At 64.8% G+C, this 56,313-nt stretch carries 57 protein-coding genes and 1 tRNA gene (2 of these 58 running past the window's edge); 23 read left to right on the top strand and 35 right to left on the bottom strand.

All coding sequences use genetic code 11. The features are described from left to right. The 8 genes in view from rpsC to rpsJ are tightly spaced (at most 38 nt apart) and all read right to left on the bottom strand, a layout consistent with a single transcriptional unit that may run on beyond the window. Positions 1 to 394, bottom strand: partial view of a 30S ribosomal protein S3 gene (gene rpsC / locus IEX43_RS06655; protein WP_104184333.1) — the 5' end (the start) only. The gene continues 443 nt to the left of window position 1, outside the view; the window shows 394 of its 837 coding nt (coding positions 1-394); it begins with the start codon at positions 392 to 394; its stop codon lies off the left edge, out of view. Beyond that, the gene (gene rplV / locus IEX43_RS06650; RefSeq protein WP_009358304.1) at positions 395 to 760 is read right to left on the bottom strand and encodes a 50S ribosomal protein L22; all 366 of its coding nucleotides are present in this window, start codon (positions 758 to 760) and stop codon (positions 395 to 397) included. A 38-nt stretch (positions 761 to 798) separates the two neighbouring features. Then, a complete protein-coding gene (rpsS, locus tag IEX43_RS06645) occupies positions 799 to 1,080 on the bottom strand; it encodes a 30S ribosomal protein S19 (protein WP_003803803.1) in 282 nt (93 codons plus the stop codon). A gap of 12 nt (positions 1,081 to 1,092) precedes the next feature. Further along, on the bottom strand, positions 1,093 to 1,932 hold the full coding sequence (rplB, locus tag IEX43_RS06640; RefSeq protein ID WP_066277871.1) for a 50S ribosomal protein L2: 840 nt from the start codon (positions 1,930 to 1,932) through the stop codon (positions 1,093 to 1,095). 29 nt (positions 1,933 to 1,961) lie between these two features. After that, positions 1,962 to 2,267, bottom strand: a complete 306-nt coding sequence (gene rplW / locus IEX43_RS06635) for a 50S ribosomal protein L23 (RefSeq protein ID WP_102975110.1) — start codon at positions 2,265 to 2,267, stop codon at positions 1,962 to 1,964. Then, positions 2,264 to 2,887 carry a 50S ribosomal protein L4 gene (gene rplD, locus IEX43_RS06630; RefSeq protein WP_066277873.1) on the bottom strand — a complete coding sequence of 208 codons (624 nt, stop codon included), beginning with the start codon at positions 2,885 to 2,887 and terminating at the stop codon, positions 2,264 to 2,266. Before rplD ends, rplW begins: the two co-directional genes overlap by 4 nt. A gap of 4 nt (positions 2,888 to 2,891) precedes the next feature. Then, the gene (rplC, locus tag IEX43_RS06625; RefSeq protein ID WP_013601833.1) at positions 2,892 to 3,542 is read right to left on the bottom strand and encodes a 50S ribosomal protein L3; all 651 of its coding nucleotides are present in this window, start codon (positions 3,540 to 3,542) and stop codon (positions 2,892 to 2,894) included. Between the two features lie 17 nt (positions 3,543 to 3,559). Further along, a complete protein-coding gene (gene rpsJ / locus IEX43_RS06620; RefSeq protein ID WP_003803825.1) occupies positions 3,560 to 3,868 on the bottom strand; it encodes a 30S ribosomal protein S10 in 309 nt (102 codons plus the stop codon). A gap of 410 nt (positions 3,869 to 4,278) precedes the next feature. On the opposite strand from rpsJ, the gene IEX43_RS06615 reads away from it, so the two are divergent. Then, entirely contained in the window at positions 4,279 to 5,715 is a 1,437-nt protein-coding gene (locus IEX43_RS06615; protein WP_188809609.1) for a GH1 family beta-glucosidase, read from the top strand. Between the two features lie 30 nt (positions 5,716 to 5,745). Here IEX43_RS06615 and IEX43_RS20440 read toward each other — a convergent pair whose 3' ends face one another. From IEX43_RS20440 to IEX43_RS06580, 8 genes are all read right to left on the bottom strand, one after another. Further along, entirely contained in the window at positions 5,746 to 5,871 is a 126-nt protein-coding gene (locus IEX43_RS20440; protein WP_268238365.1) for a hypothetical protein, read from the bottom strand. A 101-nt stretch (positions 5,872 to 5,972) separates the two neighbouring features. Further along, on the bottom strand, positions 5,973 to 7,163 hold the full coding sequence (gene tuf / locus IEX43_RS06610; RefSeq protein ID WP_056334246.1) for an elongation factor Tu: 1,191 nt from the start codon (positions 7,161 to 7,163) through the stop codon (positions 5,973 to 5,975). Positions 7,164 to 7,424: 261 nt separating this feature from the next. Further along, positions 7,425 to 9,539: an elongation factor G gene (gene fusA, locus IEX43_RS06605; protein ID WP_188809608.1), complete on the bottom strand. Its 2,115-nt coding sequence runs from the start codon at positions 9,537 to 9,539 to the stop codon at positions 7,425 to 7,427. A gap of 68 nt (positions 9,540 to 9,607) precedes the next feature. Beyond that, complete coding sequence (rpsG, locus tag IEX43_RS06600; RefSeq protein WP_026531948.1) at positions 9,608 to 10,078, bottom strand: 30S ribosomal protein S7; 471 nt, start codon at positions 10,076 to 10,078, stop codon at positions 9,608 to 9,610. 1 nt (position 10,079) lies between these two features. Continuing rightward, a complete protein-coding gene (gene rpsL / locus IEX43_RS06595) occupies positions 10,080 to 10,454 on the bottom strand; it encodes a 30S ribosomal protein S12 (protein ID WP_018773658.1) in 375 nt (124 codons plus the stop codon). A gap of 388 nt (positions 10,455 to 10,842) precedes the next feature. After that, positions 10,843 to 14,742, bottom strand: a complete 3,900-nt coding sequence (locus IEX43_RS06590) for a DNA-directed RNA polymerase subunit beta' (RefSeq protein ID WP_066277879.1) — start codon at positions 14,740 to 14,742, stop codon at positions 10,843 to 10,845. A 101-nt stretch (positions 14,743 to 14,843) separates the two neighbouring features. Continuing rightward, a complete protein-coding gene (gene rpoB / locus IEX43_RS06585) occupies positions 14,844 to 18,353 on the bottom strand; it encodes a DNA-directed RNA polymerase subunit beta (RefSeq protein ID WP_188809607.1) in 3,510 nt (1,169 codons plus the stop codon). Positions 18,354 to 18,646: 293 nt separating this feature from the next. Continuing rightward, on the bottom strand, positions 18,647 to 19,120 hold the full coding sequence (locus IEX43_RS06580; RefSeq protein WP_188809606.1) for a hypothetical protein: 474 nt from the start codon (positions 19,118 to 19,120) through the stop codon (positions 18,647 to 18,649). Between the two features lie 282 nt (positions 19,121 to 19,402). On the opposite strand from IEX43_RS06580, the gene IEX43_RS06575 reads away from it, so the two are divergent. Continuing rightward, positions 19,403 to 20,602: an acetyl-CoA C-acetyltransferase gene (locus IEX43_RS06575; protein WP_188809754.1), complete on the top strand. Its 1,200-nt coding sequence runs from the start codon at positions 19,403 to 19,405 to the stop codon at positions 20,600 to 20,602. Continuing rightward, entirely contained in the window at positions 20,602 to 21,120 is a 519-nt protein-coding gene (locus IEX43_RS06570) for an aminoacyl-tRNA deacylase (protein WP_188809605.1), read from the top strand. The genes IEX43_RS06575 and IEX43_RS06570 overlap by 1 nt, the downstream gene beginning before the upstream one ends. A gap of 56 nt (positions 21,121 to 21,176) precedes the next feature. Here the strand turns inward: IEX43_RS06570 and rplL are convergent, their stop codons facing one another. From rplL to IEX43_RS06525, 9 genes are all read right to left on the bottom strand, one after another. After that, positions 21,177 to 21,551, bottom strand: a complete 375-nt coding sequence (gene rplL, locus IEX43_RS06565; protein WP_066277893.1) for a 50S ribosomal protein L7/L12 — start codon at positions 21,549 to 21,551, stop codon at positions 21,177 to 21,179. Positions 21,552 to 21,626: 75 nt separating this feature from the next. Then, positions 21,627 to 22,217: a 50S ribosomal protein L10 gene (gene rplJ, locus IEX43_RS06560; protein WP_188809604.1), complete on the bottom strand. Its 591-nt coding sequence runs from the start codon at positions 22,215 to 22,217 to the stop codon at positions 21,627 to 21,629. A gap of 296 nt (positions 22,218 to 22,513) precedes the next feature. Beyond that, a complete protein-coding gene (locus IEX43_RS06555; RefSeq protein WP_188809603.1) occupies positions 22,514 to 23,632 on the bottom strand; it encodes a GNAT family N-acetyltransferase in 1,119 nt (372 codons plus the stop codon). Between the two features lie 7 nt (positions 23,633 to 23,639). After that, positions 23,640 to 24,773: a GNAT family N-acetyltransferase gene (locus tag IEX43_RS06550; protein WP_229666343.1), complete on the bottom strand. Its 1,134-nt coding sequence runs from the start codon at positions 24,771 to 24,773 to the stop codon at positions 23,640 to 23,642. Between the two features lie 129 nt (positions 24,774 to 24,902). Next, positions 24,903 to 25,610: a 50S ribosomal protein L1 gene (gene rplA, locus IEX43_RS06545; RefSeq protein ID WP_066277900.1), complete on the bottom strand. Its 708-nt coding sequence runs from the start codon at positions 25,608 to 25,610 to the stop codon at positions 24,903 to 24,905. Between the two features lie 182 nt (positions 25,611 to 25,792). Continuing rightward, on the bottom strand, positions 25,793 to 26,224 hold the full coding sequence (rplK, locus tag IEX43_RS06540) for a 50S ribosomal protein L11 (protein ID WP_003803853.1): 432 nt from the start codon (positions 26,222 to 26,224) through the stop codon (positions 25,793 to 25,795). Between the two features lie 130 nt (positions 26,225 to 26,354). After that, positions 26,355 to 27,158 carry a transcription termination/antitermination protein NusG gene (nusG, locus tag IEX43_RS06535; protein WP_188809602.1) on the bottom strand — a complete coding sequence of 268 codons (804 nt, stop codon included), beginning with the start codon at positions 27,156 to 27,158 and terminating at the stop codon, positions 26,355 to 26,357. A 113-nt stretch (positions 27,159 to 27,271) separates the two neighbouring features. Further along, on the bottom strand, positions 27,272 to 27,556 hold the full coding sequence (secE, locus tag IEX43_RS06530) for a preprotein translocase subunit SecE (protein ID WP_104184345.1): 285 nt from the start codon (positions 27,554 to 27,556) through the stop codon (positions 27,272 to 27,274). 81 nt (positions 27,557 to 27,637) lie between these two features. After that, positions 27,638 to 27,710: transfer RNA gene (locus tag IEX43_RS06525), tRNA-Trp, on the bottom strand. 278 nt (positions 27,711 to 27,988) lie between these two features. Between IEX43_RS06525 and IEX43_RS06520 the strand changes: the two genes are divergently transcribed. After that, a complete protein-coding gene (locus IEX43_RS06520; protein ID WP_188809601.1) occupies positions 27,989 to 29,206 on the top strand; it encodes a pyridoxal phosphate-dependent aminotransferase in 1,218 nt (405 codons plus the stop codon). A 212-nt stretch (positions 29,207 to 29,418) separates the two neighbouring features. Here IEX43_RS06520 and IEX43_RS06515 read toward each other — a convergent pair whose 3' ends face one another. Then, a complete protein-coding gene (locus IEX43_RS06515) occupies positions 29,419 to 30,102 on the bottom strand; it encodes a LuxR C-terminal-related transcriptional regulator (protein ID WP_188809600.1) in 684 nt (227 codons plus the stop codon). Next, entirely contained in the window at positions 30,099 to 31,520 is a 1,422-nt protein-coding gene (locus tag IEX43_RS06510; RefSeq protein ID WP_188809599.1) for an ATP-binding protein, read from the bottom strand. The genes IEX43_RS06515 and IEX43_RS06510 overlap by 4 nt, the downstream gene beginning before the upstream one ends. Before the next feature lie 124 nt (positions 31,521 to 31,644). Here IEX43_RS06510 and IEX43_RS06505 point away from each other — a divergent pair, with 124 nt between their 5' ends. From IEX43_RS06505 to IEX43_RS06485, 5 genes are all read left to right on the top strand, one after another. Further along, positions 31,645 to 33,273: a PspC domain-containing protein gene (locus IEX43_RS06505; protein WP_188809598.1), complete on the top strand. Its 1,629-nt coding sequence runs from the start codon at positions 31,645 to 31,647 to the stop codon at positions 33,271 to 33,273. A 1-nt stretch (position 33,274) separates the two neighbouring features. Further along, positions 33,275 to 33,559 (top strand): hypothetical protein, encoded by a 285-nt coding sequence (locus IEX43_RS06500; RefSeq protein WP_229666342.1) that lies wholly within the window; start codon positions 33,275 to 33,277, stop codon positions 33,557 to 33,559. A 3-nt stretch (positions 33,560 to 33,562) separates the two neighbouring features. Further along, entirely contained in the window at positions 33,563 to 33,820 is a 258-nt protein-coding gene (locus IEX43_RS06495) for a PspC domain-containing protein (RefSeq protein ID WP_104184349.1), read from the top strand. A gap of 147 nt (positions 33,821 to 33,967) precedes the next feature. Then, positions 33,968 to 34,993: an ATP-dependent 6-phosphofructokinase gene (locus IEX43_RS06490; protein WP_188809597.1), complete on the top strand. Its 1,026-nt coding sequence runs from the start codon at positions 33,968 to 33,970 to the stop codon at positions 34,991 to 34,993. An 80-nt stretch (positions 34,994 to 35,073) separates the two neighbouring features. Then, entirely contained in the window at positions 35,074 to 35,790 is a 717-nt protein-coding gene (locus IEX43_RS06485; RefSeq protein WP_188809596.1) for a GNAT family N-acetyltransferase, read from the top strand. Here the strand turns inward: IEX43_RS06485 and IEX43_RS06480 are convergent. The 5 genes from IEX43_RS06480 to IEX43_RS06460 form a co-directional block, all read right to left on the bottom strand. After that, positions 35,752 to 37,272, bottom strand: a complete 1,521-nt coding sequence (locus IEX43_RS06480) for a DHA2 family efflux MFS transporter permease subunit (RefSeq protein WP_188809595.1) — start codon at positions 37,270 to 37,272, stop codon at positions 35,752 to 35,754. The genes IEX43_RS06485 and IEX43_RS06480 overlap by 39 nt on opposite strands. A gap of 59 nt (positions 37,273 to 37,331) precedes the next feature. Beyond that, complete coding sequence (locus IEX43_RS06475; RefSeq protein ID WP_188809594.1) at positions 37,332 to 37,736, bottom strand: ankyrin repeat domain-containing protein; 405 nt, start codon at positions 37,734 to 37,736, stop codon at positions 37,332 to 37,334. Beyond that, positions 37,733 to 38,818, bottom strand: a complete 1,086-nt coding sequence (gene ygfZ, locus IEX43_RS06470; RefSeq protein ID WP_188809593.1) for a CAF17-like 4Fe-4S cluster assembly/insertion protein YgfZ — start codon at positions 38,816 to 38,818, stop codon at positions 37,733 to 37,735. Before ygfZ ends, IEX43_RS06475 begins: the two co-directional genes overlap by 4 nt. Before the next feature lie 98 nt (positions 38,819 to 38,916). Beyond that, positions 38,917 to 39,525 carry a nitrobindin family protein gene (locus IEX43_RS06465; protein WP_104998656.1) on the bottom strand — a complete coding sequence of 203 codons (609 nt, stop codon included), beginning with the start codon at positions 39,523 to 39,525 and terminating at the stop codon, positions 38,917 to 38,919. A 173-nt stretch (positions 39,526 to 39,698) separates the two neighbouring features. Further along, on the bottom strand, positions 39,699 to 40,466 hold the full coding sequence (locus tag IEX43_RS06460) for a permease (RefSeq protein ID WP_188809592.1): 768 nt from the start codon (positions 40,464 to 40,466) through the stop codon (positions 39,699 to 39,701). 338 nt (positions 40,467 to 40,804) lie between these two features. On the opposite strand from IEX43_RS06460, the gene IEX43_RS06455 reads away from it, so the two are divergent. The 13 genes from IEX43_RS06455 to asd all read left to right on the top strand — a co-directional run bounded on the left by IEX43_RS06455 (position 40,805) and on the right by asd (position 53,046). Continuing rightward, on the top strand, positions 40,805 to 41,503 hold the full coding sequence (locus IEX43_RS06455) for a winged helix-turn-helix transcriptional regulator (protein ID WP_066277942.1): 699 nt from the start codon (positions 40,805 to 40,807) through the stop codon (positions 41,501 to 41,503). A 33-nt stretch (positions 41,504 to 41,536) separates the two neighbouring features. Then, complete coding sequence (mshD, locus tag IEX43_RS06450) at positions 41,537 to 42,508, top strand: mycothiol synthase (RefSeq protein WP_188809591.1); 972 nt, start codon at positions 41,537 to 41,539, stop codon at positions 42,506 to 42,508. A gap of 131 nt (positions 42,509 to 42,639) precedes the next feature. Continuing rightward, complete coding sequence (locus IEX43_RS06445; RefSeq protein ID WP_188809590.1) at positions 42,640 to 44,889, top strand: RNA degradosome polyphosphate kinase; 2,250 nt, start codon at positions 42,640 to 42,642, stop codon at positions 44,887 to 44,889. A gap of 11 nt (positions 44,890 to 44,900) precedes the next feature. Continuing rightward, positions 44,901 to 45,869: an NUDIX hydrolase gene (locus tag IEX43_RS06440; RefSeq protein WP_188809589.1), complete on the top strand. Its 969-nt coding sequence runs from the start codon at positions 44,901 to 44,903 to the stop codon at positions 45,867 to 45,869. 82 nt (positions 45,870 to 45,951) lie between these two features. Beyond that, positions 45,952 to 47,583, top strand: a complete 1,632-nt coding sequence (locus IEX43_RS06435) for a hypothetical protein (protein ID WP_229666341.1) — start codon at positions 45,952 to 45,954, stop codon at positions 47,581 to 47,583. Continuing rightward, positions 47,580 to 47,978, top strand: a complete 399-nt coding sequence (locus IEX43_RS06430; protein WP_188809588.1) for a GntR family transcriptional regulator — start codon at positions 47,580 to 47,582, stop codon at positions 47,976 to 47,978. Before IEX43_RS06435 ends, IEX43_RS06430 begins: the two co-directional genes overlap by 4 nt. 47 nt (positions 47,979 to 48,025) lie before the next feature. After that, positions 48,026 to 48,829 (top strand): thymidylate synthase, encoded by an 804-nt coding sequence (locus IEX43_RS06425; protein WP_188809587.1) that lies wholly within the window; start codon positions 48,026 to 48,028, stop codon positions 48,827 to 48,829. Continuing rightward, positions 48,826 to 49,410 carry a dihydrofolate reductase gene (locus tag IEX43_RS06420; RefSeq protein ID WP_188809586.1) on the top strand — a complete coding sequence of 195 codons (585 nt, stop codon included), beginning with the start codon at positions 48,826 to 48,828 and terminating at the stop codon, positions 49,408 to 49,410. Before IEX43_RS06425 ends, IEX43_RS06420 begins: the two co-directional genes overlap by 4 nt. A 2-nt stretch (positions 49,411 to 49,412) precedes the next feature. Beyond that, positions 49,413 to 49,631, top strand: a complete 219-nt coding sequence (locus IEX43_RS06415; RefSeq protein ID WP_188809585.1) for an NF038396 family protein — start codon at positions 49,413 to 49,415, stop codon at positions 49,629 to 49,631. A 104-nt stretch (positions 49,632 to 49,735) separates the two neighbouring features. Then, positions 49,736 to 50,725, top strand: a complete 990-nt coding sequence (locus IEX43_RS06410; protein WP_229666340.1) for a WXG100 family type VII secretion target — start codon at positions 49,736 to 49,738, stop codon at positions 50,723 to 50,725. A 23-nt stretch (positions 50,726 to 50,748) separates the two neighbouring features. Continuing rightward, the gene (locus tag IEX43_RS06405; protein ID WP_188809584.1) at positions 50,749 to 51,390 is read left to right on the top strand and encodes a hypothetical protein; all 642 of its coding nucleotides are present in this window, start codon (positions 50,749 to 50,751) and stop codon (positions 51,388 to 51,390) included. A gap of 1 nt (position 51,391) precedes the next feature. Then, complete coding sequence (locus IEX43_RS06400) at positions 51,392 to 51,808, top strand: hypothetical protein (protein WP_188809583.1); 417 nt, start codon at positions 51,392 to 51,394, stop codon at positions 51,806 to 51,808. Positions 51,809 to 51,903: 95 nt separating this feature from the next. Then, the gene (asd, locus tag IEX43_RS06395) at positions 51,904 to 53,046 is read left to right on the top strand and encodes an aspartate-semialdehyde dehydrogenase (RefSeq protein WP_188809582.1); all 1,143 of its coding nucleotides are present in this window, start codon (positions 51,904 to 51,906) and stop codon (positions 53,044 to 53,046) included. 198 nt (positions 53,047 to 53,244) lie between these two features. Here the strand turns inward: asd and IEX43_RS06390 are convergent, their stop codons facing one another. Continuing rightward, positions 53,245 to 54,354 carry a winged helix DNA-binding domain-containing protein gene (locus tag IEX43_RS06390; RefSeq protein ID WP_188809581.1) on the bottom strand — a complete coding sequence of 370 codons (1,110 nt, stop codon included), beginning with the start codon at positions 54,352 to 54,354 and terminating at the stop codon, positions 53,245 to 53,247. A gap of 56 nt (positions 54,355 to 54,410) precedes the next feature. On the opposite strand from IEX43_RS06390, the gene IEX43_RS06385 reads away from it, so the two are divergent. Continuing rightward, the gene (locus tag IEX43_RS06385; RefSeq protein WP_188809580.1) at positions 54,411 to 54,908 is read left to right on the top strand and encodes a hypothetical protein; all 498 of its coding nucleotides are present in this window, start codon (positions 54,411 to 54,413) and stop codon (positions 54,906 to 54,908) included. On the opposite strand, the gene IEX43_RS06380 is transcribed toward IEX43_RS06385, so the two are convergent. Continuing rightward, positions 54,889 to 55,956, bottom strand: a complete 1,068-nt coding sequence (locus tag IEX43_RS06380) for a UDP-N-acetylmuramate dehydrogenase (RefSeq protein ID WP_188809579.1) — start codon at positions 55,954 to 55,956, stop codon at positions 54,889 to 54,891. The two genes, IEX43_RS06385 and IEX43_RS06380, sit on opposite strands and share 20 nt — an antisense overlap. 39 nt (positions 55,957 to 55,995) lie before the next feature. Further along, positions 55,996 to 56,313: the 3' portion of a MaoC family dehydratase gene (locus IEX43_RS06375; protein WP_188809578.1), read on the bottom strand. The gene runs 120 nt beyond the window's last position; the window shows 318 of its 438 coding nt (coding positions 121-438); the start codon falls outside the window, past its right edge — the gene reads right to left on this strand; the stop codon is at positions 55,996 to 55,998.

Here is a 56,313-nt window from a genome sequence, read left to right as displayed (position 1 = left end):
CACGTGAAGTCAGCTGCTCAGCAACGCCCTGGGCAACAAGCTGTGCTTCCATCTCGGGGTTCTTGACCTCGAGGATGTTCAGCTGGACCTGCTTGCCGGTGAGCTTTTCGAGCTCGCCGCGGATGCGGTCTGCTTCTGCTCCGCGGCGGCCGATGACGATGCCGGGACGGGCCGTGTGGATGTCCACGCGGACGCGGTCACGGGTGCGCTCGATCTCAACCTTGGCGATACCGGCGCGCTCCATGCCCGTGGACATGAGCTGGCGGATGCGGATGTCTTCGCGAACGAAGTCCTTGTACCGCTGGCCGGCCTTGGTGCTGTCAGCGAACCAGTGCGATACGTGATCGGTGGTGATGCCGAGTCGGAACCCGTGCGGGTTTACTTTCTGTCCCACTTAGCGAGCCTCCTCTTTCTCCGGGGTAGCGACTACCACGGTGATGTGGCTGGTGCGCTTCTTGATCTGAAATGCGCGACCCTGGGCACGCGGCTGGAACCGCTTCATGGTCGGGCCTTCATCAACAAACGCTTCGCTGATGATGAGGTCACCTTCGTCAAACGCAACGCCGTCGCGGTCCGCGAGGACCCGGGCGTTGGAGATTGCCGACTGTACTACCTTGAATACCGGCTCTGAAGCTGCCTGGGGGGCAAACTTCAGAATTGCCAGAGCCTCATTCGCTTGCAATCCACGAACAAGGTTGACGACGCGCCGGGCCTTCATAGGCGTTACGCGGATGTGGCGCGCAATTGCCTTGGCTTCCATTGCTTTCCTTCTCTCGTCTTTGACGTAAGTGCAGGCGCCTAGCGGCGCTTGCCCTTACGGTCGTCCTTGACATGGCCGCGGAATGTCCGCGTGGGAGCGAATTCGCCGAGCTTGTGCCCGACCATCGACTCAGTGACAAACACCGGGATGTGCTTGCGTCCGTCGTGTACGGCGATCGTGTGTCCGAGCATGTCGGGGATGATCATCGAACGGCGGGACCAGGTCTTGATGACGTTCTTGGTGCCCTTTTCGTTTTCCCTGGCTACCTTCACAAAGAGGTGCTGGTCGACGAAAGGACCTTTTTTCAGGCTGCGTGGCATGTGTCCAGGCTCCTATCGCTTGTTCTTGCCAGTACGACGGCGACGAACAATAAGCTTGTCGCTCTCTTTGTTGGGGCGGCGGGTGCGGCCTTCCCGCTGACCGTTGGGGTTGACGGGGTTACGTCCACCGGACGTCTTACCCTCACCACCACCGTGCGGGTGGTCAACCGGGTTCATGGCGACACCACGGACGGTCGGGCGGACGCCCTTCCAGCGCATGCGGCCGGCCTTGCCCCAGTTGATGTTCGACTGCTCGGCGTTGCCGACCTCGCCGACGGTTGCGCGGCAGCGCACGTCAACGTTGCGGATTTCGCCGGAAGGCAGACGCAGCTGGGCGAAACGGCCTTCCTTTGCAACGAGCTGGATCGATGCGCCGGCGGAGCGGCCCATCTTGGCGCCGCCACCCGGACGCAGTTCAACTGCGTGGATAACGGTACCCACGGGGATGTTGCGCAGGGGCAGGTTGTTGCCAGGCTTGATGTCAGCGTTGGCGCCGGCCTCTACGAAGTCACCCTGGGACAGCTTGTTCGGGGCGATGATGTAACGCTTGGTGCCATCAACGTAGTGCAGGAGGGCGATGCGAGCCGTACGGTTCGGATCGTACTCAATTTCAGCAACGCGGGCGTCCACGCCGTCCTTGTCGTGGCGACGGAAGTCGATCAGACGGTACTGGCGCTTGTGTCCGCCACCCTTGTGACGGGTGGTGATCTTACCGGTGTTGTTACGGCCGCCCTTCTTGGGCAGCGGACGTACCAACGACTTTTCCGGCGTCGACCGCGTGATTTCGGTGAAGTCCGCTACGCTCGAGCCACGACGGCCCGGGGTAGTCGGCTTGTATTTACGGATTCCCATAATTTATTTCCTCGTTAAAGTGGTCTCCGCTACGAGAGCGGACCGCCGAAGATGTCGATGGTGCCTTCTTTGAGGGTGACAATCGCACGCTTGGTGTTCTTGCGGGTACCCCATCCGAATTTGGTGCGCTTGCGCTTACCGGCACGGTTGATGGTGTTGATCGAGTCGACCTTGACGGAGAAGATTTTCTCCACGGCCAGCTTGATCTCGGTCTTGTTCGAACGGGGGTCCACCAGGAAGGTGTACTTGCCCTCGTCGATCAGGCCGTAGCTCTTTTCCGACACGACGGGTGCAAGCACGACGTCGCGGGGATCCTTGATGGTGGCTGCACTCACTTGGCATCCTCCTCGTTCTTTGCCACTGCCTTGCCGGCAACGAATGCGTCGTAGGCAGCCTTGGTGAAGACAACGTCATCGGAGACGAGAACGTCGTAGGTGTTCAGCTGGTCTGCGTACAGAACGTGAACACCGGCGAGGTTGCGCACGGACAGTGCGGCAACATCGTTGGCGCGCTCGATGACGACCAGCAGGTTCTTGCGGTCGGAAACGCCGCGCAGCGCTGCCAGTGCGGCCTTGGCGGAGGGCTTAGTGCCTTCAACCAGTTCGGCGACAACGTGGATGCGTCCGTTGCGCGCCCGGTCAGACAGTGCGCCGCGCAATGCAGCAGCAATCATCTTCTTGGGGGTGCGCTGGCTGTAGTCACGCGGGGTGGGACCGTGGACAACGCCACCACCGGTCATGTGAGGAGCACGGATGGAACCCTGACGGGCGCGGCCGGTGCCCTTCTGCTTGAACGGCTTGCGTCCTGCACCGGAAACTTCAGCGCGGGTCTTGGTCTTGTGGGTACCCTGGCGAGCAGCAGCGAGCTGGGCAACGACAACCTGGTGCAGCAGCGGCACGTTGGTCTGAACGTCGAAGATCTCTGCAGGCAGGTCAACCTGGACAGTGTTAGCCATTGAACTAGGCTCCCTTCACGGCGGTGCGTACGAGGACGACCTGGCCGCGGGCGCCGGGGACGGCACCCTTGATAAGGAGCAGCGACTTCTCGACGTCAACCGCGTGGACCGTGAGGTTCAGCGTGGTGTGACGAACGGCGCCCATGCGGCCGGCCATTTTCATGCCCTTGAAGACGCGGCTCGGGGTGGATGCGCCACCGATTGAACCGGGCTTACGGTGGTTCTTGTGGGCACCGTGGGAAGCTCCAACGCCGTGGAAGCCGTGACGCTTCATAACACCGGCGAAGCCCTTACCCTTGGTGGTGCCGATGACGTCGATCTTCTGGCCGGCTTCGAAGACCTCTACGGAGAGCTCCTGGCCCAGCTCGTACTCAGCAGCATCTGCGGTACGGAGTTCGACGACGTGGCGGCGAGGCGTGACGCCTGCCTTTTCAAAGTGACCAGCCAGCGGCTTGGTGACCTTGCGGGGATCGATCTGGCCGTAGCCGATCTGAACGGCGACGTAGCCATCAGCTTCTGCGTTGCGCAGCTGGGTGATGACGTTCGAATCTGCCTGGACCACAGTGACGGGGATGAGCTTGTTGTTCTCGTCCCAGACCTGGGTCATGCCGAGCTTCGTGCCCAGCAGGCCCTTTACGTTACGGGTTGCGGTCATAGTCTCTCAGCACCTCCCTACAGCTTGATTTCGATGTTCACGTCAGCCGGCAGGTCGAGACGCATAAGCGAGTCAACAGCCTTCGGCGTGGGATCGATGATGTCGATAAGACGCTTGTGCGTGCGCATTTCAAAGTGCTCGCGGCTGTCCTTGTACTTGTGCGGAGAGCGGATCACGCAGTACACGTTCTTCTCCGTAGGCAGCGGCACGGGGCCCACTACCGTTGCGCCTGCGCGCGTGACCGTCTCAACGATCTTCCGTGCTGAAACGTCAATGACCTCGTGGTCGTATGACTTCAGCCGGATGCGGATTTTTTGTCCCGCCATGTCGCCTGACTCTCTTTCAGTCTGTGCTTCCCCTGGTTAGGGCTGCCCTGTTCATTTCTCGTTGTATGGCTGCCGAAGCATTTGAAGTCGTAACTACCACCCGCCGCACAAACTGAATCCGGATGAATCCGGGTTCCTCACCTTGCCGGCGTAACCGACCCCCGCGGTCGGGCGTGTCGCGCTTTTCACGCATACAAATCCGCTATCCATGGGGAGTGGGTTATGTTTGGTCTTCTACTTGGACCCTGACACCCGGCATTATCCGGATCGGGACACGAAGAAGCGCTTGAACAACTCATCTAGTATGCCGGAATTTATGGCCAGAAGCGAATCGGTCCCTTCTGGAACGTCCTGCCCATTGCCCTGCCAGCACCATTGCCCACGGACATTTCCGAATGGATGATAGGGGAATGACTCTGGAAAGCACCGAATCGGCGACCGAACTGGCGAACCGCATGCCGCCGTCGTTCACCCTGGGGGTTGCGGCAGCGGCCTTCCAGATTGAAGGAGCACTGACCGACGGCGGCCGCGGCCCCTCGGGCTGGGACGCCTTCGCCGAGAAGCCCGGGACCATCATGGACGGACACTCCCCCGCCGTGGCGTGCGACCACTACAACAGGCTGCCGGAGGACGTTGCGCTGCTCCAGGACCTCGGCGTGGACTCCTACCGCTTTTCGCTGTCCTGGCCGCGGATCCAGCCCGACGGGCGGGGGGCCTTCAACAAGGAGGGCCTGGACTTCTACGACCGGCTGCTCGATCAGCTCCTCGCAGCCGGGGTCTCCCCCATGGCCACTCTCTACCATTGGGATACGCCGCTGCCGCTGGAACACCGCGGCGGCTGGCTGAACCGCGAGACCGCCGAGCGCTTTGGCGAATACGCCAGTGCGGCGGGCGAGCGTTTCGGGGACCGCGTTGCGCAGTGGGTCACGCTGAATGAACCGGTCTCCGTTACCCTGAACGGCTATGCCCTGGGCGTCCATGCTCCCGGGCATGCGCTGATGTTCGATGCCCTCCCCTCCATCCACCACCAGCTGCTGGCACACGGACTGGGCGCGCAGGCCCTGCGCGCCGCCGGGGTGTCCGGCGGTATCGGCGTCACCAACCTGCATGCCCCCGTCCGGCCGGCAAGCCGAAAAATCGGCGACCGGCTGGTGGCGCACCTCTATGACCTGCTCATGAACAGAATCTATGCAGATCCGGTGCTCCTGGGCCGGTACCCTGCCCTCCCCCTGTATGCCAAACCCTGGCTTCGGTCCATCGGGAAAATCTCCGACGCCGACCTGCGCACCATCCACCAGCCCCTGGATTTCTACGGCCTTAACTACTATTTCCCGGTGAAGGTAGCGCTCGGTCGAGGGTCTGCGTCAATTCCCGCGGATGTGCATAAAGCCGTGGCAAGGCTGCCCTTCCATGAGGTGGGCTATCCGGAATACAGCAGCACCGGGTTCGGGTGGCCGGTGGCCCCGGACCATCTGGGCGTCCTGCTGAAGGAACTTCACGACCGCTACGGCCAGGCACTCCCCCCGGTCTACATCACCGAGGGCGGCGCCAGCTTCCCGGAACCGGATACGGTCTCGGGAACCCTGGCGGACGAGGAACGGGTTACTTACCTGGCGACGCATCTGGGCGCTGCCCTTGACGCCACAGCTCCCGGCGGGATCGCCGCCGGCGTGGACCTGCGCGGCTACTACGTGTGGACCCTGATGGACAACTTCGAATGGGCAGCAGGCTACTCCCAACGATTCGGGTTAATCCATGTTGACTTTGAGACACAGGAGAGGACCCCAAAACAGTCCTTCTACTGGTACCAGGCACTCAGCCGGGCGCGGAAAGCCAAGGGCGCGTAGCCCGTGTGTTCCAGCCTGCCGCGGTCGTGGCTAAGGGTTTTTGTTTGCCCGGTTGATCCGCTTGGCGCGGTCGATCTCGTTGCGGAAGTGCTTCTTGGCCCAGAACACACCCGCGACGACGGCAACTGCGATGATCAGGAAAATAAGCCAGCCCATGATGAACTCCTTTCGGTCCAGCAACAGTATCAGGGACGCATTAACCAAAAAGAACAGCCCCGCTGCAGTAGCAGCGGGGCTGTTCTTCAGTTCAACAAGAATTACTTGATGATCTTGGTAACGCGTCCTGAACCAACGGTGCGGCCGCCTTCGCGGATTGCGAAGCCGAGGCCCTCTTCCATTGCGATCGGCTGGATGAGCGCAACGGTCATCTCAGTGTTGTCGCCAGGCATAACCATTTCCGTGCCCTCGGGCAGGGTGATAACGCCGGTTACGTCCGTGGTACGGAAGTAGAACTGCGGGCGGTAGTTGGAGTAGAACGGGTTGTGACGTCCGCCTTCGTCCTTGGAGAGGATGTAGACGTTGGCCTCGAAGTCGGTGTGCGGGGTGATGGAACCCGGCTTGACGACAACCTGGCCACGCTCGACATCGTCGCGCTTCAGACCGCGGAGCAGGAGGCCACAGTTCTCGCCGGCCCATGCTTCGTCGAGCTGCTTGTGGAACATCTCGATACCGGTAACCGTGGTCTTCTGGACCGGGCGGATGCCGACGATCTCGACCTCGGAGTTGATGGCGAGGGTTCCACGCTCGGCGCGGCCCGTAACAACGGTGCCACGGCCGGTGATGGTGAAGACGTCCTCGATCGGCATCAGGAACGGCTTGTCGCGGTCGCGTACGGGGTCCGGAACGGACTCGTCGACAGCGGCCATCAGGTCCTCAACGGACTTGACCCACTCGGGGTCGCCTTCCAGGGCCTTGAGGCCGGAAACGCGAACCACGGGTGCTTCGTCGCCATCGAAGCCCTGCGAGCTCAGGAGCTCACGAACTTCCATTTCAACGAGGTCCAGCAGTTCCTCATCGTCAACCATGTCGGCCTTGTTCAGCGCGACCAGCAGGTAGGGAACACCAACCTGGCGGGCGAGCAGAACGTGCTCGCGGGTCTGAGCCATGGGGCCGTCAGTAGCGGCGACCACGAGGATAGCGCCGTCCATCTGGGCAGCACCGGTGATCATGTTCTTGATGTAGTCAGCGTGACCCGGGGCGTCTACGTGTGCGTAGTGGCGCTTTTCGGTCTGGTACTCCACGTGGGAGATGTTGATGGTAATGCCACGCTGACGCTCTTCGGGAGCAGAGTCGATTGACGCGAAGTCGCGCTTCTCGTTGAGATCCGGGTACTTGTCGTACAGCACCTTGGAAATCGCGGCCGTCAACGTCGTCTTACCGTGGTCAACGTGACCAATGGTGCCGATGTTAACGTGCGGCTTAGTCCGCTCGAACTTTGCCTTTGCCACAGGTTCCTCCTAGAACGTTTTCAAATGACATACCCTTCAGCCGCGCTTGTCGCGGCGGAAACTCAGGTAAGTCTACTTGGGGGGCTTTGGATTGGTGAAATTGCAGATTCAGGAACTAATACTAGTCTCTTGAGCCTGTTCGTGCAGACGGCCAAGCCAGCTTGGCCGGATGAATCCGACCGGCCTGGCCACCTGCACCGGCTGTGCTTTCCGGAATCGAAAAGCGCACCCGAGGTTGTTCGCTGCGAAGGTCCGAAAGGACTATTCGCCGCGGGTCTTCTGGATGATCTCGTCGGCAACTGCCTTCGGGACCTCTGCGTAGCTGTTGAACGTCATGGAGTACACGGCGCGGCCCTGGGTCTTCGAGCGCAGGTCACCGATGTAGCCGAACATGCCGGACAGCGGAACGTGCGCACGAATGACCTTGACGCCCTGTGCATCTTCCATGGACTGCATCTGGCCACGGCGGGAGTTGATGTCACCGATAACTTCACCCATGTATTCCTCAGGGGTGCGGACCTCGACATCCATCAGCGGTTCGAGCAGGACCGGGTTCGCCTTGCGTGCAGCTTCCTTGAAAGCCATACGGCCGGCGATCTTGAACGCCATTTCCGAGGAGTCAACATCGTGGTACGCGCCGTCAATCAGCGTGGCCTTGATGCCGACAACCGGGTAACCGGCCAGGACGCCGTCGTTCAGCGCATCCTGGATACCGGCGTCAACCGACGGGATGTACTCGCGGGGAACGCGGCCACCGGTGACCTTGTTCTCGAACTCGTACAGCTCGCCCTCGGCGGTGTCCAGCGGCTCGATCGCAATCTGGATCTTTGCGAACTGGCCCGAACCACCGGTCTGCTTCTTGTGCGTGTAGTCGTGACGCTCTACAGCACGCTTGATGGTCTCGCGGTAGGCAACCTGCGGCTTGCCAACGTTGGCCTCCACCTTGAATTCGCGGCGCATGCGGTCCACCAGGATGTCCAGGTGGAGCTCGCCCATGCCGGCGATGATGGTCTGGCCGGTGTCTTCGTTAAGGGACACCTGGAAGGTGGGGTCCTCAGCGGAGAGCTTCTGGATGGCCGTGGAGAGCTTCTCCTGGTCACCCTTGGTGTTGGGCTCGATGGCAACCGAGATCACGGGCTCGGGGAAGCTCATGGACTCCAGAACGATCTGGTTGGCGGAGTCGCACAGGGTGTCACCCGTTGTGGTGTCCTTCAGACCGATGGCTGCGTAGATGTGGCCGGCGGTAGCGCCCTCAACGGGCATTTCCTTGTTGGCGTGCATCTGGAACAGCTTGCCGATGCGCTCCTTCTTGCCCTTGGTGGAGTTGACCACCTGGGCGCCTGCTTCCACGTGACCGGAGTACACGCGGATGAAGGTGAGCTGGCCGAAGAACGGGTGCGCTGCAATCTTGAACGCGAGGGCCGAGAACGGCTCTTCCGAGGACGGCTTGCGGGTCAGTTCCTTTTCTTCGTCGCGAGGATCGTGACCGATCATCGGCGGGACGTCGAGCGGGTTCGGCAGGTAGTCCACGACCGCGTCGAGCATCGGCTGAACACCACGGTTCTTGAAGGCTGAACCACAGAAGATGGGGTAGAGCTCAGAGTTGATCGTCATCTTGCGGATGCCGGCCTTGAGCTCATCGATCGAGATCTCTTCGCCCTCAAGGTACTTGTCCATGAGCTCTTCGGAGGACTCTGCAACGGCCTCAACGAGGGCTGCACGGTACTCCTCGGCCTTTTCCTGGAGGTCAGCCGGGATCTCACGGATCTCGTACTTCGCACCCATGGTCACGTCACCCTTGGCATCGCCGGGCCACACGAGGGCACGCATGTAGAGGAGGTCTACTACGCCGATGAAGTCGTTCTCTGCACCAATGGGCAGCTGCATTACCAGCGGCTTGGCGCCCAGGCGGCTGATGATGGTGTCTACGGTGAAGTAGAAGTCAGCGCCCAGCTTGTCCATCTTGTTGACGAAGCAGATACGCGGAACGTTGTACTTGTCAGCCTGGCGCCATACGGTCTCGGACTGCGGCTCGACGCCTTCCTTGCCATCGAAGACGGCGACGGCACCATCGAGGACGCGCAGTGAGCGCTCAACCTCAACGGTGAAGTCAACGTGGCCGGGGGTGTCGATGATGTTGATCTGGTTGTTTTCCCAGAAGCAGGTCACGGCGGCAGACGTGATGGTGATGCCGCGTTCCTTTTCCTGTTCCATCCAGTCAGTGGTCGAAGCGCCGTCGTGCGTTTCGCCGATCTTGTGGTTCACACCCGTGTAGAACAGGATGCGCTCGGTTGTGGTGGTCTTGCCGGCATCAATGTGGGCCATGATGCCGATGTTGCGGACCTTACTAAGGTCGGTAAGCACGTCCTGTGCCACGGGGTCTCCTTTTGGGATTGACTACGCGTTCGCCGCCGGCTCGGTTGAGCCGGCGGCGCCCGGGAGTATTACCAGCGGTAGTGTGCGAAGGCCTTGTTGGACTCGGCCATCTTGTGGGTGTCTTCGCGACGCTTCACAGCGGCACCGAGACCGTTGGATGCATCCAGGATTTCGTTCTGGAGGCGCTCGGTCATCGTCTTTTCGCGGCGGGCCTTTGAGTAGCCAACCAGCCAGCGCAGCGCGAGGGCCGTGGAGCGGCCCGGCTTGACCTCAACCGGAACCTGGTAGGTGGCGCCACCGACGCGGCGTGAACGGACCTCGAGGGAAGGCTTGACGTTGTCCATGGCCTTCTTGAGGGCTGCTACGGGGTCGCCGCCGGACTTGGCGCGGGCGCCTTCGAGGGCACCATAGACGATGCGCTCTGCCGTGGACTTCTTGCCGTCAACGAGCACCTTGTTAATGAGCTGGGTGACCAGCGGGGAGCCGTAAACGGGATCTAGTACGAGCGGCCGCTTGGGGGCCGGACCCTTGCGAGGCATATTACTTCTTCTCCATCTTTGCGCCGTAGCGGCTGCGTGCCTGCTTACGGTTCTTGACACCCTGGGTATCGAGGGCGCCACGGACGATCTTGTAGCGGACGCCCGGGAGGTCCTTCACGCGACCACCGCGGACGAGCACAATGGAGTGCTCCTGCAGGTTGTGGCCAACACCGGGGATGTAGGCGGTAACTTCAATGCCACCGTTGAGGCGCACACGCGCCACCTTACGGAGAGCCGAGTTCGGCTTCTTCGGGGTGGTGGTGTAAACGCGGGTGCAGACACCGCGGCGCATGGGGCTGCCGTTAAGCGCGGGAGCCTTGGTCTTTTTGACCTTCGGCGTGCGGCCCTTGCGGACCAGCTGGTTAATCGTAGGCACTCTCGTGTTCTCCGTTTTATCCGGAGTGGCCGCTTCCAGCCACTCTCCTTTGCGTTGCCCCGCCGCCTGGGCCTTGAAGAAGGTCTCCATGGCGGCGAAGGCGAAGCCTTAATAGTCGGATCGCATACGTAGGGCATGACCTGACTCGCGTCTTCAATGGCCCCTAGGCATGCAAAAATGTGGCATACGTTGCACAAGAACCCTGCAAACCGGAAACGTCGCTCTGGCTCAGCCCTAAAGCTGGAACCGGCGCACTCATCCACTGCCACAATAACAATTGGTAACAAGTCTAGCATGGACGGCCCCTACCCCTTAATCGGCGGGGTTAAACGGGGATGGTCCCCCACCTTGCGGTGAAGGACCATCCTTGCGTCAGGCATTTCCGGTTTTAGCGGAAGTCGTTGCCCAGGTCGTAGTCATCCAGCGGGATGGCGTGGAACTCGGGGGCTCCGTCCCCACCCAGGGTGTCGTACGAGAAGTCACTGAACGCGCTGGGGCCGGTGAACAGGTTGGCCTTTGCTTCCTCAGTGGGCTCGACGGTGACCTCGGTGTAGCGCGGGAGGCCCGTGCCGGCCGGGATCAGCTTACCGATGATGACGTTTTCCTTGAGGCCGAGCAGCGGGTCGCTCTTGCCTTCCATGGCCGCCTGCGTCAGGACGCGGGTGGTCTCCTGGAAGGAAGCTGCGGACAGCCAGGACTCGGTTGCCAGGGACGCCTTGGTGATGCCCATGAGCTCGGGACGTCCGGAAGCCGGAGTCTTTCCCTCGGACACAACGCGGCGGTTGGCATCCTCGAAGCGGCTGCGCTCGGCGAGCTCGCCGGGCAGCAGGTCCGATTCGCCGGACTCGATGACCGTGACGCGGCGCAGCATCTGGCGGACGATAACCTCGACGTGCTTGTCGTGGATACCGATGCCCTGGCTCCGGTACACGCCCTGGACTTCGTCCACCAGGAACTTCTGTGCCGCACGCGGACCCATGATGCGCAGGACCTGCTTGGGATCCACCGGACCGTTGATCAGCTTCTGGCCGACGGTGACGTGGTCGCCGTCCTCGATCAGCAGGCGTGAACGGCGCAGGACCGGGTACGCGATCTCTTCGGTTCCGTCATCGGGGGTGATGACCAGGCGCATCTGGCGCTCGGACTCTTCGATGGTGATGCGGCCGGCTGCTTCAGCAATCGGTGCGACACCCTTCGGAGTACGGGCTTCGAAGAGCTCCTGGATACGGGGCAGACCCTGGGTGATGTCGTCGCCACCGCTGGCGGATACAGCACCACCGGTGTGGAACGTACGCATGGTCAGCTGGGTACCGGGCTCACCGATGGACTGTGCGGCGATGATGCCTACGGCCTCGCCGATGTCCACGGTCTTGCCGGTTGCCAGCGAACGGCCGTAGCACAGTGCGCAGGTTCCAACGCTGGACTCACAGGTGAGTACGGAACGGACCTTGACCTCGGTGATGCCTGCCTTGAACAGCTCATCGATCACCACGTCACCGCAGTCGGTGCCGGCGGCTGCGAGGACCTTGCCCTCGGAGTCAACGACGTCGACGGCGAGCGTACGTGCGTATGCACTGTTCTCGACGTTCTCGTCCAGGACCAGCTCACCGTTGGAATCGGCGACGGCGATGGGCGTGACCAGGCCACGCTCGGTGCCGCAGTCCTCTTCGCGGACGATGACATCCTGGGAGACGTCCACCAGGCGACGGGTCAGGTAACCCGAGTTGGCGGTACGCAGTGCGGTGTCAGCCAGGCCCTTACGGGCACCGTGCGTGGCGATGAAGTATTCCAGAACCGACAGGCCCTCGCGGTAGGAGGACTTGATGGGACGGGGAATAATTTCACCCTTCGGGTTGGCCACCAGGCCACGGATACCCGCGATCTGGCGGACCTGCATCCAGTTACCACGTGCACCGGAGGACACCATGCGGTTGATGGTGTTCATCGGAGACAGGCTGTCGCGCATTGCCTGGGCGATCTCGTTGGTTGCCTTGTTCCAGATCTCGATCAGTTCCTGGCGACGCTCGTCGTCGTCGATCAGGCCCTTGTCGTACTGGCCCTGGATCTTGGCGGCCCGCTCCTCGTAACCGGCGAGGATCGCCGGCTTCGCAGCCGGAACCTCGATGTCCGAGATGGCGACGGTGACGCCTGAACGCGTGGCCCAGTAGAAACCGGCATCCTTCAGGTTGTCCAGCGTTGCCGCGGTGACGACCTTCGGGTAGCGCTCGGCGAGGTCGTTGACGATGCGGGACAGTTCGCCCTTGTCGGCAACAGCCTCAACCCAGGGGTAGTCCTCGGGCAGGGTCTCGTTGAAGAGGACCTGGCCCAGGGAGGTCTGGACGAGCGCGGGCTGACCCTGCTCCCAGCCTTCCGGAGCTTCCCACCCGGCGTACGGCACGAAGCCTTCGAGGCGGATCTTGACCTGCGAGTTCAGGTGCAGCTCGCGGGCGTCGAACGCCATGATGGCTTCCGAGACCGAACCGAAGATGCGGCCTTCGCCAGCTGAACCCTTGCGCTTGGTGGTCAGGTGGTAGAGGCCGATGATCATATCCTGCGAAGGCAGGGTGACCGGACGTCCGTCAGAGGGCTTCAGGATGTTGTTCGAGGACAGCATCAGGATGCGGGCCTCAGCCTGGGCTTCGGGGCTCAGCGGCAGGTGGACTGCCATCTGGTCGCCGTCGAAGTCCGCGTTGAAGGCGCCACAAACCAGCGGGTGGAGCTGGATGGCCTTGCCTTCAACAAGCTGCGGCTCGAACGCCTGGATGCCGAGGCGGTGCAGGGTAGGTGCACGGTTGAGCAGCACCGGGTGTTCGGTGATGATCTCTTCCAGCACGTCCCAGACCTGCGGACGGTAACGCTCAACCATGCGCTTTGCCGACTTGATGTTCTGGGCGTGGTTGAGGTCAACCAGGCGCTTCATCACGAACGGCTTGAAGAGCTCCAGGGCCATCTGCTTGGGCAGGCCGCACTGGTGCAGCTTCAGCTGCGGGCCGACGACGATGACCGAACGGCCGGAGTAGTCCACGCGCTTGCCGAGCAGGTTCTGGCGGAAACGGCCCTGCTTGCCCTTGAGCATGTCGCTCAGGGACTTCAGCGGACGGTTGCCCGGTCCGGTGACCGGACGGCCGCGGCGGCCGTTGTCGAAGAGGCTGTCAACAGCTTCCTGAAGCATGCGCTTCTCGTTGTTGACGATGATCTCCGGAGCGCCCAGGTCAAGCAGGCGCTTAAGGCGGTTGTTGCGGTTGATCACGCGGCGGTACAGGTCGTTGAGGTCGGAGGTCGCAAAGCGGCCACCGTCCAGCTGGACCATGGGGCGCAGTTCCGGCGGGATCACCGGGACGGCGTCGAGGACCATGCCAAGCGGGCTGTTGTTGGTGGTCAGGAACGCGTTGACCACCTTCAGGCGCTTGAGGGCACGGGTTTTGCGCTGGCCCTTGCCGTTGGCGATGATGTCGCGCAGCAGGTCCGACTCGGCCTGCATGTCGAAGCCTTCAAGACGCTTCTTGATGGCTTCGGCACCCATGGAGCCTTCGAAGTACATGCCGTAGCGGTCGCGCAGCTCGCGGTACAGGCCTTCGTCACCTTCGAGGTCGGCGACCTTGAGGTTCTTGAAGCGGTCCCAGACCTGCTCGAGGCGCTCGATGTCGGCGTCGGCACGCTTACGCACGTTGGCCATCTGGCGGTCGGCGGAGTCGCGGGCCTTCTTCTTGTCGGCAGCCTTTGCACCTTCACCCTCAAGGCGCGCAATTTCGCCTTCGAGGTCACGGGCGATCGCCGCGATGTCGGAGTCGCGGTTGTCGATCAGCTGCTTCTTCTCGATGTCGTGCTCAACCTGCAGGTTGGGCAGTTCCTCGTGGCGGGCAGCTTCGTCGACGCTGGTGATCATGTAGGCAGCGAAGTAGATGACCTTTTCGAGGTCCTTCGGTGCCAGGTCAAGGAGGTAGCCCAGACGTGAGGGAACACCCTTGAAGTACCAGATGTGCGTGACGGGAGCGGCCAGCTCGATGTGGCCCATGCGCTCACGGCGGACCTTGGCGCGGGTGACCTCGACGCCACAACGCTCACAAATGATGCCCTTGAAGCGCACGCGCTTGTACTTGCCGCAGTAGCATTCCCAGTCCCGTGAAGGGCCGAAGATCTTCTCGCAGAAGAGGCCGTCCTTCTCGGGCTTGAGCGTGCGGTAGTTGATGGTTTCCGGCTTCTTAACCTCGCCGTAAGACCAGCCGCGGATGTCTTCCGCGGTGGCGAGGCCGATCTGCATGAGGCCGAAGGAGGATTCGCTGGACATATGGTCCCTGTTCTCTCTTGTTCTCTAAATTCTGAAGTCTTGGGTGCGGGATGAGGGAAGGAGGACGACGGCGGACGCTCAGCCCGCCGTCGTCGGACCCCTTAGACCTCTTCTACGGAGCTGGGCTCTGCACGAGACAGATCGATGCCCAGTTCTTCCGCAGCCGTGAAGACTGCGTCATCAGAGTCACGCATTTCAATTGTGGTTCCGTCCGTGGAAAGAACTTCCACGTTCAGGCACAGCGACTGCATTTCCTTGATCAAGACCTTGAAGGACTCGGGAACGCCCGGCTCGGGGATGTTCTCGCCCTTGACGATGGCTTCGTAGACCTTCACGCGGCCATGGATGTCATCAGACTTGATGGTGAGGAGTTCCTGGAGCGTGTAGGCGGCGCCGTAAGCTTCGAGCGCCCACACTTCCATTTCACCGAAGCGCTGGCCACCGAACTGTGCCTTACCACCCAGCGGCTGCTGCGTGATCATGGAGTACGGGCCGGTGGAGCGCGCGTGGATCTTGTCGTCCACCAGGTGGTGGAGCTTCAGGATGTACATGTAGCCGACCGAGATCGGATCCGGGAACGGCTCGCCGGAGCGGCCGTCGAACAGGCGGGTCTTGCCGGAGGAGTTGATCAGGCGATCGCCGTCGCGGGTCACATTGGTGGAGTCCAGCAGGCCCGTGATTTCCTCTTCGCGGGCACCATCGAACACCGGCGTCGCAACAGTGGTCTGGCCACTTTCGCGCGGCAGGTTCGGCAGCTGCTTGACCCACTCGGGCTCGCCTTCGATCTTCCAGCCGGTCTTGGCAACCCAGCCGAGGTGCGTTTCGAGCACCTGGCCCACGTTCATGCGGCCCGGGACACCCAGCGGGTTCAGGACGATATCAACGGGGGTGCCGTCGGCAAGGAAGGGCATGTCCTCAACGGGGAGGATCTTGGAGATAACACCCTTGTTGCCGTGGCGGCCGGCGAGCTTGTCGCCGTCGGTGATCTTGCGCTTGGCAGCGACGTAGACGCGGACCAGCTGGTTCACGCCCGGGGGAAGCTCGTCGTCGTTGTCGCGGTCGAAGACGCGCACGCCGATGACGGTGCCGGACTCGCCGTGGGGAACCTTCAGGGAGGTGTCGCGGACTTCGCGGGACTTCTCACCGAAGATGGCGCGCAGCAGGCGCTCTTCCGGGGTCAGCTCGGTTTCACCCTTCGGGGTGACCTTTCCGACCAGGATGTCCCCTGCTTCAACCTCGGCACCGATGTGGATGATGCCGCGCTCGTCCAGGCCTGCCAGGACTTCCTCGGACACGTTGGGGATGTCACGGGTGATTTCCTCGGCACCAAGCTTGGTGTCGCGGGCATCGATCTCGTGCTCCTCGATGTGGATGGAGGAAAGAACGTCCTCGGCAACAATGCGCTGCGAGAGGATGATGGCGTCCTCGAAGTTGTGGCCTTCCCATGACATGAATGCCACGAGCAGGTTCTTGCCGAGGGCGAGCTCGCCCTGGTCCGTTGCCGGGCCGTCGGCGATGATGCCGCCAACTTCCAGGCGCTGGCCTTCGTTCACCAGCACACGGTGGTTGTAGCAGTTGCCCTGGTTGGAGCGGGCGAACTTGTTGATGCGGTAGTTGGTCTCCGTGCCGTCGTCGTTGAGCATGATGACGAGCTCAGCGGAAACCTCGGTGACCACACCGGCCTTCTTGGCGATGACAACGTCACCGGCGTCGACGGCTGCGGCGCGCTCCATGCCGGTGCCCACGAAGGGGGCCTCGGAACGGACCAGCGGCACGGCCTGGCGCTGCATGTTGGCACCCATGAGTGCGCGGTTTGCGTCGTCGTGCTCCAGGAACGGGATCAGGGCGGTAGCCACGGACACCATCTGGCGCGGGGAAACGTCCATGAACTCGACGTCCTCGGCGGGAACGAGGACGGGCTCGCCTCCACCACCGCGGGCACGGACCAGGACGGTCTCTTCGGCGAACTTCTTGTTCTCGTCCAGCGGCGCGTTGGCCTGGGCGATCAGGACCTCAGCCTCGTCGTCGGCCGTCAGGTACTGGACGTCGTCGGAAACGACGCCGTTCTTGACCAGGCGGTACGGCGTCTCAATGAAGCCGAACGGGTTGATGCGTCCGTAGGATGCCAGCGAACCGATCAGGCCAATGTTCGGGCCTTCAGGGGTTTCGATGGGGCACATACGTCCGTAGTGGGACGGGTGCACGTCACGCACTTCCATGCCGGCGCGGTCACGGGACAGACCACCCGGGCCAAGGGCCGACAGGCGGCGCTTGTGGGTCAAACCCGAGAGCGGGTTGTTCTGGTCCATGAACTGGGACAGCTGGGAGGTTCCGAAGAACTCCTTGATGGCTGCAACCACGGGGCGGATGTTGATCAGGGTCTGCGGCGTGATGGCCTCGACGTCCTGGGTGGTCATACGCTCGCGGACAACGCGCTCCATGCGGGACAGGCCGGTGCGGACCTGGTTCTCGATGAGCTCGCCGACGGCGCGGATGCGGCGGTTGCCGAAGTGGTCGATGTCGTCGATTTCGACGCGCAGGTCCACTTCCTGGCCATCGCGGGTGCCCTTGATGGTCTTCTCGCCGGCGTGCAGCGCAACGAGGAACTTGATCATGGCAACGATGTCTTCAACGTGCAGGACCGAGGCTTCCTTGTCGCCAAGGGAGCGGTCGATGCCAAGCTTGCGGTTGATCTTGTAGCGGCCAACCTTGGCCAGATCGTAGCGCTTGGAGTTGAAGTACAGGTTGTCCAGCAGGGACTGGGCAGCCTCGACGGTGGGCGGCTCGCCCGGTCGCAGCTTCCGGTAGATGTCCAGCAACGCGTCTTCGCGGGTCTCGGTGGCGTCCTTCTCCAGCGTTGCGCGCATGGAGTCGTACTGGCCGAACTCTTCGAGGATCTGGCCTTCGGTCCAGCCGAGGGCCTTCAGCAGGACCGTGACGGACTGCTTGCGCTTGCGGTCGAGGCGGACGCCGACTTGGTCGCGCTTGTCGATTTCGAGCTCGAACCAGGCGCCGCGGGACGGGATGATCTTCGCGGTGAAGATGTCCTTGTCGCTGGTCTTGTCGGCGGCACGCTCAAAGTAGGCGCCCGGGGAACGGACCAGCTGGGAGACGACGACACGCTCCGTGCCGTTGACCACGAAGGTGCCCTTCTCGGTCATCAGCGGGAAGTCGCCCATGAACACGGTCTGCTGCTTGATTTCGCCCGTGTTGTTGTTCATGAACTCGGCCTTGACGTACAGCGGAGCGGAGTACGTAGCGTCCCGGTCCTTGCACTCGGCCATGGTGTACTTGGGGTCAGCGAACTCCGGATCCGAGAAGCTCAGGGACATGGTGCCCTGGAAGTCCTCGATCGGGGAGATCTCTTCGAAGATGTCCGACAGGCCGGACGTGGTGGCGACGCTGAGATCGTTTTCTTCGACAGCCTTCGCTACGCGTGCCTGCCAGCGTTCGTTACCGACCAGCCAGTCAAAGCTGTCCGTCTGCAGGGCAAGCAGATTCGGAACGTCAAGAGGTTCGTGAATCTTTGCGAATGAGAGCCGGCGAGTGGCACCATCAGTGCTGTCGGCAGTGTTAGCGGTTTCGTTATTAGAGGTGCTCGAGGCGACCAAGAGGGATCCTTCCACAGACCTTCAGGCGTTTTCAGATCTCCCCCGCTGTGCACCCTGCGGAATGCTCCGCAGTGCTACCATCCGGTTCCGCTATATGACCCGGGGCCCGCGCTGACCATGCTGTGACGTGGTTGACGGCACGTTGATTGTCAGCTGCCAGGCAAAGCCCACCGCTATATGAAGGCTGAAGGTAAACAGGGAAGACGCAAATATCTACGATACGGCAAAATAACCTACATGTCTACCCCATGTCCGGCCGGAATGCAAGCACCGGTTTTCGCGCCTCTTCGGGACTACAGCCGCAGCGTGACCCCGGCGTCCGTGCAGGTCCCGGCGTTGGCAAAGACGGCGTCCCGGACAGCGTCTTCTGACTCCTGCGCCGGCCCACTGCCGGATCCGGCGGCACCCGAATGGTCAATGGCCAGCAGGCTCAGTGATGCGAACAGGCCGCGAAGGTCGCCGGACACCGTGCCCTTTGCCTCTTCAGCCTGCAGGTAGATGTCCTCGTAGCCCTCGGAATTGCCGGAAGGAACGGCCGCGTAGCGTTCAAAGAGGGAGTTGAAGAGCTCGCACGCTGCCTTGGTGCCACTGGCAGGGGACGACGACGGCGTCCCGGCGCTGCCGCCGACGGCGCCGCTGGTGCGGGTGGGGCCTGGCTCCGGCTGGGATGGGGGCGCGGAGGCGGCTTCCTGGTCAGGCACGGATACGGAACAGGCTGTGAGCGCTGCGAGGGTGACGGCTGCCGCCGTGGCGAGTAGTTTTTTCACGCTGCTGCTCCAACCATCCCGGGGCAGGGACCCGCGGTTCCCCCTGCAAAAGTGTCCGCGGTCCACCCTACGCACGCCGCCGCCGTCGTGCACGTTCAGGGGATGGGGACCTCTCCCCTGCCTCCCCGCCACCGCGGCCGCTGCACGGGAAGCTGCGGTGCCGGTCACGCCTCAGCGTGCCGGCGGAATGCACATAGCGCGCCAGGCGTTTGAATACTTAGGTGACCAGGGTCACGATAGCCTTGGTGGCACACACCGGAACACGGAATGGAAGAGATAACCATGGGCAACTCCCGTGACAACACTGACGTTGTCATCCTCGCAGCAGCGCGCACCCCGCAGGGCCGGATCAATGGGCAGCTGGCAAGCTTCACCGCCGTGGAATTGGGCTCCCGCGCCATCAAGGCCGCCCTGGACGCGAGCGGCGTGGATGCCGGCGACGTGGAAGCCGTCATCATGGGCCAGGTGCTGCAGGCCGGTGCCGGCCAGAACCCCGCCCGGCAAAGTTCAATTGGAGCCGGCATCGGCTGGGACGTCCCTGCCGTGACAATCAACAAAGTATGCCTGTCAGGACTCACTGCGGTGATCGATGCCGCCCGGATGATCCGCGGCGGCGAGGCGGCAGTGGTGGTGGCCGGCGGCCAGGAATCCATGACCCGGGCCCCGCACCTGCTTCCCGGCTCGCGGCAGGGCTGGACCTACGGTTCAATCCAGGCCCTGGACGCTGCCGCGCACGATGGCCTGACGGACGCTTTCGACGGGCAGTCCATGGGCCTGTCCACCGAGACCCGCAACTTGGCCCTGGGCATTGACCGCACATCGCAGGACAACGTGGCCGCCCAGTCCCACCAGCGGGCAGCGCTGGCCGCCAAGAATGGAACGTTCGACGACGAAATCGTCCCGGTCAGCATCAAGCAGCGCAAGGGCGATCCACTCGTGGTCTCCGTTGACGAGGGCGTCCGCCCCAACACCTCCGTGGATTCGCTCGCCGGGCTGCGCGCAGCTTTCGTGACGGACGGGACCATCACCGCAGGGAACTCCTCTCCCCTCTCGGACGGGGCCGCAGCCCTGGTGCTGGCCTCCCGCGGCTATGCCGAGGAACACGGCCTGGAATATCTGGCCGTCGTCGGAAAACCCGGGCAGGTTGCCGGACCGGACAACTCGTTGCACTCACAGCCGTCCAGTGCCATCCAGAATGCCTTGGGACGGGCAGGCTGGACCACAGCTGACCTGGACTTTATTGAGATTAACGAAGCCTTCGGATCCGTGGCCGTTCAGTCGCTCAAGGACCTGGACTACCCGCTTGAGAAGTGCAACATCCACGGCGGCGCCATTGCGCTGGGCCACCCCATCGGCGCCTCGGGCGCACGGCTGGCCGTCCATGCTGCGCATGAGCTGAAGCGCCGCGGAACGGGTAAGGCCGCCGTGTCCCTGTGCGGCGGCGGCGGGCAGGGCGAAGCGCTCCTGCTCTACCGCGACTGATGGCGGGCCCGGTTTTGAGCGGGGCGGACGGCGCCGGACACGGACGGTTCCTGGCCGACGCCTCCGCCCGCGGGCTGGCGGTGGACATCGTGGAACGGCCGGCCGCCAGGAGCCTCGAAGAGGCGGCCGGCATTCTGGGCATCAGCCCTGCGGACATCGTCAAGTCGCTGGTGGTCAAGCACAAGGATGGTACTTTCCTGTTTGCGCTGATCCCCGGCGACCGCCAGATCTCGTGGCCCAAACTGCGAACCCTGGTGGGTGTCAACAAGCTGTCGCTGCCGCCCGCGGACATGGCCCTGGAGGCGACTGGGTATGAGCGCGGCACCATTACGCCGCTGGGCAGCACCACCAGCTGGCCGGTCTACGCGGACGCCACCATCACCGGGCGCCGGATCTCGATGGGCGCGGGCGCCCACGGCTACAGCGCCTTCGTGGACGCGGATGCCCTGACCGCTGCCCTGGACGCTGTTGTAGCGGATATTTCCGATCCCGCTTTAAAGCAGGAAGCCCCGCTTTAAAGCAGGAAGCCCCGCCCACAAACGTGGACGGGGCTTCCTGAGGAAAAAGCGCGTTACTACTTGAGGGTAACGGTTGCGCCTGCAGCCTCGAGCTGCTCCTTGGCCTTCTCGGCAGCTTCCTTGGTTGCACCTTCGAGGACAGCCTTGGGAGCGCTGTCAACGAGGTCCTTGGCTTCCTTGAGGCCCAGGGAAGTGATGGCGCGAACTTCCTTGATCACTGCGATCTTCTTGTCGCCGGCAGCTTCGAGGACGACGTCGAAGTCAGTCTTCTCTTCAACCTCTTCAGCAGCAGCGCCGGCGGGGCCAGCAACAGCAACAGCAGCAGCGGTAACTTCGAAGGTCTCTTCGAAGAGCTTGACGAACTCGGAGAGCTCGATGATGGTCAGTTCCTTGAAAGCTTCAATGAGCTCTTCGTTGGTGAGCTTCGCCATGGTAGGCGTCCTTCCTGTTGTGGCGTTCAGCGGCACGCGGCCGTGCTTCACACCGGAGTCTGGTCTAAAAGAGAGTTAGTTCTCTTCGGTGGCTGCGGCTTCGGCCGGAGCTTCGGTCTCTGCTGCTTCTGCGGCGGGAGCTTCTTCAGCGGCGGGCGCCTCGGCAGCTGCCGGTGCACCGTTCTCTTCTTCAAGCTTGAGGCGCAGAGCGTCAATGATGCGTGCAGCGGCGGCGGCAGGGGCCTTGAGGACGCCTGCAACCTTGGCGAGCTGCAGCTCGCGGGACTCGAGAGCTGCCAGTGCGGCAACCTCGCTGGCGTTCAGTGCCTTGCCCTCGAAGTAACCGGTCTTGATGACCAGCTGCTTGTTGGTCTTGGCAAAATCCGTCAGGCTCTTGGCAGCGGCAACTGCGTCACCCTTGATGAACGCGATTGCAGTGGGGCCGGAGAGCTGGTCGTTGAATGCTTCAACGCCGGCTTCCTTGGCTGCAATGGCGGTCAGGGTGTTCTTGACGACCGCGAACTTGGTGTCCTGGCCGAGAGAAACACGCAGCTGCTTGAGCTGTGCAACGGTGAGCCCACGGTATTCGGTCAGGACAGCGGCGTTCGATTCCTTGAAATCGTTAGTGATCTCAGCTACTGCTGAAACCTTGGTAGGCGTTGCCATAACCCTCCTTCCGGGGATAGTGCCGGTATTCGACGGTCCCCGCTCGGATGAGCTAAAACTAAAAACGCCCCGCGCAGATGCACGGGGCTTGGCTCAACACAGGTATCCCGTGGAGCTTTGCTTCGTTCACCTGCGCCGGCCGCCCTGCGTTGAGGGTCCTTCGTCCGGAAACCCGCTTCATTCCCCCGCGCAGAACTGCAGATTTGAGCCATGCTCAGGGGAGTGGATTTCCAACAACCGACGGTCTTTGGTCATCCCAGTCTAAGGGAGGTCCCGCCGCTCCGCCAAATCGGCAGTCAGCTGTTGCTGGTGCCAAGGTGCGGAAGCTCCTTCTGCCAGATTCCCGTCACGCCCGCGGTCCGGAATCCCAATTGCTGGTTGACGGTCAGGAGGTAACGGTTTTCCGGCGCGTTCCAGGTGTAGATGACCCGGGCATCAGGAAACTGCTCCGTCAGCCGTTCCATGTTCGCCACCTTGATCAGGAGCCCGAGTTTGTTCCCGCGGTGCTCCTGCAGGACGAGGGTATCGTCCTGGAAAACCACGTCGGCGCGGTGGGCCAGCACAGTGATGGTGGTCAGGCCCACCAGCGCCCCGGTGGCGAGATGCTCGACGGCGGTGACCACCGTCCGCCGGCCCTGCGCAATGGCAACGTCTTCGGCCTCCCGGAGGATGGCGCCGTCGAACACCATGTCCTGCTCCACCGGCACGTGCAGCGAGGGGTCGACGTCGGCCCCGGCCTGGTTTTCGAGGACGGCAACGGCCTCCAGCCAGCGGTCAGGGCACCGGTCCGTCCAATGGTGCAGCCGGTACCGGCCATTGTTGGCGTCCTCCGCTTCGGCCTGCAGGTCCGCTACCAGCTTCGAGTCCAGCGGCAGCAGGCACGAACTGAACTGCTCAATGTGCTGCAGGGTGTAGCCGGTTCGTTGGGCGAACTCCACCTCGCGGCTCTCCAACGGCACGAACCCCTGCCCCGATCCGGGGACCAGCTGGGCACGTTCGAATTCGTGCAGGGACGCCCCCGGATGGTTGGTGTCCACCAGGATCATGCTGCGGCCTTCATTGCGGGCCAGCTGCTCGGCGGCCTGGAGCAGCCTCCTCCCGACGCCCTGGCGCTGGAACTCGGGCAGGATGTCCAGGGTGAACTCCGCCAGGTCCAGGTTGTCCGTGAGGGGAAGGGCAATGTCAACGGTGCCCACGATCTCCCCGTCCACCTTGGCGACGAGGATCAACTGCCGCTCATAGGGATCCGCGAACTCAAGGAGCTTTTCCAGGGGGCCGTAGGCGAGGTCGTCGCTGCCCCAGGTCTGCATGCGGACTTTGCGTCCCACTTCGACGGCGGCCAGGAAGTCCGCAGCGTCCGGCGCCTCGAGTGAATCAGGGATCCAGAGCTGCTCGATCTTCACGTCTTTTGCCATAGGCGCATCATCCCAGCCGTTTCTGCCACTCACCTTCATAACCAGCCGGCCTGAATCCAAGGGCAATATTTATGGCCAGCATATGTTGGTTTTCACTGGCGTTCCACGTCAACACAGAACGCGCCGCCGGCCATCTGCCCTGGGCGCGCCGTAGATTTGCCACCTTGATGAGCATGCCCAGGCGGCGGCCGCGGTGTTTTGCCGTGACCAGGGTGTCCTGCTGGGCGATGGATGCCGGCACACCGGGCCGCCAGTTGAGGACCGTGTAGGCAACCAGCTCCCCCGTGGCGCTGTGCAGTGCGGCAGTCACCGCGGAGTGGACGCCGCCGCGGGCCATCGTTTGCTCCTCCTCCCGGACCCTGGCTGCATCCCAGTCCTCGCCCTCCCAATCCATCCCGGCGATGGGAACGTCCGTGCTCATCCGTGCTTTGAGAAGCGCGTAGGCCTGCACCAGGTCTTCGGGGCAGGTGTCGTCCCAGCCCGTGATGCTGTAGCCGCCTGCTCGTGCTGCTGCGTCTGCCTCCAGCCGGTCCAGCAGCTCAGGCGCGACGGGAAGGTCGAGCCGGCTGGACCGTTCCACCTGTTCCAGCTCGTAGCCGGAAGCGGCGGCGAAGGCCACTGCAGGTTCGGTGACCGGCAGGCCCCCGGCACCGGACTTGGCGGGGAGCAGGGGGTTCCCGTCCGCCGCGGCCAGCGGAACCTCGTGGTACCCGTAGAGGGAGGTCCGGCCCCGTGTCCTGGCAATCGACTCTGCGTGTAAAAGCAGCGTCCTGCCCACCCCCCGGCGCCGGTGGGCGGGCGCGATCAGGACATCGACACCGGCGGTATGGGTGTTCTCGCGGAGCGGCAGTTCCACGGAGCACATACCAACGGTCTCCCCGTTCAGCCTCGCCAGGAAGAGCTGCCGCTCCTCGTATTCACTGCCCCGCCAGAACTCGGCAGTTTCCTGGAGGGTGGGACAACGGTCCAGGTTGCCCCACAGTGCAAGCTCGTGCCCCACCCGCAGGGCGTGGCATTCCCTGAGATCCGCTGTGGGCCCTGCAGAAGTGGCATTGGTGCCGGGTTCCGGCATCACCTTAACAGCAGAGATAACGGGAGCAGCGGGGGCCCCTGGGAAAGTATCCGACTCTGGGTCAGCCATTCCTACAGCTTAGGCAAAAGGTGCCGGCGCCGGCATAGTTCCGCAGCTTAAGACAAAACCGCCCGGCACGGGTGCCGGGCGGTTTTGTTGCGGCGGACAGGTTCCGCTGCAGGAGTTTCAGACGAGGATTTAGGCCTCGGTCAGAACCTTGGTGACGTTCGGGTCGACGGAGATGCCGGGACCAAAGGTGGTGGCAACCGTGGCCTTCTGGATGTAGCGGCCCTTGGAAGCGGACGGCTTCAGGCGAAGCACCTCTTCCAGTGCTGCTGCGTAGTTCTCGGCCAGCTTGACGGCGTCGAAGGAGACCTTGCCGATGATGAAGTGCAGGTTGGAGTGCTTGTCGACGCGGAAGTCGATCTTTCCACCCTTGATGTCGTTGACGGCCTTGGTGACGTCGGGGGTCACGGTGCCCGTCTTCGGGTTCGGCATCAGGTTACGCGGGCCCAGGACCTTACCGAGGCGGCCAACCTTGCCCATGAGGTCAGGGGTGGCGACGGCGGCGTCGAAGTCGGTCCAGCCGGCTGCGATCTTTTCGATCAGGTCGTCGGAACCAACGAAGTCGGCGCCGGCTGCGATTGCTGCCTCAGCCTTGTCGCCGGTAGCGAAGACCAGGACGCGGGAAACCTTACCGGTGCCGTGGGGCAGGTTGACGGTGCCGCGGACCATCTGGTCAGCCTTGCGGGGGTCGACGCCGAGGCGGAATGCAACCTCAACGGTGGCGTCGAACTTGGACGGGTTGGTGTCCTTGGCGAGGGTCACTGCCTCGAACGGCGCGTAGAACTTCTCCGCGTCGATCTTGGCGGCTGCTGCCTCATATGCTTTGCTGCGCTTTGCCATGCTGCTTATTTCTCCTTGTGCAGTTGTGGTCTGCGGACCGCGCTGGGCCCTGCCACAGTTGGGCGGGCTCGTTATCCGTGCCCGTTTCCCAACATTTCAGTTTTGGTGGTGCCGGTGTCCCGGCGGTGCCGCCCGTCGTCGTGCCCGTATTCCCGGGCACAACACCAAAGCGGCGGAAGCGGCTAGCCTTCGACGGTGATGCCCATGGAGCGGGCGGTGCCGGCGATGATCTTCGCTGCGCCTTCGAGGCTCGTGGCGTTGAGGTCTTCCATCTTGGTGGAGGCGATCTCGTTGACCTGGGCCTGGGTCAGCTTGGCAACCTTGACGGTGTGCGGGGTTGCTGAACCCTTGGCGACGCCTGCAGCCTTCTTGATGAGCTCTGCAGCCGGCGGGGTCTTGGTGATGAACGTGAAGGAACGGTCCTCGTAGACCGTGATTTCCACGGGGATGACGTTTCCGCGCTGGGCTTCCGTCGCAGCGTTGTACGCCTTGCAGAATTCCATGATGTTGACACCGTGCTGGCCAAGCGCAGGACCGATCGGCGGGGCCGGGTTAGCGGCACCTGCCTGGATCTGCAGCTTGATGAGGCCGGTGACCTTCTTCTTGGGAGCCAATGTAGGGTCCTTCTCTCAATAACGTCCTGGGGCACAGGAGCGTGCCTCAGGTTTATGGCCGCCATGGCAAGGCGGCCGGCCGTTCCGGTACTGCTAAGCGGGCAGCCCCGGGACGAATTCTTGGGTGGTGCTAGATCTTGGTGACCTGGTTGAACGCCAGGGTAACCGGCGTTTCGCGCTCGAAGATGGACACGAGCACCACGAGGGTCTGGGATTCGACCTTGATCTCGGAGATGGTGGCGGGAAGGGTCTCGAACGGGCCTTCCTTGACGATGACGGACTCGCCAACCTCGAAGTCAACGTCCACGGGGGCCTGGTTCTGCTTGTTGACCGGCTTGCCCTTCTCGGCCTGCTCTTCCTCGAAGACGGGAGCAAGCATGGAGAAGACCTCGTCCAGGCGAAGCGGCACTGGGTTGTGGGCGTTGCCCACGAAGCCTGTGACACCCGGGGTGTGGCGGACGGCGCCCCACGAAGCGTCCGTCAGGTCCATGCGGACCAGCACATAGCCGGGGATGCGGACGCGGTTGATGACCTTGCGCTGAGCGTTCTTGATCTCAACGACTTCTTCCATGGGCACCTGGATTTCGAAGATGTAATCTTCCATGTCCAGGGTCTGGATGCGGGTTTCCAGGTTAGCCTTCACGCGGTTTTCGTAACCGGCGTAGGAGTGGATGACGTACCAGTCACCTTCCTGGCGGCGCAGCTTGGCCTTGAACTCCTCGGCGGGGTCAACGTCTGCTTTGGCGGCAGCAGCGGCGAGGGCGTCATCGGACTCCTCTTCGGAGCCGGCGTCTGCCTCGGCGTCAAAGTCGGAACCGGCGTCCTCGGATTCGGGCGCGGAGGAATCAAACTCAGACTCGTCACCGGCTTCTGCCGTGACGTCCGCGGACTCTTCCAGCTCAGTCTCGGTTACCTCGAGCTCCTGCTCAGACACTTGGTCTCCTGCTTCCTCATTGCCTAACATGCCTATTTAAATGGCTCAATTCCGCACACCGGCGTTCCGTCCGGGAATCCCGGAGGAACACGCGGCCTGCGGACCGTGCAGCGTTAGCTGTCCGTGGTGCCGGTCCCGCCGAAGACCCAGCCGACGGCGGTTCCAAAACCGATGTCCAGCAGGCTGACGATGACCATCATGATGCCCACGAACACCAGCACCACGAGCGTGTAGTTGATCAGTTCCTTGCGGGTGGGTGCAACAACCTTCTTCAGTTCGCCGATGATCTGGCGGACGAAGAGTGCAATGCGGGCGAAGAAGTTTGCCTTGGCGTCCTTCTTAGCTGGGCGGCCCTTGGAGCTGCTGGCAGCTGTTTCGGTCACCTGGTCCTCGCTCATCTTTGCAATGGTGGATTACCCGGCCCTGAACAGAACCATGGTTGCTGCGCTTGCCCCGGATTTTCGCCCGGGGCGCTTGCGCAGGGCAGACAGGACTCGAACCTGCAACCTGCGGTTTTGGAGACCGCTGCGCTACCAATTGCGCCACTACCCTATGGAGTGAATTCCACTCTCTGACAACGAGCCGCCAGTTTGAACTGGGGCGCACGTCATCATCCGTGTTTCAACACCGGTGAACCAGTCTACGCAACAACTTCGCGTTCGTCGAACCGGCCCATTTCCGGCCCTCACCCGATGGCCTGCCTGACATTTGACCGGGAAACAGTCACAAATCAAAACCGGCAACCCGGAGGGTCCGGTGAACAGCATAGAGTAGAACTCGTCGAATCCCACATTCCAGCCCCCAGGCTGCAAGCGAAGAACGGACCTGCCATGTCTGCCGCCCGCGTTTCCCAGCGCATTTCCGCAATTGCCGAATCCGCAACCCTCGCCGTTGACGCCAAGGCGAAGGCGCTGAAGGCAGCGGGCCGGCCGGTTATTGGGTTTGGTGCGGGCGAGCCGGACTTCCCCACGCCGGACTACATCGTTCAGGCGGCCATCGAAGCTGCCGGCCAGCCGAAGTACCACCGCTACTCCCCTGCCGGCGGATTGCCGGAACTGAAGAAGGCCATCGCCGAGAAGACGCTGCGCGACTCCGGCTATGCAGTGGAGGCCTCCCAGGTCCTGGTGACCAACGGCGGCAAGCAGGCTGTGTACAACACTTTCGCCACCCTGGTTGATCCGGGCGATGAGGTTATTGTCCCCACCCCGTTCTGGACCACCTACCCGGAGGCCATCCGCCTGGCCGGCGGTGTGCCCGTGGAGGTCTTTGCGGGCCCTGAGCAGGACTACCTGGTAACTGTGGAACAGCTCGAAGCAGCCGTTACGGACAGGACGAAGATCCTGTTGTTCGTGTCGCCATCCAACCCCACCGGCTCTGTCTACTCGCCGGAGCAGGTGGCGGAGATCGGCAAGTGGGCAGCGTCCAAGGGCCTCTGGGTGGTCACGGACGAGATCTACGAGCACCTGACATACGACGGCGTTCCCTTCACTTCGATCGCCACCGCGGCGCCGGAACTGGGCGACAAAGTGGTCATCCTGAACGGTGTTGCCAAGACCTATGCCATGACCGGCTGGCGCGTGGGCTGGATGATCGGTCCGGCCGACGTCATCAAGGCCGCCACCAACCTCCAGTCCCATGCCACGTCCAACGTCTCCAACATCATGCAGATCGCGGCCCTCGCCGCGGTCTCCGGCCCGCTGACCGCTGTTGATGAGATGAAGGTGGCATTCGACCGCCGCCGCAAGGCGATCGTTGCGGGCCTGAACGCGATTGAGGGCGTTGAATGCCCGACGCCGAAGGGCGCCTTTTACGTCTACGCCGACGTCCGCGCGCTGCTGGGCAAGGAGTTCCCCACCGCCTCCGGCACCGCATCGCCGCAGACCTCTGCCGAGCTGGCAGCGCTGATCCTGGACGAGGTTGAGGTGGCCGTGGTTCCGGGTGAGGCCTTTGGCCCGTCCGGCTACCTGCGCCTTTCCTACGCCCTCGGCGACGAGGACCTGGCGACCGGCGTGCAGCGGCTGCAGGACTTTCTGGGCAAGGCCCAGTAGGACGCTCTCTCACCTAACGCAGGAATTCCCCAAACGCTCTCTCACCTAACGCAGGAATTCCCCAAACGCTCTATCACTCCCTTCACGGAGGGTGAGAGAGCGTTTGGCGTTGAGGCGCATCAGGTGAGAGAGCGTTTGGCGTTATGGCCCATCAGGTGAGAGAGCGTTTGGGGTTAAGGCGCATCAGGTGAGAGAGCGTTTGGGGCACCGGGTCAGAGGAGGCGGCGCTCAGCGGCCCACTTGGTCAGCTCGTGGCGGCTGGAGAGCTGCAGCTTCCGCAGCACCGCTGATACATGCGTTTCCACCGTCTTGATGCTAATGAACAGCTCCTTGGCCACTTCCTTGTAGCTGTAGCCGCGGGCGATGAGGCGCATGACCTCGAGTTCCCGCGCGGACAGCCTGTCCAGTTCGTCGTCGGCGATGTCCGCGGGCGCGGTGCCGAAAGCGTCGAGGACAAAGCCTGCAAGCCGCGGCGAGAAGACGGCGTCCCCGCCGGCAACCCGGTACACGGCGTCGGTAATTTCCGTCCCCGAGATGGTCTTGGTGACGTAGCCGCGTGCTCCCGCCCGGATGACCGCCACGACGTCCTCGGCCGCGTCCGAGACGCTGAGGGCCAGGAACTTGGTGGCGGGCAGCAGGGCCGCGGAACCGGCGATGACCTCACGGCCCCCGCCGCCCAGGCCGCCGGGCAGGTGGACGTCCAGAAGCACCACGTCCGGGCGTTGCTGCGCAATGACGGCGATGGCCTGTTCCACCGTCGCCGCCTCGCCCACCACGTGGATACTGGGGTCCAGGTCCGCTTTCAGGCCCGAGCGGAAGATCGCGTGGTCGTCGACAATGACCACCCTGGCGGACCTGGCGGCCGGTTCCGAACCCTGTCCCTGCGTTGTGTTCATGGTTTGCCTTCCGTGCTGTCCTGCGGGGCGGCGGGGAAGCCCAGCCGCACCTCCGTGCCCTCGCCGCTGCTGCTGATTGCCGCCGTGCCGCCGTGGCGGTTCATGCGGCCGATGATGGATTCCCTGACCCCGAGCCTGTCCTCCGGCACATGCTGCAGGTCGAACCCGGGGCCGCGGTCCTTGATGAAGACCTCCGCACGGCCGCCGGATGCCTCCAGGTAGACCGAGACGGTCCCGCCACCGTGGCGGGAGGCGTTGAGCATGGCCTCCCGGCTGGCCTGGATCAGCGCTTCATGGCCCTCCGTGACGGCAGTGTCCCCCACACAGACCACCTCGACGGCGTTGCCCAGCAGGTCCTCCACCTCGGCCGCCACGGCCTTGATCCGGTCCGACAGTTGCCCGGCGTCCTTGCCGGGATCCGCGAAAAGCCAGCCCCGTAGCTCACGTTCCTGGGCGCGGGCCAGCCGGATGACGTCGTGCTCGCTGGCCGCCCGCCGCTGGATCAGGGCCAGCGTCTGGAGCACCGAGTCGTGCAGGTGGGCAGCGATCTCGGCCCGCTCGGTTTCCCGGATCCTGCCGGCCCGCTCCGCCTCCAGGTCGCGCCAGAACTTCAGCGCCCACGGCAGCAGGACCAGCACTACTCCACCAAGGACAGCCACCGAGGCCAGCAGCGCCAACCAGGTCTGTTCCCAGGAACCGGAGCCGGACACCATCACCAGGACGCCGGCCACCACCAGCGCCAGTCCCGCCGCAAGCCGGGCCCAGCCCCCTGCCTGGTCCGCCTTGGTTTTGTCCACGAGCCCGGCCCGCCGGGTCTCGTCCAGCTGCATCCACGCAATGGAGGCGCCGCCCAGCACGGCCGCTGCGGGTATCAGTGTCCCCAGGGGCACGTCCACGCCCAGCAGTTGGGCAATCAGGATGCCTGCCACCAGCAGCAGCCCGGCCCCAAGCAGGATCTCCTTGCCGTAGCGCATCTCCCGGAACCGGAACCAGGGTGGCCGCACCGTCTGTGACCCAGGCGCTGCGGCGTCTCCCGGGGCGGGGTATCCAAGGCCGCGTGGCGAGGCAGTATCCGTCCGAAGGCCGCCATCGGGCGTGCTGGGCGGAGCGATCTCCCCGCCTGCCGGCGCCACTGTCCAGGGCACGGCGGCCGGCACAGTCTCACGGCTGACAGCCGGTGCAATGGGCGACGACGGCCGGCGCGCCTGGCGACGGGCGCTTTCGTCAGCCGTGGGGACCATGATCCACAACCAGGCATAGAAGACGACGCCGGCCCCGCCGGCCAGTGAGGCAAGGGCCATTGCCACCCGCACGTGGACCACGGGCACGCCCAGGTGGGCGGCGAGGCCGGAACACACGCCTGCGATGAAGCGGTCGCTGCTGCGGACCAGCGGGACGCGTGTGGGGACGGTTGTCATGGATCAATCCAAGCACGGATCAGGGTTTCCCGGCCCGCAATCCGACCGGATCCGGGGTCCTCTCAGGGGCTGTTCAGGGTGTCCCCCAGTAGAGCCGAGGCTCCTCAAGCGGAAGGATCGAAGCATGAACTCGCAAACCCCCACCCCTGACGACGACCACCCGACGGAGCCCCTCCCCAAACGGGAAAACGAAAACCCCACCAGGCCCCTCCCGCCGGCTGACTCCCTCTCGGCGTCTTCCCCCTCACCTGCTCCCCCGTCGGCGTCGGACCAGAATCCGGAGCACGAAGACGAGGACGGCCCCGCTCACGGATCCATGCGGGATGACGCGGCGTACGACGGCGCCGGCGCGGCTTATGCCGGGCAGCCGGCCGGAGCGTACCCCGGCCAGGGCAGCCCCGGCCCGGGCAGCGAAAGGCAGGGCGCAGGCAGCTACCCCTATGCCGGCGCACCCAACCAGCAGGCCGACTTCTTCGGCTGGGTGCGCAGCCATGGGATCACCCGTGGCCAGGACCGCTGGATCGGCGGTGTCTCCAGCGGCATTGCCCGGCGCCTGGGCATCGACCCGCTGATCGTCCGCGGCGTCTTCATCGTGATGACCCTTTTCGCCGGCATCGGTGTACTTTTCTACGGCCTGGCATGGGCCTTCCTGCCAGAGCCCGATGGAAGGATCCACGTCCAGGAAGCCGGCGCAGGCCGGTGGACCAGCGGCATGACCGGTTCCCTGATCGCCGTAATCCTGGGCTTCAGCGGACTGGGCGGCGACTTCTGGGGCTGGAGCAACCACGGTTTCGGCGCCTTCCTCTGGACCCTCTTCTGGGTTGGCGGCGCCATCTACCTGGTCTACTACCTCGCGCAGCGTAACAAAGCAGCGGTGGGCACGGCGGCGGGCGCAGCCGCACCCGGCGCCACCTTCTACCCGGGCAACCCATACCCCGGCACCACCATGCACTCTGGCGTAGCCTCCACGGCAACGGCGCCCCCGTACTCGGACGTTGCAGGGACCGGCCCGTTTACCGGCAGCCCCTACGGCACCGGTGGCTCCGGCAGCGGCGGCCGGGACAACAAAGGCGGCGGCACCACCTGGCAGCCGCAGGGTCCTCCGCCGGCACCCAAGGTGCGCCCCGCAGGTCCCGGTGCCCCCGCCGTCGCGATCGCTGCCGGCAGCGCACTGATTGTCGGCGCGGGACTGAAGGCCCTGGACGTCACCAACATCATCGACCTCGGCGACTCCACGAACGCCATCGCCTGGGCCAGCGCGGCGGCGGTCCTGGGCCTCGCGATCCTCATTCTGGGCTTCCGCGGCCGCACCTCGGGCATCCTGTCGTTCTTTGCGGTGGCAGCCCTCATCACGGGAGGAATCTTCAACGTGGTGGGCAACAACGGCGAGCGCGTCCGATTCCAGGAAGTTGACTGGGCACCCACGAGCATCCAGCAGGCAAGCGAGGGGCTGAACATCACGGCGGGACGCGGAACCGTTGACCTCACCGGGCTCGCCCTGGACGCCCCCCTCGAGTCCGAGGTGCTTGTCCCCCTTGATTTCACCGCCAGCAACGTCACGGTGGTGATCCCCGACTCCGTGCCCGTAGACATCCGCGCCGATATGACCCTGGGCAACCTCGCGGAAGGCGGAAGCCAGCGCGGCGGGACAACCACACGCGAAAGCAGCTACAACACCGACAAGCCCGGCAGCCCCCTGATCATCGAGATCGACGGCACCGTCAGCAACGTCACCATCAAGGAAGGTAACTGACATGAGCAGCCAGACACCGGCGCCGGACCCGTACATCCCGGGGAGCTCCGCGGCGGCACGCACCGACTCCGTCCCTCCCTCCGGGGCGCAGGTGGGAACCATCGTATGGGGCCTGATCGTACTTGCCCTGGCAGCCCTGATCATCATCGCCCAGCTCGGAATCGTCACCCTCAACGGGACCTACGTCCTGATCGGCCTCATGATCGGGGCGGGAGCGGCCCTGGTGGTCGGAGGTCTCCTCTCCGCCAGGAAAAGTGACAACGGCACCACAACACGGAAGTCTTGAACCATGGATAAATTCTTCAGCATCGTCAGGGGCCTGGGCCTGAAACGCGGACCCCAGCGCATCCTGGGAGGCGTCCTGGGAGGGATCGCGGCAAAACTCAACGTGGACGTGGCCTACGTCCGCATTGCCTTCCTCCTCTTTGCCCTCCTCCCCGGCCCCGCCTTCGTTTTCTACCTCGTGGCCTGGGTAATCCTGCCGGACCAGCGGAACGTCATCCCGCTGCAGTCGTTCCTCGACAGGCGGTCACTGAACCGCCCATGATAAACGGGCACACCGGGCCCCGCTCCCCTTGGAGCGGGGCCCTTCGTGTAACCAGTTTGTGTCGTACCGCACACACCGCACTAGACTCTATGTGAGCTCAGCGTGGCGCTCTGCCTGTAAACCCTCTCCCCAGGATTTGAGCGAGACATGAAAATTGGAATCCTTACCAGCGGTGGCGACTGCCCCGGACTGAATGCGGTGATCCGCGGAGCAGTCCTCAAGGGAATTGCCATCCACGGCCACGAGTTCGTCGGTTTCCTCGACGGCTGGCGCGGCGTTGTTGAGGGCGACATCATCGACATCCCCCGGACCATGGTCCGCGGCATTGCCAAGCAGGGCGGCACCATCCTGGGTACCTCCCGCACCAACCCGTTCGAAAACGGCGGCGGCCCCGAGGTCATCAAGGCCCACATGGAGCGCCTGGGCATCGATGCCATCATCGCGATCGGCGGTGAGGGCACGCTGGCGGCAGCCAAGCGGCTTACCGACGCCGGCCTGAAGATCGTCGGCGTTCCCAAGACCGTTGACAACGACCTCGACGCCACCGACTACACCTTCGGTTTCGACACCGCCGTGCAGATCGCCACCGAGGCCATCGACAGGCTCCGGACCACCGGGGAATCGCACCACCGCTGCATGATCGCCGAAGTCATGGGCCGGCACGTCGGCTGGATCGCCCTGCACGCCGGCATGGCTGCAGGTGCCCACGCCATCCTCATTCCGGAACAGAAAGTCAGCATCGAGCAGATCACCGAATGGGTGAACGAGGCCCATGCCCGTGGCCGCGCGCCGCTGGTGGTCGTGGCTGAGGGGTTCGTTCCCGAGCACATGGAAACCCCGCATTCCGAGCGCGGCCTGGACACCTTCGGACGGCCCCGCCTGGGCGGCATCGCAGACCAGCTGGCCCCTGAACTGGAAGCCCGGACCGGCATTGAAACCCGGGCCACCATCCTGGGCCACATCCAGCGCGGCGGCGTGCCGTCCGCCTTCGACCGTGTCCTGGCCACCCGGCTGGGCATGGCGGCCATCGACTCGGTGGTTGAGGGCTACTGGGGCACCATGGTGGCGCTCAAGGGAACGGACATTGAGCACGTGGGCTTCCAGGAAGCCCTGGGCAAGCTGAAGACCGTCCCGCAGAACCGCTACGACGAAGCTTCCGTCCTGTTCGGTTGAGCCGTCCTGTACCCCTGAAGAGTGCCGGCGTCCGATGTGTCCTGTCCAACGGGACCGGTTGCCCGTCCTAGGCTGGGAGCATGACACTCGACCCCGGTTCGGCCGCCATCATCCAGCTTGCGTGGGCCCGGCGCCTAGGGCTGGATGATGACGCCTTCAGCTCCGCCCTGGCCTCCGGGGAACGCATAGTCCGTGCCGACCAGTCGGCACGGACCGTCGAGTTCGTCCGGCTGTTCGGCAGCTCGGCGCTGGTGGGTCCCCCATGGGTCATTGATGCCGCGGCGGACCTTCCCGACGAGGAAATGGCGCAGCACGTCACACTGCTGACCCTCACCAGGCAGCACGGCGGGCACGGCCTGGGGGCAGCCGCACTCTTTTTTGCGGACGACCTGCCCCTCAGGCAGCCGCCGGAGGAAATGACCGTCTCGCACGCCAACGCCGAAGCGATCGAGCTTGAAGGCCGGTGCCCGCCCGACGACGTCAACGAAGTGGGCCTTTCAGACCTGGAGAACCGCTACACCATCGTCCATGAACTGGAGGGGCGCCGGGTGCCCCTGGCCTGCGGGGCATACACGGAGTGGGAAGGGCTGCTGGCGCATCTTGGCGTCCTGGTGGACCCTGAGTGGCGCCGGCGCGGACTGGGCTCCCTGGCAGCCTCGATTGCCGCCCATGAGGCCCTTGCGGCGGGACTGACTCTCCAGTGGCGGACGGACGTCAGCAATACAGGTTCCCTGGCGCTGGCCCGGAAGCTGGGCTTGTCAGCCGGCGGAATCCAGACCAGCGTCCACCTTGGCTGACCCCGGCACGCCCCAGCCCTGAACCGGCTGCGGCTTGGCAAAGAACAGCGCCACCGCCGCGCCTGCCAGAATGACCCCGGCAGGCAGCAGCATGGACTGGCCCATCGCCGTCGAAAATCCGCCGTGGAGGGCCTCGGGGAGGCCTCCGGACAGGGCCATGCCCTCGCCCGCTGCCCCGCCGGGGCCACCGGGGCCACCGGCCGGAAGCTCCGCGGCCAGCCGCGCCTGGATCAGCACCGCAATGGCTGCGCTGCCCAGCACGGCGCCGATCTGCCGTGTGGTGTTGTAGACGCCGGACCCGGCCCCGGCCTGCCGCGGGGGAAGGTTGCGGGTGGCGGTGGTGCTCAGCGGAGCCCAGATGCCTGCGTTGGCGAATCCCAGGATGGCGCTGGGCAGCAGGAACAGCAGGATGGGGGTGTCCGGCTGCATCAGGGCCGAGTTCCAGACCAGGGCCACGGCCATCAGCACCAGGCCGGCCGCGGCGATGAATTTCGGGTTGACCCTGTCGATGATCTTGCCCACTACCGGCGCCAGGCCGCCCGAGATCAGTGCCATGGGCACCATCATCAGCGCGGACTGGGTGGGCGTGAGGCCGCGGACCAGCTGGTAGTAGAAGATGAGCGGCAGGCTGAACGCGGTCACGGTGAAGCCAACGGTGGTGATTCCGATGTTGGCCAGGGAAAAGTTGCGGTCCCGGAAGAGCGCCAGCGGCAGCAGCGGCTCACCTTTGTTGAACCGCTGCCAGGCCACAAAAAGCGCCAGCACGGCAAGGCCGGCGATGATCAGGCCCCACACCGTGACAGGCCCGGCGATGGTGCCCCAGTTGTAGCTTTCGCCCTCCTGGATGCCGAACACCAGGAGGAAAAGTCCGACGGCGCTCAGCACCACGCCGGGAATGTCGAACCGGTGCGGGTGGGTGCTCAGGGCCGGTACGTTGCGCAGGGCGAGGATAAAACCGGCGATTCCGATGGGGACGTTGATGAAGAAGATCCATTCCCAGCCGAGTCCGTCCACCAGGACGCCGCCCAGGATAGGGCCCACGAGGGTGGCCAAGCCGGCGGTGGCACCCCAGATGGCCATGGCCGCGCCCCGCCTGTCCGGCGGAAAAATGCGGGTGATGACTGCCATGGTCTGCGGCGTCATCATGGCGGCGCCGAGCCCCTGCAGCACGCGGGCCGCGATGAGTGTCTCCACGTCGCCGGACAGCCCGCACCACAGCGATGCCATGGTGAAGACCACCAGGCCTGAGAGGTACAGCTTCTTGGGGCCGAAGCGGTCGCCCAGCCTGCCGGTGATGAGCAGCGGGACCGCGTAGGCCAGGAGGTAGGCGCTGGTGACCCAGATGACCGAATTGATGTCAGCGTCCAGGCCCTCCATGATCCGCGGGTTCGCCACGGACACGATGGTGGTGTCGACCAGGATCATAAAGAACCCGATCACCAGGGACCACAGGGCCGGCCAGGGTTTTGCGACGTTTTCCACGGTCATCCTTCGTCAGGTGGTTGCTGCCGGGCGGGACCGGGTAAACGGCTGGGTCCCGCCTAGGCCAGGAGGTCCAGGATCTCCTGGCGGGCGAACATCTGGGCAGCGGCGCGGGCCGACGGCGCGCCGGCGTCCGGGTCGGCCCCGGCATCCAGCAGTACCCGGGCCACATCGGTGTAGCCCTTGAACGCCGCTCCCGCGAGCGGAGTCTGGCCGCGGTCATTGGCAGTGCCGGGCTCGGCGCCGTGTTCCAGTATGAGCTGCACGGTCTCCGCGTGGCCGTGGTAGGCGGCCAGCATGAGGAGGGAATCCCCAGCCGAATTGGTCAGGGTGGCGGGAGCGCCGGCGTCCAGGTAGGCACGGAGCAGCGCCGTGTCCCCCTCCCTGGCAGCCTGGAAGAGCGTGTGCGCCAAAGCAAGCGCGTCGTCGTCGGGCCCTGGATCGGGCTGAACGGTGTCCGTCATGGTCGTGGCCCCCTGAGGAATCCGGTCTGACGCCCCACCACCTGGCCGGCATCTGGGGCAACGATGAGTTCCTGGACGGCAGGGTATGGCTCGTCGCCGTCCAGGACCGTCAGTATTTCATCCGGGGCGACCGAACGTTTTATGACTGCCAGTGCAACCGGGCCCATCTCGTAATGCTGGGCCACGGACGTCACCGCCCCCACTTTGCGTTCCCCCACCAGGACCGGACTGCCGGCCTCCGGCAGGGTGTGCTGGGATCCGTCCAACTGGAGGAACACGAGGCGGCGGGGCGGGTGGCCGAGGTTGTGTACCCGGGCTACTGTTTCCTGGCCCTTGTAGCAGCCCTTGGCCAGGTGCACCGCGGTCCGGAGCAGGTCAAGTTCGTGCGGGATGGTCTTGTCGTCCGTTTCCGCCCCGATCCGGGGGCGCCAGGCTGCCACGCGCAGCGCTTCGGCGGCAAGGACGCCCGCAAGGGGACGCCCCGCAACCGTCTCCTCCAGGTGATCGGCCGGAACGAGGTATTCGAACCATGGGCGGTCAAGGCCAGGGTGGCTGGCCTCCGGGACGGTCGCATAAGAGTAGCCGCCTGCCCCCACGTGCGGCCACGGGTCCTGCCAGGCCAGCAGGCCGGACCACTCCGGGACAGCTTTGGTGCTGCCCACAACAGCCCAGTCCGCGGAAACATCGGCGATCTCCACCCGCAGCATGAACTTCATCCTGTTAAGGAACTCCGCGAGGGGCGCCGCTTCGGCGGCCTCGACAAGGAGCCAGGTGGTGGTGCCGTCGTCAATGACCCGCGCGTCGAAATCAATCCTGCCCTGGACGCTCAGGAGGAGGAGTTCACTGGATTCATTCGGCTGCAGGCCGGCGACCTGCTGGGAGGAAAGGGTATTGAGCCAGCCCAGGCGGTCCGGACCGGTTACCGAGACAACGCCGCGGTGGGAGAGGTCGACGACGGCGGTTCCGGCCGCGAGGGCGCGCTGCTCGCGCAGGGGCTCACCGTAGTGGGCGGCAACGCCGGCGTCCGCGCCGGCCGCCTCAACGGCGCCAGGGCGCGACAGCAGGGGGCTGGGAGTAGTCATATGTAGTAGAAGTCCTAGGGGCTCGGCGGTATTCCGGATTTTCATGGCCGGAGTGGATCCGGGCCGCCTGCGTCTTTAAGCCGAAGGACCGGGAGGAGTCAGGAAACCTTTTTCAGGAAGGCCGAGGCATGCGCTTCCAGGCCTTTGCCTTCCTTGCCGCCAACAGCAACATCCCAGCGCCACAGGAGGTTGCCGTCCACCAGGCCGAAGATGCGGGTGGCGGCGCTGTAGTCCTTGGAATGACTCCCGCGCATCACCATATCCGTGGTGAGCTGGATCTGCGGGCCCTTGATCTGCCCGTAGTACAGCTCGGAAATGCCTCCGGGGTGGGAGATGGACACCGAGATGTCGAACCCGCCCTCGCTGTTGCGCAGGGCCTCCACCTCGTCCGCACTCTTCAGCGCCGGAACGATGTCCGCGGGGATCAGGCCGGGGCCGCCGTCGGCATCAAGCTGTTTACGCTCCAGCGCCCAAAAGCCTGTCTCGACAGTAAGCGGCCGCAGGCGCGTGCCGTCGTCGTCCGTCAGCCAGCTTTCCGCACGGTACTGAAGGTACGGCAGCCCGTTGTGCGTAAAGGACACGTGCTGCAGGAAGTGCTCCGAGTCCTCGTCACCGCTGCCGAGGCGGCCGCGGCCCTCCCACTCACCAATGAGCCAGGAAAGCGGAACGAGTTCTGGAGTCAGGTCTGTAGGAATCTCAATGGGCACAGCGACTACCTCTGGAAATCGGCTAGCTCCGGAAAAAGGCGTCTACTTCTGGCCCTTGAAGAGGCGGTAGACCACGAATCCGGCAAACCAGGCCATGGCGAGGCTGGCGATGCCGAGCAGGACAAGGAAGAAGATTTCAAAAGCAAGTACGGACATGATGCCATCCTAACGCGTTAGTAGATGAGGAGTTTGTCTATGAAGTAGGCAAGGGAACCCACCGCCGAGACAGGGGCAAGGCCCATGCTAAGCGCAGCGGGGATGTTCAGGGGCGCACCCCGCAGGGTGGCCAGTCGCCGGAAGCTCGCCAGCACCGCGCCCACCACCACGCCGAAGATGGCTGCCGGCAGGACGGCGATGTCCGAGAGCACCAGCCCGGCGAGCGGTCCCGCGAGGCCTGCCAGCACAATGCCCAGGGGCGCCACGACGCTGTCCGGCCAGCGGATCAGCCCGGCCAGCAGCGCAACTGCGGCGCTGATGGCCGCCACCAGGAGCATCTCCCGGACGCCGTTGAACCGTGCCCCGGCTATCCAGCCGGAACCCAGGCAGGCGAGCAGCACACCCGCGCAGCAGCCCAGGGTGGATTCCAGCCGCTGGGCCTGCCCGGTTCCGCGGAGCAGCTGCACAATGAACACGGCCATCATGCCCAGGGCAATGAACGCCGGGGTCCAGTCCAGGTAGCCGGGGGCAGGGGCCAGGCCGGCAGCAACAGCTGCCCCGGCCCCTGGCACGGCAATCACGGCGGCCAGGGTCTTCTTGGCGGGAATCCGAAGGAAATGCGGCCACCCGATGCCGACGGCGGCGGCCATGGCAACAGCAACGGCCACGAGCACTTCACGGGAGGTGTAGACACCGGCGATGATCGCAGCGAGGCCGGCCATCCCCACGACGCCGATAGTCCATGAGCCCAACGACCGCGCCGGCGCCTGCAGCTCCGCGGTCATGCGGAGCCCGGCCTGGACTTAGTTTCTGCACTCACTGCGCTGCAATCCCATCCTGGCGTCGACCTGGAAGGGCGGGGCCGCCCTTCGCGGAGGGCGTCGGGGCCCTGGTTCAATCCTGCCTTATATGAACGGGATATGTCGCAAAACGTCCGTCCATCCGGCCCGGATCCATGGCTCCGGAGAGGCCTGCGGGTATACTCAAAGCTCAGCTAAGCTCACTGCTGAGGTGGCAGGCCAGCCCTTTTCTGCTGGCCCAACGCCGGAGCAGGAAGCCAGTACCGGCCGGTGAAAACCCGGTTCAGTCGCCCAATGATGCGCGGACGGCCCATGGAGGAACAATGTCGCACATCCTGCTCTTGACGAACAGCACTGGCTCTTCGGTGGACATCCTGCCTGCCTTGGAACTGCTGAACCACCGGGTCCACATCCTTCCTGCCGAGCCCACGGCCCTGCTGGAGACCGATCCGTGCGACATTGTGCTGCTGGATGCCCGGAAAGACCTGGTGGGCGCCCGCTCGCTCACCCAGCTGCTCAAAGCCACCGGCCTCAGCGCTCCCCTGGTCCTGATCCTGACCGAGGGCGGCATGGCCGCCGTTTCCTCCGCATGGGCCGTGGATGACATCGTGCTCGACTCGGCAGGCCCGGCCGAGGTGGAGGCCCGCATCAGGCTTTCCGTTGCCAGGGCCGTCCCGGACCATGAGGACGCGCCGACGGAGATCCGCGCAGCCGGAGTCGTCATCGACGAGGCAAGCTACACCGCCCGCGTCAACGGCGCACCGCTGAACCTGACCTTCAAGGAATTCGAGCTGCTCAAGTACCTGGCGCAGCACCCCGGCCGCGTTTTCACCCGGCAGCAGCTGCTCACCGAGGTGTGGGGCTATGACTACTACGGAGGCACCCGCACCGTGGACGTCCACGTCAGGCGCCTGCGGGCGAAGCTCGGCGCCGACCATGAAAACCTCATCAGCACCGTGCGCAACGTGGGCTACCGCCTCACCCTGGTCCGGCAGCAGGAAGACGAGCTCACCGAGGCCTGAGCGCCCTTGCTGCTTCCCGTATAGCCTTGCCTCATGACTCCAGCGCATCCTGAGAAGTGGCCCGTCCATACAGAACGGGGCGCTGTTGACCAGCAGCTCCTGAGGGACTGCCGGAACCTCCTGGCAGCGGCAGAGGAATCTGACGGCAACCCCTCCATTTCGGAACAGACCCTGGTGACCATGCGCACCGGCGGATCGGCCGGGCAGTCACCGCTGACCCTGGCCCTGTATGCCCCGGATGAGGACTCCGACCCGGCCACCGGCCAGGACCTGGCCGGATTCGCCGTGGTGGTGGAGGAACCCGACGGCACCGGCGTGCTTGAGATCGCTGTCCATCCCAGCTACCGGAACCAGGGTGTGGCGGACCGCCTGGTGGGTGCGCTCAAGGGCAGCCGCGGGCTGGAGGGGCTGAAGGCGTGGTCCCACGGCAACCATGAGGCCGCCGCGGATCTGGCCGCCCGTTATGGGTTCGGCCCGGTCCGTGAACTGTGGAAGATGAGGATGACGACGGCGGGGGCGGACCTTCCCGAGGCCGCCCTGCCGGAGGGCGTGTCCCTCCGGACCTTCGTGCCCGGCCAGGATGAAGACGCGTGGCTGGCAACAAACCGGGCCGCTTTTGCGCACCATCCTGAACAGGGCAGCCTCACCCGGGCCGACCTCGAGGCCCGGATGGCCGAGGACTGGTTCGACCCCTCGGGTTTCCTCCTGGCCGAGGACGGGCAGGGCCAGCTGCTGGGCTTCCACTGGACCAAGGTCCATCCGAAGCACGGCCCGCATCCGGCTATCGGCGAGGTCTACGCGGTGGGCGTGGCGCCGGAAGCCCAGGGTATGGGACTGGGCAAGGCCCTCACGGTTGCCGGTATCCGGCACCTCCAGGAGCTGGGACTGCACGCCGTCATGCTGTACACCGACGCCGACAACGCAGCTGCTGTGTCGCTGTACCGGAGCCTGGGGTTCACCCGCTGGGACATGGACGTCATGTACGGACAGGTGGCTACTGTTTAGTCCAGCAGGCTGACATACGGCCTCCCGGGCGGGAAATGCACGGCCTTCGGCGCCCTGATTGCTTGTAAGGTTGAAGCAGAACCCGCGCAGGCCGGAAGCGCCAGCATCAACCGCCAGGTAAAGGAGATGCCATGAACCCGGAACCTTCCGGAGCAGTCACGTCCCAGGAAGTCGCAGTGCCGGTCCGCGCCCGCTTCGGCTCCTCGGAAGTCCCCGCCTCGCGCGCCACCCAGGACCGCATTGACATCCCGGAGTTTGCGCCAAACCTGCAGCCGGAGGGCGACATCCGCCCGGACCGGTTCCTGGACCGTGAACTGAGCTGGCTCAGCTTCAACTCCCGCGTCCTGGAACTGGCGGAGGACCCCACACTCCACCTGCTGGAGCGCGTCAGCTTCCTGTCGATCTTTGCTTCCAACCTGGACGAATTCTTCATGGTCCGGGTGGCAGGCCTGAAACGGCGCATCGCCACCGGCCTCGCAGTTCCCTCCCCCGCGGGCCTGAGCCCTGTTGAGGTGCTGGAGAGAATCAGCGGGGAAGCCCACCGGCTCCAGCAGCGGCACGCGCAGGTCTGGGCCGAGCAGATCCGCCCGGCCCTGGCCTACGAGCACATCCACCTCATGCACTGGGATGAGCTGGATGACGCGGCGCAGCAGCAGCTCAGCGTGATCTTCGCCGAGAAGGTGTTTCCCATCCTCACGCCCCTCGCGGTGGATCCGGCGCACCCCTTCCCCTACATTTCCGGCCTCTCGCTGAACCTTGCCGTGGTGGTGCGCAACCCGATCAGCGACAAGGAACTCTTTGCCCGCGTCAAGGTGCCGGACCAGCTCCCGCGCCTGATGTCCATCGACGGCCCCCGTGCCGGCGCCGTGGCCGGACGCGTGGCGCGCTTCATTGCACTCGAGGAAGTCATCGCGGTCCACCTGGACAAACTGTTCCCCGGGATGGAGGTCCTGGAGCACCACAGCTTCCGCGTCACGCGGAACGAGGACGTGGAGGTGGAAGAGGATGACGCCGAAAACCTCCTCCAGGCCCTCGAAAAGGAACTCCTGCGCCGCCGCTTCGGCCCGCCCGTCCGGCTCGAGGTCACCAACGACATCAACCCGAACATCCGCGCGCTGCTGATCCGCGAGCTCGGTGTCGAGGAATCCGAGGTCTATTCCGTCCCGGCCCCCCTGGACCTCCGGGGACTCTCCGTGATCGCCGGCATTGACCGCGCCGACCTTCACTACCCAAAGCACGTTCCGCACACGTCCCGGTACCTGAACGAGTCGGAGACGTCCAAGGCCGCCAACGTGTTCGCCGCCATGCGCCGCCGGGACATCCTGCTCCACCACCCCTATGACTCGTTTTCCACCTCGGTGCAGGCGTTCCTGGAACAGGCCGCCGCCGATCCCAAGGTCCAGGCCATCAAGCAGACCCTGTACCGCACGTCCGGCGACTCCCCCATCGTTGACGCCCTGATCGACGCGGCCGAGGCAGGCAAGCAGGTCCTGGCCCTGGTGGAGATCAAGGCCCGGTTCGATGAGCAGGCGAACATCTCCTGGGCCCGCAAGCTGGAACAGGCCGGCGTACATGTGGTCTACGGCATCGTTGGCCTCAAGACGCACTGCAAGCTCTCGCTGGTGGTGCGCCAGGAGGTTGACGGGCTGCGGCGCTACTGCCACATCGGCACAGGTAACTACCACCCCCGGACCGCCCGCTACTACGAGGACCTGGGCCTCCTGACCGCCAATGAGCAGGTGGGCGAGGACCTGTCCAAGCTCTTCAACCAGCTCTCCGGCTACGCGCCCAAGTCCACGTTCAAGAGGCTGCTGGTGGCGCCGCGTTCCGTCCGTTCAGGGCTGATCGACCGGATTGAGACCGAGATCCGCAACGCCCGCGCCGGGATCCCCGGCCGGGTGCAGATCAAGGTCAACTCCATGGTGGACGAGGCCATCATCGATTCCCTCTACCGCGCCTCGCAGGCCGGAGTAGAGGTTGACGTGGTGGTCCGCGGTATCTGCTCGCTCCGCCCCGGGGTGCCCGGTCTCAGCGATAACATCACCGTCCGGTCCATCCTGGGCAGGTTCCTGGAGCACTCCCGGGTTTTCGCCTTCGCCAACGGCGGGGATCCCGTGGTGTACATCGGCTCGGCGGACATGATGCACCGCAACCTTGACCGCAGGGTGGAGGCCCTGGTCCAGCTGTCCAGCACCGACGACATCAACTACGTCCTTGACCTGCTGCGGCGTTACATGGCCCCCGAAGCCTCCAGCTGGCACCTGGACAAGGAGGGCGTCTGGACCCGGCACCACCTCTCCGACGACGGCAAGCCCCTTGAGGATGTCCAGTCTTGGCTGCTGGCGTCCCGCCCCCGGCAGCGCAGCCTGAGCCGGCGTTAAGGGCTCCTGTTTTGTCGAGCGATGCACTCGTAGCAGACCAGACAGACCATCCGGGGGAACCAGTAGCCGTTACGGCTGCCGGCGCCGTGCCGTGGCGCGTGGTCAGGGACAAGCTTGAGGTCCTGCTGATCCACCGGCCGCGCTACGACGACTGGTCCTGGCCCAAGGGCAAGATCGACGACGGCGAAACAATCCCCGAGTGCGCGGTCAGGGAGGTCCAGGAGGAAATCGGGCTCACCGCCCAACTGGGCATTCCGCTGCCGCCCATCCACTACCACGTGGCCTCCGGCCTCAAAGTGGTCTATTACTGGGCCGTCAAGGCCAACGGGGCAAGGCTCCTTCCCGACGGCAAGGAGGTGGACAGCATCATGTGGTGCGCCCCCGAAAAGGCCGCTTCGCTGCTGTCCAACCCCTCCGACGTCGTGCCGCTGCAGTACCTGCAGGAAGCCCACGGGCGCGGGCACCTGGACACGTGGCCGCTCCTGGTGCTCCGCCATGCCAAGGCAAAGCCGCGCTCCTCCTGGAGCAAGGCCGAAGGCGAGCGTCCGCTGGCCGCCACGGGGACACGGCAGGCGCAGGCGGTGAGCCGGCTCCTACACGCCTGGAAGCCGCTTCGGGTGGTGACCAGCCCCTGGCTGCGGTGCGCCGCAACCGTCGCACCTTACGCCAGGGTGGTTGGTGCCAAGGTGAAGCTCGCGGAGGCGCTGACCGAGCACCGGCACTCCCGCAGCCCGAAGAAGACGGCCGCCGTCATTGAAGCCCTGTTCGACAAGCAGCGTGCGGTGGCGGTCTGCACGCACCGCCCGGCACTGCCCACCGTGTTCGGGCAGCTCGCGGAGCACATGCCGCCGCACCTGAGGGCACTCCTGCCGGGGAAGGAACCCTACCTGTCCCCCGGCGAACTGGTGGTGTGCCATGTGGCTCCCGGCGGTAAGCGGCGGATCGTGGCGGTGGAGCAGTTCAAGCCGTTTGACGACTAGGAGCGGCCCTGCCGTTTGCGCTTGACCCCCGGCGCTTTGTATCAAAAACTTAGTACATTGATGCACAATTCTGGGGGATGACGTGCCGATAACCGATGCAGCCCTTTTCACCAATGTTCCGCCCATGGCCGTGGTGTGGCCCTTCCTGCTGGCGGCCGGCAGCTACCTCCTGCTTCGGTGGGTCATCTGGGGACCGGGCAGCGGTTCCGCGGCCACTGCCTCCCAGCACGCATTCTGGGTGGGGATCATGGGGTGGCTGGCCAGCTCCCTCCAACCGGCCGGAAACGCCGGCATCCTGCACGTTAATCCGGACTCCCAGCCACTCATCAGCAGCGCAGCGATCGTGCCCGCCCTGGCCTGGCCGGTTCTCGGGTGCCTGGCCGTGCACGCCATCGGCCAGCTGAGTTATCCCGGCCCCCGGCTCCCGCGGCGCCAGGCGGACCTGGAAGTGCGGCGGGTCCGCGACTTCCTGCCCCGGCCACTCGCCTGGACCGTCCTTGCGGTGTTTGCAGGGACCGCCCTGCAGATCGGCTGGATGGCGACGCTTCCCGGCTACAGTCCGGTCCCCTACAGCTCCCGCCCCGACCCCGTCCACACCTATGTGACGTATGGCGGCGACGGCCGAGTCCCCGGCATCGAACTGGCTTCCTACCTCGGCCCTGCCCTCCTTGTCCTGGCGGTGGGAACCTGGCTGGTGCTGGTGCTGATCACGCGGCGCCGCCGGCTTGAGGCGCTGGACACCGGGGAGAACAACCTCCTCAGGACCATTGCCATGAACAGGTTGCTGCGGACCGTGGCCACCATAGCCTCGGGCCTGGCTGCAATCGCGGGCAACCACGCAGCACGGCCCGATCCTTCCCTTGTTGCCGGCGGATGGATCAACGCGGCCGGGGCGGTAAACCTCGCAATCCTGCTGGCCATGTGGTGGTGGGCGCCGCCCAAGCTCCCAGCCGTCCAGGCAGACGGCGGCGGGCTGGAACCCCGTGAGCGGGCAGCGGCCTCCCACCCCGCCGCCCGGCTATGCATGTCCCTAGGCGCAGCCCTCGGGCTTGCCGCTTTTGTCCCGGTCCTGGTGGCGGTGATCATTCCGGGGGCCGTGACGGGGCATCCCGCCCTTGTGGTGGCGATGGCGGCCGCGCCCGTCCTGCTGGTCACGGCCGCAGGGGAACTGCTGATCCAGCGCAACTACGGAACCCCCGAAGCGCCGCGGGGATGGCCGCGGCAGCCGGTCAGCCCGGCCCTGCTCACCACCGGCATCGCAGCACTCACCGTACTGGCCGCAGCCGTCGTCGTGACTGCCTCCGTCCAACCGGAACTTGGCATCCTGCCGACGTGGGCTCCCACCTTGTGGACGTGCGCTGCCGTGGTGCTCCTCGCAGTTGTCCCCCTGGCGGCCGCGAAAGGCCGGGAGAGCATTCCGACGTCGGTCCCCGGGATGGACGCCGCGCTCCGCGCCATCACCGTGCATAGGGTGGTCCGGACGCTCGCGGCCTGTTTCACGGTGCAGGCCGGCGTGCTGCTGCTGTCAGCGGGGCCGGACATACGGCGGGGACTCGACCTGGAACCTGCCTCCTGGGCCTGGGCCTGGGACGCGGCCCCCTTCACCGGCGTGCTGTTGAGCACCGCGGGGATCGTCATTGCCGTGATTCCCGTGCGCAGCTTCGCCCGCACCCCCGCCTCCGGCCGCACCCCTGCGAAGGAACCGGCCACATGAGTGCCGGGATCACCGTGGACCTGCGCTCCCCAACACCTCCCTACGAACAAATACGCTCGCAAATCAGCTCCCTGATCGCGTTGGGTGCGCTCGCCCCAGGGAGCCGCCTGCCTACTGTCCGCAGCCTCGCGGCCGACCTTGGCATCGCAGCGGGCACCGTTGCCCGGGCCTACAAGGAACTGGAGGCTGCCGGGCTCGTGGATTCCCGGCGGCGGGGCGGGACAGTCGTTGCCGCACCAGCCGCCGGAAGGCCGGGCGGCCGCGGGACGGTGCCCGTCCCTGCCCCGGTGCAGGCCGCCGTCGACCATTACATCGCAGCCGGCCGGGCAGCCCACCTGAGCGACGAAGTCCTGCTGGATGTGTTGCGCGGCAAGCTGGGAAGGGACGCAACGTAAGGCGGACACGCAGCAGCCACCCGGTGATGTCCCAGTAGACTTGAGCCGTGAGCATCCCAACGCCTTATGAAGACCTCCTGCGCGATGTCCTGGCCTCCGGCACGCACAAATCGGACCGCACGGGCACCGGAACCACCAGCGTTTTCGGACGCCAGATCCGCTTTGACCTGGCCAAGGGTTTCCCGCTGATCACCACCAAGCGGGTCCACTTCAAGTCCGTGGCCGTGGAGCTCCTGTGGTTCCTGCGCGGTGAGACCAACGTGAAGTGGATGCAGGACCAGGGCGTCACTATCTGGAACGAATGGGCCGACGCCGACGGCGACCTCGGGCCGGTCTACGGCGTCCAGTGGCGCAGCTGGCCCACCCCGGATGGCGGCCACATCGACCAGATCGCGGAGCTGATCGAGAACCTCAAGTCCAACCCGGACTCACGCCGGCACGTGGTGTCCGCCTGGAATGTCTCCGAACTGCAGGACATGGCACTGCCCCCGTGCCACGCCTTCTTCCAGTTCTACGTGGCGGACGGCAAGCTGTCCTGCCAGCTGTACCAGCGTTCCGCGGACATGTTCCTGGGCGTGCCGTTCAACATTGCCTCCTACGCACTGCTCACCTGCATGGTGGCCCAGCAGGTGGGGCTGGAGCCCGGTGAGTTCATCTGGACCGGCGGGGACGTCCACATCTACGAAAACCACATGGACCAGGTCCTCAAGCAGCTGGAGCGCGAGCCCTACGAGTACCCGCAGCTGAGGATCACCCGGAAACCCGAGTCAATCTTCGACTACACGCTGGAAGACTTCGACGTGGTGGGTTACAAGCACCACCCCACCATCAAGGCGCCGATCGCAGTATGAGCACCGAAAACTCCACGGATCCACAGTCCTTCACCGAAGAACTTGCCGCCTCGATCACCGGGGTGGGCCTCATTTGGGCGCAGACCCCGGACGGCGTTATCGGCAAGGACGGGGACATGCCCTGGCACCTTCCCGAAGACCTCAGGCACTTCACCCGGCTGACCACAGGGCACCCGGTCATCATGGGCCGGAAGACTTGGCTGTCCTTCCCGGACAAGTACCGTCCTCTCCCCGGACGCACCAATATCGTCATTACCCGCCAGAAAAGCTGGGCCGATACGCCTGAGGCGGAGGGCGCCGTCGTGGTTCCTTCCCTGGACGACGCCCTGCTGGAATCGCAGTTCGTGGACGGCGGCGACACTGTCTGGATCCTCGGCGGCGGCGAGATTTTCCGCCAGTCAACGGAGCTGGCCAACGTCGCGGTGGTTACCACCATCGACGTGGAGGCCGACGGCGACACATTCGCCCCCGAGCTTGGCACCAGTTGGGAGGCGGCCGCCTCCGTCCCTCCGGACGGCTGGCTGACGGCAGAGAACGGCACGCGCTACAGATTCACCAAATGGTCAAGGACTGAGGGCTAGGAATGTTGAAGAAACCGGAAACCCTCTTTGTGCTGGGCTACATGCTGCTCCCGCTCCTGGCCCTCCTTTCCGCAATTGTTGGGCTCACCATGATCCTGGGCGGCAACAAGATCGCAGGAGCCATCGTGCTGGTGGTGGTCACGCAGGTCTTCGCGTTCGGCGCCTTCTTCGCGCTGCGTGCACGCAAGGCCGCCGTGCTGGAGGACTCCGATCGGACGTAGCGCCTGCGCATGGGGAGACCACCCCATCGCGCCCGTCCCGGGTTTGTTACTAGGCTGGGCCTGCAGCGTCAGGGACCGCTGTTCAAAAGATTGGGGGATGCCTGGTGGCAGGAAATTTGTGGGGCGCCGATGTTGACCAGCTGCGCACGCTGGCACGGCAGTTCAGCAAGACGGCTGACCTGCTGCTGCAGCAGTCCACGCAGCTGAGCGGCCAGATCAACAACACCCCGGCCTGGAAGGGCCAGGACGCCGAGCACTTCCGTTCGGACTGGAACGGCAGCCACCGGGCACTCCTGCAGAAGACTGCGGCGCGCCTGAAGCAGGAATCAAAGCTTCTACTCACCAATGCCGAGGAACAGGACAAGGCCAGCAGCACCGCTGGGCCCGGCGGGACCGGCGTGCCGGGAACGGGCGGACCCGGCACGGGCGTGCCGGGCAGCGTCGGCGGCCAGGGCACAGGCCGCCCGGGAGCAGCTAATCCGTGGGGACCGGACTGGCTCGCGGACCCGGACTCCCCGTTCCGTGACGGCTGGGACATCTACAACCTGACCAAGGCCTTGCCCAACCTCCGGGCCGGCCTGTTCGATCTTGGCGCTTTCATCGGCAAAGCGGACTCCATCGGCGAATTCTTCTCCAAAGACTTCCGCGAGGTAGCCAGGGCATTCCAGGATTCGAACATCCTGAGCCAGTACTTCAACACGTCCTCGGAATTATTTGATGGCAGGTGGGATACAGCCCTGAACCTTGTCGAGGGCGGCAAGGCCGCCACGTTCTTTGAGGTGGGTGGCAAAGTCCTCGGAGGAGTTGGCGTTGGCCTTGACCTGCTGGACACGGTCAACAACATCAGCGAAGGGGACGCTGGAGGTGCCGTTTACTCCGGCATTAAGGCAGGACTGGGCGTGGCAAGTTTCGCGCCGCCTCCGGTGGGGACGGCAGCCATGGTGGCCTCCGGCGCCCTGGCCATTTACGACAATGTTCCGGTCGTCAAGGAAACAGTGAACGCCATCGGAGGATCCATCGCCGACGGCGCCGAGGCAGCCTGGGAAGGCGCCAGCGAGGCGGCCGACAAGGTCGGTGACTTCTTTGGGTTCTGAGTACACAACGAGAGGCATTGACGATGACTGAAATTCCAACGGAAACAACAGCCGTACCGGACGCGATTGGTTTTGGCTTTGCTGAAATTGCCACCCTTGCCAGCCTCCGCCGCGGGGATGCCTCCGCATTGAGCGCCGAGGCACTGCGGGTTGACAGCTACCTGGACAACACCGACATGATCAGCGCCGGTGCCTCATCGCTCGTGGCCCGTGGCCTCGCAACAGCCGAGCCCGACGGGAAGCTCGCCGTAGCAGGTCCCACCGCCGCCGTCGCCACGGCGCTCTCGTCCGCCACCCGCCGGATGGAAATTTCGTTGCTCACCGCGGAGGGTGGTGACAGCGTCATCGGAGTCGAAAGCCCGGACATCCAGCTGCTCTTCCAGCCCCGCGCTTATTTCACATGGTGGGCCATGGCCCAGCGCCCCGATGTTAGCGCCGCCGAAGCCAACTTGATGGTCATCAAGCAGCACCTGCGCGAGAACCCCCAGGGCGGCGCCACGTTGCGCCGCCGCGAGGACGCCACCGGCCAAACCCTCTATGTAAAGAAGGGTGAGGGATCGTGGACCGTCGGCACCTCCAACCGCGGGCAGGAAGACATCTCCGAAACCACGGGGCTCGATGATGCCGCGCTCCTTGCCCAGATCCGCACCATCCGTCAGGACTGACATGACATTCGACCGTGACCGCGAACGCCGCAACGACGACGTGTATGCCGAACACAAGGCAGCCATCGCCCGGGGCGAAAAACGCGTCCTAAGAAAAACGGATACCGGTGAGCTGCACAGTTACCCCAGCGACGAAATCGGCTTTTCGCCCGGCCGGGGACAGGTCCAGGTGAGGTCCTGGTGGGGCATGGGAATCCTTACTGCCGTTTTGGGGCTTTTGTTCCTTGCCTCCTGGGTGATCCTGCTCATGCCCTTGGCGCAGGGTGAGCCGCCGTTTTGGGCGGCACTCATCCTTGCTGCCTTGGCGGGGCTGGGCGGCTGGTACACCTTTGGGCTGGCCCGTGACGAGCACCGTGCCGCCCAGGTGCGTCAACAGCGGGGCGCCCCCGAACCGGGTGCAGGCCATGTGTCCCAATGACCACGGGTCTGTGGCCAAAGGTGCGGAGAAGGTAGTCCAGCCGGCAGTGACGTAACCGACTGCGCGCTGCCGGAACGGAAGTCTAAACTGGACGAATGACTACAGCAGCTACCCCTTCCGTCGGCCTGGTCGGATGGCGCGGCATGGTCGGTTCCGTCCTCATGCAGCGCATGCAGGATGAGGGCGACTTCGCCAACATCAACCCGGTGTTCTTCTCCACCTCCAACGCGGGAGGTGCCGCGCCGTCTTTCGCTGGAACAGCAGGAGGCAGCGCCGGCAAGCTCGAGGACGCGTTCGACGTCGATACCCTGGCGAAGCTGCCCATTATCGTCACCGCCCAGGGCGGGGACTACACCAAGCGCGTGCACACCGGGCTCCGCAGCCGCGGCTGGGACGGCCTCTGGATCGATGCCGCCTCCACCCTGCGCATGAACGACGATTCCATCATCGTGCTGGACCCCATCAACAGGGACGTCATTGACAAGGGCCTGGTCAACGGGACCAAGGACTTCATCGGCGGCAACTGCACCGTCTCCTGCATGCTCATGGGCCTCGGCGGCCTGTTCAAGAACAACCTCGTGGAGTGGGGCACCTCCATGACCTACCAGGCGGCCTCCGGCGGCGGGGCACGACACATGCGCGAGCTGCTCAGCCAGTTCGGCACGCTCAACGCCGAGGTCAGCACGGAACTGGACGATCCGGCGTCGGCCATCCTGGACATCGACCGCAAGGTCCTGGCCCACCAGCGCACCGGCATCGACGCCACCCAGTTCGGCGTTCCGCTGGCCGGATCGCTGATCCCCTGGATCGACGCGGACCTGGGCAACGGGCAGTCGAAGGAGGAATGGAAGGCCGGCGTCGAAACCAACAAGATCCTGGGGACCTCCGAGGAGAACCACGTGGTCATGGACGGTCTCTGCGTCCGCATCGGTGCCATGCGGTCCCACTCCCAGGCTCTGACGCTCAAGCTGCGCGAGGACCTCCCGGTCGCCGAGATCGAGAAGCTCCTGGCCGAGGACAACCAGTGGGCCAAGGTGGTTCCCAACACCAAGGAAGCCTCCATGGCGGACCTGACCCCGGTGGCGGCCTCCGGCACGCTGGACATCCCCGTGGGCCGCATCCGCAAGATGGAGATGGGTCCGGAGTACATCAGCGCCTTCACCGTGGGCGACCAGCTCCTTTGGGGCGCTGCCGAGCCGCTGCGCCGCATGCTCAACATCGCCACCGGGAACCTGTAACCCGTTTCGGCAGCGCTTCCGCGGCCCTGCCCCGCATGAACGGTCCTGCCCAGCACCGTTCGTGCGGGGCAGGGCCGTTCCTGTTGGCCCGGACGCTCTCTCATTTAATGCGGATTAAACCGAGACGCTCTTTCACTTGAGCAGTGAAAGTGAAAGAGCGATCGTGAAAAACCGGCATTAAGTGAGAGAGCGTCCCTGTCAGCGGTCCAGGAAGCTGAGGTAGCGCTTGGCTGCCCGGGCGAAGGCGGCCTGCGTGGCGGGGCCGAGGGGGCGGGTGTCGTCAAAGACTTCAGGCACGACGGCGGCATCCCGGCTGGTGCCTTCTCGGCCCCAGGTGCCGATTACCTCTCCCCCGGCCACCAGGGTCTTTTTGAAAACGCCGTTCCCGCCGGGCACGATCCTGTCAAAGTGCTCCGGGGGCAGGACGGCTGTCCGGTCCTTGTATCCCAGCAGGAACTCATCAAACCCGGGCAGCAGCAGGACGGACCGGGCTCCCGGAACCCCGGCATCCAGCAGGGCGGCGGTCCCGGGCGACATCCAGTGCACGGCGTCCCCGAACCTGCGTTCCACAAGGAGCCCGCGGACTGGTTCGAACGCGGCCCGCACCTCCGTCAGCGGGAGCTGGGTCCACCACGCGAAATCCGCCAGGGTTGCCGGTCCGTGGCTGCGGAAGTACCGCAGCGCGAACTCCGCCAGGGCCTCCTGCCGCTCCAGGTTCCGCGACACCGGAATCCAGTCATCGAAGGCCACCAGCAGCTGTTGGTTTTTGGCCAGCGGCCCCTGCACCAGCCACGCGTGCCGGCACAGCGTCCCCAGGAGGTGGATGCCCCGCTGTCCCTGCGTCGGCTGCCCGGCGGCGTCGAACACCTGGAACAGTCCGGCACGGCTCACGGGACCGCCGGCGGCAATGTGCTCCAGCGCAATATCCCGGCACTTCTCAACGTCTGCCCACGTGATGCCCAGCTCCCGGTGGCGGGCCGCGATGCTTTTGGTGAGCCGTTCAGCCGTGAGGTCCAGCATCCAGCGCAGGTCCTCGGGGGCTACGAGATGCAGCGTGCCGCGCATGGGCCACGACCGGACCACGGCACCGGTGTCCAGGGCGGACCGGACGTCGCTGAGGCCGCATCCCGGCACCCGCACGCCCACGGCCCACATGGCGGCCTGCAGGTCCTGGGCCTGCATCGCCGTCATCCAGCGCACAGATTCCGCAACCGATCCGACGCCGTCCGTTCCACCCGCAAGCCTTTGGGAGGCAAGCCTCAGCCTGCCTACGATCCTGCCGTCGGGACGGCCCATGCCAGCAGCCATGGCCCTATCTTAGGGCGCGTCACTGCCCGCCGGTCATAGACCGCTAGGGTAGAACCATGACTTTGGGGAGTTTGTGGCAGTTGCTCGCGCTTAAAACGAGGTGGTGGATGGCCGGCGGCACGGTCTGCGTCCTGGCAGGATCCGGCCTGGGGCTGCTCCAGTTCTCCACCTTCCTCGGAGATGGCCGGTCCGATCCCCTGCTGCTGCTCCCCTCGCTCGTCCTGAGCCTCGGCGGCGGCTATGCGGTGCTTTTCCCGGGCATCAGCGTCAGCCGCCAGGGAGTGAAGCTGTACCGGGACTGGCGGCACCACCCTCCCGCGGCAAAGGTCCTCTGGGTCCTGTCCCTCGCCGTCGCTATCGGCGGACTGGCGGCCTGCATCCTGTCAGGCCTCGCAAACCCGCTGTTGCCCGGCCAGCTGGTATGGCTTTTCACGGGGATCTACCTGGTGCTCGCCGGCTGGTCGTCCGCCCTGCTGGGCCAGGCGGCTGTGGTCCGCGCCAAGGCCCCGGGCATGGCGGGCGATTTTGCCGGTGCTACAGCTCCAGGCCGATAAGCAGCGGTTCCGGGTGCAGTTGGATGCCAAAGCGCTGTTCGACGCCGGCACGCACCTCGCGTGCCACGGCCACCACGTCCTGTGCGGTGGCTGAGCCGCGGTTGGTGATGGCGAGTGTGTGCTTGGTGGACAGGGAGGCCCGCCCGCCGCTGACGCTGCCTAGTTCCAGCCCGAAACCCTTGGCAAAGCCGGCCTGGTCGATCAGCCAGGCGGCGGACAGCTTCACCAGCCCGTCCTGGCCGGCAGGGTAGCGGGGTGCGCCCTCCGGCAGGGCCGCAGCCACCTCGGCCGGAACGATGGGGTTGGTGAAGAAGGATCCCGTGGAGTACGTGTCCCGGTCCTGCGGGTCCCACACCATGCCCTTGGAGGCGCGCAGCCGGAGCACCTCGCGGCGCACATCGTTCGAGTACGCGCGCTTGCCCACCTCGACGCCAAGGGCACGGGCGAGTTCCGCGTAACGGATCGGCGCACTCATCCGCCCCAGGGGCAGCTGGAACTCCACGGTCAGCACCACGTACCGGGGTGAGCCGTTGACGGTGGTCTGCTTGAGGATGGAGTCCCGGTAGCCGAACTTCAGCTCCGAGTTCGTGAAGGTTTTTACTGCGTTCCGCTCCCGGTCCCACGTGCGCACTGCCGCGATGGTCTGGGAAACGTCGGCACCGTAGGCACCCACGTTCTGCACCGGCGTCGCACCCGTTGATCCTGGAATCCCGGCCAGGGCCTCCACGCCGGACCAGGCGTGGCGGACCGCGTGCTCCACCAGCTTGTCCCAGTTGTGCCCGGCCTGCACCACCACGGCCACGCCGCCGCAGGAGTCCTCCGCGTTGACGGTGAACCCCTGCGAGGCGACCTGGACCACGGTTCCGGGGAACCCGTCGTCGGAAATCAGCAGGTTGGAGCCGCCGGCGATGATCAGCAGCTGCTCCCCCGCGGCATCCGCCGCCCGGACGGCGTCGATGATCTCAGCTTCGGTACCGGCCTTGATGAACTTGTGGGCAGGGCCCCCGACGGCGGCCGTGGTCAGCTGGGAGAGCAGGGTGGAAGTCACCTGTCCACCCTATCGGGAAAGTGTTCCCGGCTCCCCGGGCTATGCCAGTTTGACGACCGCCTGGGCCTTCATCAGGACCTTCTGGCCGGCGGCCGTGACGGTGAGGTCCACCCGAGCGGTGTTCGCCTCGGCGTCGAGCTTTCCAATGATGCCGCTGACCTCGATGGTGGCGCCGGCGGCGGACGTGCCCGTGGTGTCGGTGACCAGGACGGGCTTGGTGAACCTGGTCTGGAAGTCGACGACGGCGGCCGGGTCGCCTGCCCAGTCGGTCACCAGCTGGACGGAGGAGCCCATGGTGAACATGCCGTGGGCGATGACGCCCGGCAGTTCCACACTTGTGGCAAAGGCCTCGTTCCA

The organism is Pseudarthrobacter polychromogenes (genome assembly GCF_014644495.1).
GTDB classification, from domain to species: Bacteria; Actinomycetota; Actinomycetes; order Actinomycetales; family Micrococcaceae; genus Arthrobacter; species Arthrobacter polychromogenes.
Note: the sequence above shows the minus strand (reverse complement) of the source record. Positions and strands in the feature narration are given on the sequence as shown.

Coding starts and splice junctions, on each gene's coding strand:
- rplV (WP_009358304.1), bottom strand. CDS start 760: ATGGAAGCCAAGGCAATTGCGCGCCACATCCGCGTAACGCCTATGAAG.
- rpsS (WP_003803803.1), bottom strand. CDS start 1,080: ATGCCACGCAGCCTGAAAAAAGGTCCTTTCGTCGACCAGCACCTCTTT.
- rplB (WP_066277871.1), bottom strand. CDS start 1,932: ATGGGAATCCGTAAATACAAGCCGACTACCCCGGGCCGTCGTGGCTCG.
- rplD (WP_066277873.1), bottom strand. CDS start 2,887: ATGGCTAACACTGTCCAGGTTGACCTGCCTGCAGAGATCTTCGACGTT.
- rplC (WP_013601833.1), bottom strand. CDS start 3,542: ATGACCGCAACCCGTAACGTAAAGGGCCTGCTGGGCACGAAGCTCGGC.
- rpsJ (WP_003803825.1), bottom strand. CDS start 3,868: ATGGCGGGACAAAAAATCCGCATCCGGCTGAAGTCATACGACCACGAG.
- IEX43_RS06615 (WP_188809609.1), top strand. CDS start 4,279: ATGACTCTGGAAAGCACCGAATCGGCGACCGAACTGGCGAACCGCATG.
- IEX43_RS20440 (WP_268238365.1), bottom strand. CDS start 5,871: ATGGGCTGGCTTATTTTCCTGATCATCGCAGTTGCCGTCGTCGCGGGT.
- rpsG (WP_026531948.1), bottom strand. CDS start 10,078: ATGCCTCGCAAGGGTCCGGCCCCCAAGCGGCCGCTCGTACTAGATCCC.
- IEX43_RS06590 (WP_066277879.1), bottom strand. CDS start 14,742: ATGTCCAGCGAATCCTCCTTCGGCCTCATGCAGATCGGCCTCGCCACC.
- IEX43_RS06575 (WP_188809754.1), top strand. CDS start 19,403: ATGGGCAACTCCCGTGACAACACTGACGTTGTCATCCTCGCAGCAGCG.
- IEX43_RS06570 (WP_188809605.1), top strand. CDS start 20,602: ATGGCGGGCCCGGTTTTGAGCGGGGCGGACGGCGCCGGACACGGACGG.
- rplL (WP_066277893.1), bottom strand. CDS start 21,551: ATGGCGAAGCTCACCAACGAAGAGCTCATTGAAGCTTTCAAGGAACTG.
- rplJ (WP_188809604.1), bottom strand. CDS start 22,217: ATGGCAACGCCTACCAAGGTTTCAGCAGTAGCTGAGATCACTAACGAT.
- IEX43_RS06555 (WP_188809603.1), bottom strand. CDS start 23,632: ATGGCAAAAGACGTGAAGATCGAGCAGCTCTGGATCCCTGATTCACTC.
- IEX43_RS06550 (WP_229666343.1), bottom strand. CDS start 24,773: ATGGCTGACCCAGAGTCGGATACTTTCCCAGGGGCCCCCGCTGCTCCC.
- rplA (WP_066277900.1), bottom strand. CDS start 25,610: ATGGCAAAGCGCAGCAAAGCATATGAGGCAGCAGCCGCCAAGATCGAC.
- secE (WP_104184345.1), bottom strand. CDS start 27,556: ATGAGCGAGGACCAGGTGACCGAAACAGCTGCCAGCAGCTCCAAGGGC.
- IEX43_RS06520 (WP_188809601.1), top strand. CDS start 27,989: ATGTCTGCCGCCCGCGTTTCCCAGCGCATTTCCGCAATTGCCGAATCC.
- IEX43_RS06515 (WP_188809600.1), bottom strand. CDS start 30,102: ATGAACACAACGCAGGGACAGGGTTCGGAACCGGCCGCCAGGTCCGCC.
- IEX43_RS06510 (WP_188809599.1), bottom strand. CDS start 31,520: ATGACAACCGTCCCCACACGCGTCCCGCTGGTCCGCAGCAGCGACCGC.
- IEX43_RS06505 (WP_188809598.1), top strand. CDS start 31,645: ATGAACTCGCAAACCCCCACCCCTGACGACGACCACCCGACGGAGCCC.
- IEX43_RS06500 (WP_229666342.1), top strand. CDS start 33,275: ATGAGCAGCCAGACACCGGCGCCGGACCCGTACATCCCGGGGAGCTCC.
- IEX43_RS06495 (WP_104184349.1), top strand. CDS start 33,563: ATGGATAAATTCTTCAGCATCGTCAGGGGCCTGGGCCTGAAACGCGGA.
- IEX43_RS06490 (WP_188809597.1), top strand. CDS start 33,968: ATGAAAATTGGAATCCTTACCAGCGGTGGCGACTGCCCCGGACTGAAT.
- IEX43_RS06485 (WP_188809596.1), top strand. CDS start 35,074: ATGACACTCGACCCCGGTTCGGCCGCCATCATCCAGCTTGCGTGGGCC.
- IEX43_RS06475 (WP_188809594.1), bottom strand. CDS start 37,736: ATGACGGACACCGTTCAGCCCGATCCAGGGCCCGACGACGACGCGCTT.
- ygfZ (WP_188809593.1), bottom strand. CDS start 38,818: ATGACTACTCCCAGCCCCCTGCTGTCGCGCCCTGGCGCCGTTGAGGCG.
- IEX43_RS06460 (WP_188809592.1), bottom strand. CDS start 40,466: ATGACCGCGGAGCTGCAGGCGCCGGCGCGGTCGTTGGGCTCATGGACT.
- IEX43_RS06455 (WP_066277942.1), top strand. CDS start 40,805: ATGTCGCACATCCTGCTCTTGACGAACAGCACTGGCTCTTCGGTGGAC.
- mshD (WP_188809591.1), top strand. CDS start 41,537: ATGACTCCAGCGCATCCTGAGAAGTGGCCCGTCCATACAGAACGGGGC.
- IEX43_RS06445 (WP_188809590.1), top strand. CDS start 42,640: ATGAACCCGGAACCTTCCGGAGCAGTCACGTCCCAGGAAGTCGCAGTG.
- IEX43_RS06430 (WP_188809588.1), top strand. CDS start 47,580: ATGAGTGCCGGGATCACCGTGGACCTGCGCTCCCCAACACCTCCCTAC.
- IEX43_RS06420 (WP_188809586.1), top strand. CDS start 48,826: ATGAGCACCGAAAACTCCACGGATCCACAGTCCTTCACCGAAGAACTT.
- IEX43_RS06415 (WP_188809585.1), top strand. CDS start 49,413: ATGTTGAAGAAACCGGAAACCCTCTTTGTGCTGGGCTACATGCTGCTC.
- IEX43_RS06405 (WP_188809584.1), top strand. CDS start 50,749: ATGACTGAAATTCCAACGGAAACAACAGCCGTACCGGACGCGATTGGT.
- IEX43_RS06400 (WP_188809583.1), top strand. CDS start 51,392: ATGACATTCGACCGTGACCGCGAACGCCGCAACGACGACGTGTATGCC.
- asd (WP_188809582.1), top strand. CDS start 51,904: ATGACTACAGCAGCTACCCCTTCCGTCGGCCTGGTCGGATGGCGCGGC.
- IEX43_RS06390 (WP_188809581.1), bottom strand. CDS start 54,354: ATGGCTGCTGGCATGGGCCGTCCCGACGGCAGGATCGTAGGCAGGCTG.
- IEX43_RS06385 (WP_188809580.1), top strand. CDS start 54,411: ATGACTTTGGGGAGTTTGTGGCAGTTGCTCGCGCTTAAAACGAGGTGG.